The organism is Peribacillus asahii (genome assembly GCF_003570725.1).
Classification (GTDB): domain Bacteria; phylum Bacillota; class Bacilli; order Bacillales; family DSM-1321; genus Peribacillus; species Peribacillus asahii.
The window spans coordinates 1-48326 of record NZ_QWVS01000048.1 but is presented as its reverse complement, the minus strand read 5'-3'; the positions used below and the strand labels follow the sequence as shown (position 1 = coordinate 48326).

The following is a 48326-nucleotide window of genomic DNA, read 5'->3' as shown; positions in this document are numbered from 1 at the left end:
AATAATACATTTATTTTCCCTCTACTCGATTTGTGCTAACGGGAGATTAGTTCAATAAGCTGATAATACTAATAAGCCAGCGAAAACAACGGTTTCACGTGGTAATATAATAAAAATAAACTATTCCAACCTTTTAAGAGAGGCGATTAAAATGAAGGTAGAAATAAGCTACTTCCCTCCCGGAAAAATAATAACTGTGCCGGGGGAAGAAGCCACTTATCCCTTTGAGATTAACGGTAAGTTCCAATATATTGTAGAGTTTTCTTGTTATATTGATGGTGATTATAAAGATACCCATGAAGAATTCTTTTGTAATTGGATGGAGAGCCCAGATTATTACCCTATTTATTCACTTGCGGAAATCTATGATTTTCAACAAGCAGAGTGCGAAGAGCTGTTTAAGATGCAGAATATAGAGTTTAATTATATGAAGGGGAGTCGTAAAGATACTTTCTTTGTAAAGGCAATTATCCGCAGCCCGAAGCAATTTAAAGAATACTATCCTTATTTACACGGGAATGGGAGTATGTTGAACTTATCATTATGGTCCTTAAAACAGGATGTGTTCAGATTAGAGGAAAGGGAATATGAGTCACCTTATCCTGTAAAAAAGACGAAAAATAACCGAACTAGACTTGTTAAACTAAAATGGATGGCCAATACCCCGATAGCAACTTTAACTGAAAATTCCACTATGTTTTGGGTGGGGTATGATGGCGATTATATTACGGCGTTCTCAAATGATGAACACTTTTCCACACTAGACTTTCTCCAAAAAATAATGCCAGAAAAGGTCGAGCTGGTAATTGATGATTATGAGTGGGAGTAGTGTTCTCCCATTCCATAACCTTATTGAACAGGTGCTTTAGTTGAATAAGTAGTTTTTTAAAGCTGATTTCAAACTTAGAGATTAGCTTTTTTGAGTTCTTTAAAACAAACGGTGTCATAACTCGGGTCAGGTTATGGAACAAAACAGGTGGAAAAATGATCAAACTTTCTTTTAAATCTACAAGTTTTCAATTATATTTTTATTGACGAACATACGTTCTGTGTTGTAAAGTATGTTTATGGTAATAATGGAAGGTGGTTACTGTCACTTAGGAATTACTTAAGTATTGTAAAAAAATTAGAACTAAGGAGCTGTTGAATGATGTCAATTAGTTTGAACCCTTATTTTGTTTTTAACGGTAATGCGAAAGATGTGGTCCATTTTTACGAGAAAGCGCTTGGCGGGAAAGTGATGGGTATCATGACGTTCGGAGATATGCCGGAGGACCCGAATTATCCGTTAACGGATGAAATGAAGGGGCGCATTATGCATGCACACTTGAAAGTCGGAGAAGCAGATCTTATGTTCAGCGATACGTACGAAGGCATGCCATATCAGCCAGGCAATATGATTCAGATGGCCATTCATCCTAAAGAAGAGGATAGAGCTAGAGAAATCTTCGCCGCTTTGGAAGACGGCGGACAAGTCATTATGCCCCTTCAGAAGACGGATTGGAGCCCCTTGTATGGGCAAGTAAAGGACAAGTTCGGCGTTACTTTCCAAGTGAACGTCCCAGGAGAGCAGCCGCAGTAATATGATTTGTACTTTTAGAAAAACACGGGATATAAGAGTGTAGGGCTGTGTCAAATATGATATAGCATTTTCGCAAAAAATAACCTTTTTTAGTTAGGAAAGGAGTCGATTATATGGAAAAAGTTACACCATTCTTAATGTTTCAAGATGGCAAGGCAGAAGAAGCGATGAATCATTATATATCAATCATTGACGATTCAGAAATTACAAGTATTGTTCGCTATGGAGCGAATGAAACTGGAGATGAAGGAACTGTAATGCAGGCTACTTTTTCCTTAAAAGGGCAAGAATTTATGTGCATTGACAGTAATGTGAAACATCAGTTTTCATTTACTCCTTCATTCTCAATTTTTGTTATTTGTGATACAGAAGAGGAGCTTGACAATCTTTATGAGAAACTCATCATGGATGGGCAAGCACTTATGCCTTTAGGTGACTATGGTTTCAGTAAGAAGTTTGGCTGGCTAAATGATCAGTTCGGTGTTTCATGGCAACTGAATCTTCCAAAATAAATTTATGCTTGTTCTGCAATTGGGCGCTTTCCTGTAATAATAAGGATCAGCGCTTTTTTTATTTTAGGGCTAGATTGTTTAGTAATGCTTAGTAAGGGAAATGGATATTGTGAATAAATGTATTTAAGCTAACTGGGAGGTTTGTTTAATAGGAATAGACGAATTTTTGCAGAAATAGAAGTATGTTATATTGGACTTAGAAATTAGTAGGAGGGGTAATATTGAAAGCAGAAAAGAGTTTAAGAGTTTGTGAAAAAGGGCATAAGTATTACAAAAGTAGTGACTGCCCAAGTTGCCCTACTTGTGATAAAGAGAATAAACCTGAAAGTGGCTTTCTATCGAAACTAAGCTCACCTGCCAAAAATGCCTTAGTTAATAAAGGGATTGCTACTTTACAAAAACTCTCAAAATACACCGAAAAAGAAATTCTAAAAATCCATGGTATTGGACCAGCCTCCTTACCAATTATGAGGACTTCATTAGAAGAAGAGGGTTTATCATTTAAAGAATAATATTGTGTTTTCTTATAAAATCTAACAAATATTGTGAAATAGTGTTCTTAACGGGTGCTTGAGTTTAAGCGTGAATTGCTGCGGCACCTCTTTCTCTTATTCGACTAACAAAGCAAATTTCAAAAAGAATGTCTGCCAATACGGCATACATTTTCTTCCTTGTCTGAGAACGACGGCTACTAGCATACTAATGATGTATCATAATCACGAGGGGGAAATCATGAGTAAAACAGAGGAATTAAAAAAGGAATTGCAGGTCTTGACCAGTCGGCGTGATCGGATGCAGCAGAACCTTTATGAAGTAGAAAAACGCATTAACGAAATTGTTAATGAATTGAAAAAGAAATAAAAGAATGAAAGCGCCCCGATGGTGTTTTTGACTTATTTATTTGTAAAAGTAAATTTTTTAACTGGGTTGCTACGGCAGCCTTTTTTTCTTGAACTAGCTGGATAGTTCAACAAGAAAAAATAATAAATACAGTTAGTTAGAGCAATATTATAAACAACATATCAGAGGGAAGTTGATTTAAATGGTTAATAAAAAGACGTTCGCTTTAGTAATGTTAATCGTTCCTTGGCTAACTGTTCCTTTTATGGGGAAAAAACATTTTTTAGGTTTTTACCTGTAGCAAGTTTTGTTAATTTATTCATAAGTGTGTTAAGTGTAATTGCTAATAAGAAAAAATGGTGGGTAAATAAAAATCCTTTATCTCTCGGTTTTGTGGATTTCACATATATATTAGGTCCTTTTTTTGTAACCACACTATGGGTATTTAAACTAACATACGGTAATTTCCAGAAGTATTTAATTACAAATATGGTGGTAGATGCCATTTGCGCTTATCCTTTTGCACAATTATGGGAAGAGGTAGGAATTTTTAAATTAAAAAAGTTGAATCACACTATATGGTATTTTATATGTGTGTCATTAGCAATTATTATTTATGGGTATCAGTATATAGTGGAAAAATCGATTAATAAAAATCTAGACGGGGTTTAAAGAAATATTCTAGGTTAAAATAACGGGTATTTTACTTCAATATGGAGTGAAGCCTTTTTCTTATTCAAATAACAGTCACGCAACAAGATGATAAAATATTGGTGGAACAAAATGAACATTGGCAACGAATGAAAAAATTAATATGCTGCATTTAAAGTTTAGGGTCTGTTAAATAAATATAAGCGAATATAAATTGAGGACCTCAAACAAGGTCCTTGATTTTGTTCTTATTTAAGCTAATCAAATGTCACTGTTTTCTAAATCAAGCGAGTAGTCTTCCGAGATATAGTGTGTAACTTTTCTTAGGGAGTTGTATTTGTCATTCTTACTAAATATAGTAAGTCCAACCTCGTGTACATCAATAAATGTATCGACCTTTTCAAAATCAATGTTTTTAAATTCAATAGGCTTATCCCAGCTTCTTGTTGGAACTAAATTCTCTTCAGAAAGTCCCTGTCCAAAGAAAATAAACACGCTCAATCCATTTAAAACTAAATCAACCGTACAATCACAAATTACTTTTAGTGTGTTAACCGAATCAATTTTGGTAATAAAACCGTCAGAAGCAAACTTATAGTAAGGAATATTCCTTTCCAAAATAATCTTTTCAATATGTTCAAAAATCACAGATTCCAGCACAAAGAATATAGGAAAGCTGAATATATTTTGAATCAATGTATAAAGAAAGTCCGTATCTATGTCTCTAATTCCGATATCCATTGATTTAAACATATCTTTCGGAAGGACAAAATCATCTTTTATACTATCGTCTGAGAATTGAACAAAATATTGTTTTTTCAATTTCTCACCTCCTACTTAGGTTATTTTTAACATTTCTCTAAAATTCACCCGTCCCCATAAGGCAAGTTATAACTTAAATGTCGATAATTTTAATTTATCATAAGTAGCATTGGTGGATAACAGACAACGATTAATCACCATTTTTCTTACCAAACAAACTTGTTCTTTACTGATGCCACGGAATTGAGAAGCACCACGTTTGCGAGTTTTACGCCCATTTAAATTTCGTTTCCCTTTTTCAGAGTATAGGAAATAGGTTGCATCCATTTCAACAATACCAGAAAATTGGCCAAAATCCATTTGTTTCAAAGCTGATAAAATTTTATGCCTGCAATAAAAAAGGGTGACATAATAGTACATAAACTAATAGTTTTCGACCATACTAATAAAATGTTTTGGAGGTGGATTTTATGGATAAAAAAGACTTTCAAAAAGTTTATAATGAATACTTAAAACAAGGAGAAGGCCATGCTCAATTGGAAGTAGACGAGGAAGTCGATTCAGGAGTAGAACAAATTGTTGCAGTTCGTAAAAATGATGAGGACGATATTATTGCTTTTAAAACAAGCAGTGGAAGAGAACTAGATTATATTACCGCTCTTGATGAAGCAAAATCAGGGAAGTTAGCTCATGTGGACGTATTTCATAAGTATGGCAGGGATATTATACGTAGTGAACGATGGTATTAAAGAAAATAACTTAGATAACTTACCTTCTTTTTAAACGGGTAAATCTTAAGAAGAGAATATTAGTTTGGATATTCTCTTCTTTACTTCACTAAATTTACTCAAATCTTCGTAAACTTGCTGTAAGAAAACCATCAGTTATTCCGATAGGGAGCTTTTCTTTAAGTTAAAAAGGCGTCGTTTTTTAATCAATCAGATTCTAGAGTAACACATTAAAATTGGAGTTATATTAAGGTGTAGAAGAGATTGTGAAGGATCTTACTTAAACTCGGAAGGCTTTAGTTTAATAAGATATACAGAAAACAAGAAAATGACGTGTACCATTCTACACGTCATTTTCTTGTTTTGATTTATAAACAGAATTCCTTCACTTTTAACCTAGTATTTTCTCTAATAGCTCGTTTTTAGGAGTGAAGCATCCGTAAGTTATTCATAAATGAATCAACGATACAATAATGAATAGCTATAAAAGGCGGAATAGATGAGAGATGATTCAATATTGAATTATTTAACGATTTATTCATATAAAATATAGCCGTTTATCCCACTAAAAACTTGGCACGTAAGTTGCATTAATAAAAGGAGAAGAAATAAGGAATGGCTACACAACACACAGGACCTCACTTTAATAGATGAAGAAGGTTCAGTCTCCAGTCGATGTTGTTAAAGGTTCGTTAAGGATTATCTCAAGTAAGACCTGATAGGAGGAGAACTATGACGAAATCGTTGTTTGATTTAAGTGGAAAAACAGCGCTTATTACAGGCGGGGGAAGTGGATTGGGAAGATTGATTGCAGAAGTATTTGCGGAATATGGTGCAAATGTAGCTGTCTGTTCTCGCAAATTACATAATTGTCAGGAAACCGCAGATGATTTGAAAAATACGTTCTCTATACAGGCAAAGGCATATGAATGCAATGTAGCCAGTGAAGTAGATGTGACCCACACAGTGGAAGCCGTTCTTTCTGATTTTGGCCAAATCGATATTCTCGTCAATAATAGCGGGGCTACTTGGGGAGAAAAAGCGGAGAATATGCCGCTTGAAGCGTGGCAAAAGGTCTTAAATGTGAATGTAACCGGTACATTTTTAATGTCAAAGGCCGTTGGAAAACATATGATCAGTCGCAGCAAAGGGAAGATTATTAATATCGGTTCTGTTGCAGGGTTGAAGGCAGAGCCTCCGGAAGTCCTAAATGCAATTGGATACAGTACAAGTAAAGCAGCGGTCCATCATTTTACGAAAGATTTAGCAAGAAAATGGGCGGGGTATGGAGTAAATGTCAATGCAATTGCACCGGGATTCTTTGAAACGAAAATGACAAAGCATGTACTTGAACAAAAAGAGGCTGCAATAATAAATAAAAATCCTATGAAAAAATTGGGAGACCCTGACTCACTAAAAGGGGCGGCACTTTTTTTAGCTGGCAATGGAAGTGATTATATTACAGGACAGGTTATTGCAATAGACGGTGGCGTTTCTTTGTAATAACAAGTGAAGCGCAGGTGACGAGCTTCTTGTATAAAGTAGAAGCTTCCTACTAAGTTAGAAATTTAGTAAAAGGTGATGAGAATTATACTTTAAGAGGATGAAAGACCCTATAGTATGAGCATAAAGGGGATATCGACAGGAAATATACAATTTGGCAAAGGAAAAAGCATAAATAATCAAGGATTATTAAGAATCAGTCAATAGAAAGGGGTTTGAATATGAATAACATTCCTGAAATCGATGTGTATGTTAGGTTTTGTGAGACAGACGCAGCAGGTCATGTCAATAACATTAGTTACTTTATATATATGGAAGAAGCACGAACAAAATTTTTTAAAGCGGTCGGCTACGACAAAGATAATAGGGGAGAAATGGATTTCGTTGTGGCTTCAGCACAGTGTGATTATTTGGCTCAGGCATATGCAAACCAAACACTAACTCTTTCCACGAGGGTTTCTAAAATCGGAACAAAAAGCTATACATTGGCACACGAAATTAAATCAGCAGATACAGGTGCAATGATTGCAGTTGGAAGTGCTGTTGTCGTTTGTTTTAACTTTCAAACACAACAGTCCGAGGTCATTCCGCCAGAACTGCGTTCGACTCTTGAACAGTATTTAGTTACAGTTTGAAAGTGGGATCGGTCTTAATAAAAAATGGCCATGGGTTCTATTAAAATATAAGGGTGTGACGTAATGCTAGGTAGAGATTTTTTTCTAAGGGCTTTGAAAGAATACGAGGTAGAGTACTTATTTGGAAATCCAGGGACAACAGAATTGCCATTAATCGATGGTTTGGTGAACTATCCAGATATTGAATTTATTGTTTCATTACATGAGGATGTCTGTGTTGGTATGGCGGCAGGTTATGCACAAGCAACGGGAAAACCAGGCGTTGTTAACCTGCATGCAGCTCCGGGTCTTGCTCATGGTATGGGGAACGTATACGATGCTTATCGAGCAGGGGTCCCTCTCATTGTCACTGCCGGGCAGCAGGACACTAGACTCGCTATACAAGAACCTGCACTCTGGGGTGAAATGGTTAGCATGGTCAAGGATTACACTAAATGGAGCTGGGAAGTGAAAAATGCTCAAGAATTACCGACAGTATTACATAGAGCATTCAAAATGGCCTTAACTGAACCGATGGGCCCCGTTTTCCTTTCTCTTCCTTCTGATGTACTTTGGCAAGAGGTAGATGCAGAACCCATTCCTCTAACCGTTGTTTCCTCTAATATAAGGGGAGACCTTGAAGCTGTGCAAAATGCTGCTATTTTGATTAGACAAGCTAAGAACCCTGTCTTTTTGGTTGGGGATCAATTAGCAAGCTGTGAAGGTTTGAACGAGATGGTTCAGCTTGCAGAGGTGATCGGAGCCCCGGTTTATGTTGAGCATCAATGCTCTCGATTAAACTTTCCTTATGGACATCCACAGTATACAGGGAGGTGCCTACCTAATGGTCCATATATCGAGAAGGTACTCAAAGATGCAGATGTAGTTGTTTTTGTTGGGGTAACAAGTCAGGCTCCATTGCTTTATTTTGACAGACCTATTGTTCAACCAGGAACCAAGGTGATTGCTATTAACAGCGGAGAGTGGGAACTGGGAAAAAATATGTATGTTGATACTGCTATTCTGGCAAATCCAAGAATCGCAGTTAAAGAGATTGCAGAACTAATCGACCTTCATGCTAGTAATGAGGACCGAGCCCGATTTGAGAGTTTAAAAGAAAAAACTTTGCTAATGAAAAAACAAAGTGATGAACAGCGTTTGAAAGAATTAGAAGGGACGAGAGGACAAGTTCCGTTATCCCCTGCTGAAGTCGTATATGAACTAAATAAAGCACTCCCTGAGAATGTTTTGGTAGTTGATGAATCCGTGACCTCCGGAAGGTTCACACATAGTTATTTGGAATTGAATCAACCTGGCAGTCTTATCGCGCTAAAGGGCGGCGGTCTTGGATACGGTATGCCGGCTTCTCTTGGTGCTCAGTTAGGACGTCCTGATCAAAGGGTAGTTAATGTGATTGGGGATGGCTCTTCACTTTACTATATCCAATCTTTATGGAATGCCGCCAAGCATAACCTACCAGTTGTTTTTGTGATTATGAATAATCAAAGCTACATGATTCTTAAAGGTGGAATTCTGAATATCGACGGAGACTCCGCCAAACAAAACGTTTTTCCTGGAATGGATTTAAATGAACCTGCAGTGGATTTTGTTAGTGTGGCAAAGGGATTTGGAATCGATTCGATAAGAATTGAAAAACCTGAAGAACTCCAACCAGCTTTTGAGAAAGCGTTTAATGAGAAAAAACCAATTTTGCTGGATGTTTTAATAGATTCAACGATAAGAGTTTTTCTTACGTAATTTGTTAGGAGTTTGAGGGGGGGGGGGCAAGTCCCTCACAGGTCATCATTTAAACAAGGCTCAAATCTTTTTGTATCAAAGGTTTGGGCTTGTTTGTTTTCTGATTATCCATTTTACTTCCTGTCATTCCATGACACTGTTATCCATTAATTAATTCCCTCATTATATTCATAATCTTTACTTCATGATAAACTGGAATGATCCTAATCAAAGTCCGAATGTATTTTGAAGATGTGGTGTGATTGTCATGTTAAATACCGACGCAATGAGGAACATCAGCAAAGATAACCCTACAATGGACAATCCCATAGAAACTAGATACTTTCTCAAAGTATTCATACGTTCGCTTATCTTATATGAACAGAAGCCAATTGTTGCACCCATTGTATTTACAATAATATCGTTTATATCAAAGATTCCTAAATAAGTTACCATTTGAACAATTTCCATACATAGAATAAAAAACACAAACAAGCTAATAAACTTAAAGTATGTTTTAAAATGATTTTTGGAAACCATCGGTACAAGTATTCCAAACGGAACAAATGCTAATAGGTTGCCAAGAGCAAAGATCCATAGTTTTATAATATCTATTGAAAAATGTTTAGGCAGCCACAAAGGAATCGAATCAGGTATGAACGAATACCGATATTCGCGGATTACTGCGAGTTGCGGACGGCCAAATCCGAAAAACATAAAGTATACCAATACGGATATATAAACGCCCAAGAATATAAATAGAAACATCTTTTTATTTTTTTCTAGTTGCATCAACTTAAAAACCACTTCCTTAGTGCACAAATTCAAATTTATCGAGATGCATTATGAAGATAAATGACTTACATTATATTTTGAAACAACTTATATGTAGATAATCATAAATGTTGATCTTCCGAAATCCGGGATTTTAAATGAAGCACGGAAAATCCTATACTTCATTTCACAATACTGTTTTAGAAGAAGTTGCTAAAGAATTAAGAAGATAGACTTAAAATCCAGTAGTACTAAATTACGGGGTTTTTCCTTTAAACTATAATGTTTAGGAGGAAAATATGCAAGTTTTACAGGAAAAGCAAATAAATACATATACATATATGAAATGGTAACGGTAGTTTCCTTGAATAAGCATGTTCCCATTTAGGAATAAATATGCTGTAATAGTGATAGAATAATAGTTCATCCTGTTCTAAGAGTCGAAGAAGTGAGGAATTGATAGTGAAAAAATTTAAAAAGTTTTATTTAGAGATTACAAGTGTGTGTAATCTTGCATGCAGCTTTTGTCCGCCAACAGAACGACAGAAGCAGTTCATTTCTGTGGAGGATTTTTCTAAGAGATTAGACCAAATTAAACCGCACACAGACTATATTTATTTACATGTAAAAGGGGAGCCGCTGCTCCATCCTAAAATAGACCAATTGTTAGACTTAAGTCATGAAAAAGGGTTTAAAGTCAATATTACAACCAATGGAACATTAATTAATAAAAAGAGGGAAAAATTATTAAATAAGCCTGCACTAAGACAAATGAATTTCTCACTCCATAGCTTTGATGGCCATATTGGTTCTAAAGATAAGGAAGGGTATGTGAGAAGCATCCTTTCTTTTATTAAAGAAGCAACGAGCCAATCAGAAATGATTGTTTCCCTGAGATTATGGAACCTTACACAAGACAATGCGACGAATATAGAAAGACAACGAAACAGAGAATTACTAGAAATTATTGAGAAAGAATTTGATTTAGACTACAAAATTGAAGAGAAGGTCGTACCAGGAAGCGGCGTGAAAATTGCGGAACGCATCTTCATTAATCAAGATTACGAGTTCCAGTGGCCTGCGTTACATGAAGAAGAGGATGATGGGAAGGGCTTCTGTTATGGCCTGCGAAATCAAGCAGGGATTTTAGCAAATGGAACGGTTATCCCTTGTTGTCTGGATGGTGAGGGAGTTATTAACCTTGGAAATATTAATGATCATTCATTTTCTGATATTATCGAGATGGACAGAGCCAAAAATCTTGTAGATGGTTTTTCACGAAGAGTGGCAGTGGAGGAACTATGCAGAAAATGTGGATATCGTAAAAGGTTTGGAAAATAGAGAGGTAAATAGCTTGGATTGAGTAAGTAAGATAGAGTCATTCCAACTCATTACCTCATTTAGATATAACGCGGTGAACCTTATCACAAGTGATGGTAAACAAGAAAATAGAATTTAAATAAGTATATTTATGAAGACAAGTTCAAAAAAGCTTGTCTTTTTTTATAAACAATGAAAAAAACTGTACTATTTTTCTGCCCAAACACTTTTTTTAGTTGCATTAGGTGCATAGAGACTTGCCCCCATTCTTTTTGAAGCACTTGTAGGAGCATTAATTCCAATAATAATAGCAATGATTTTAGGGAATATTGATTCTGATATGAGAAAGTTCCTTGGAAGCAGTAAATTATTATTAATTCCATTCTTCTCATTCCCATTAGGTGCAGGAATGAATCTTTCCACTAGTTGGTTTAGCAACAGGGTCAACAGCTAGAGATGCTGTATCTACACCAGCTGTTGTTACCGCAGCATAATAAAAAGTAACTTGGTTGGATGTCTAACCCATTACGGTTCCGGTCCTGCTCTTATATTCTTTAGTTCAAGCTATGTTTCGCAAGACAACTGGTAGTTAATCGGATTTGGCGTCTCAGTCATTCATATTATTATTTGGAGTGTTGATGGAGGACTCTTGTGGAAAGTACTTGGTTTATGGTAAAAAATAAACTAAAATAAATTTTTATATTGGTTCAAAAAGGAGATTTTTATGTCAAATATAGGTTTTCGTGTTTTTGAAGACATTGAAAGACCATCAACGGAGTTAATTCAAGGTTTTGCAGGTATGCAAGCTGCCACCGTTGGGGATTGTATGAATAAAATGGCTGCAATTGACTCATCTATTCAAAGAGTCAATAAACAAAATTTACTTGGACCAGCCTATACTGTTAAAGTGCCAAGTGGGGATAATCTATTAATCTTTCTTGCTATTGAAAAAGCACAGCCGGGCGATATCCTTGTCATTGATGGAGAAGGATGTATGGACCGAGCACTAGTAGGAGAAGTTCTGTCGAAATGGGCACAATCAAAAAAATTAGGTGGTTTCCTAATTGATGGTTGTATTAGGGATTACGAAATATTAAGTCAAATGAAATTACCTATTTTTGCGAAAGGACGAACACCGAATGGTCCTTATAGAAATGGTCCAGGAGAGATAAATGTTCCTGTTAGTATTGGGGGAAAGGTTGTTTGTCCTGGAGATATCATCTTAGGAGATGGTGATGGCGTTATCGTTATAAAGCCTGAAGAGGCAAAAGAATTACAACAAAAAGTGTTGGAACTCCAGAATAGAGAAGAAGCTATCTTAGAAAAAATAGAAAAAGGAAAAGGGCTAGATTTAAATTGGGTTTATGAAAAATTAAATCAAGAGCATTGTGAATTCATTAAAAAGTAATTCATAAAGAGATTGCGGGTTATTGCTATCTGACACATTTCGGAGAGATCATCCACAAATGGACAGGACAATAGTATTTAGCACGCTAATTAATACAGTGATAAAACGATAATATTAAACAGTCCGACCCCGATTTCGTTAAAGTACACTTTTGCGATTTCGAGGTCTTTTTCCTGCTGAACCCTTGTCAATCCAGTGTTCTTTCAATTTTCTTTTTTAGCAAGGCTTTATTTTAACTCCAACAGTGGAATGCTGGTTGATGAGATGGATTTTAGCGGAAGAGTATTTTAGTTGTACAGAGATTAAAAAGTTAAAATAAACATTTACGATTCGTTTGATAAAAAGTGCTTAAGCATGGTATAAGTGTAAAGGAAGCAGAGACATTTTGCTTTTTAATTTTGGGACAAGGGGTTAGCCTGGTATCCCATTATGAGAGGATTTGAGTTTGAATATGGTAGATAATTTTTGGCGTGATTTACCACGACCTTTTTTTATACTGGCACCAATGGAAGACGTTACGGATGTTGTTTTTCGTCATGTAGTGAGTGAAGCAGCTAGACCAGATGTGTTTTTTACAGAGTTTACAAACTCGGAAAGCTATTGTCACCCAGAGGGGATCCGTAGTGTGCGTGGGCGTTTGACTTTTACAGAGGATGAACAACCAATTGTAGCCCATATATGGGGCGATAAGCCTGAAAATTTTCGACAAATGAGTATTGGTATGGCGGAACTTGGATTTAAGGGAATAGATATCAATATGGGCTGTCCTGTACCTAATGTGACACAGCATGGGAAGGGAAGCGGTCTTATCCGTCGTCCGGAAGTTGCAGCGGATTTAATACAAGCAGCAAAAGCGGGAGGATTGCCCGTAAGTGTAAAGACAAGGCTTGGTTACACGGAGGTAGACGAATGGCGCGACTGGCTGACACACATATTGAAACAAGACATTGTTAATCTTTCCATTCATCTGCGTACAAGAAAGGAAATGAGCAAAGTAGATGCTCATTGGGAACTAATCCCGGAGATTAAGAAACTTCGTGATGAGGTGGCACCAGATACACTTTTGACAATCAATGGGGATATCCCTGACCGTCAGACTGGCTTAAAGCTTGCTCAACAATACGATATTGATGGGGTTATGATTGGACGTGGTATTTTCAATAATCCATTTGCCTTTGAAAAAGAGCCAAAAGATCATAGTAGTAAGGAATTACTTGATCTCTTAAGGTTGCATCTGGATCTCCATGATAAATATTCAGAATTAGAGCTGCGTTCGTTCAAGGCTCTGCATCGCTTTTTTAAGATTTATGTCAAAGGATTCCGAGGGGCGAGTGAATTAAGAAATCAATTAATGAACACAGCGTCAACAGATGAAGTGCATGCATTGCTCGATAACTTTGAGTCAAAGAATCTTACTGGAATGGGAGAAAAGTAGAAGTGTCCCAATTCAAGAAGAAAGAGAAGTAAGACGTTCAACTGGTGTGTCTCCAAAAAGTTAGAGTTTATACGTAATTGGCTGGTGTGAAGGCGGTATTGAACCGGACTCATGCTCGCCAATTTTTGCTTTATGCGTTTGTTAGTATAGTAATCTATATTAGGTTATGAATTTACAAATTAAAAGTACGCAAATGGGAAAAATCATTATTTCTCCATTTTCTTGTTTTGATTTATAAACAGAATTCCTTCACTTTTAACCTAGCATTTTTCAAATTTGTTCACTGTTTCTATTGGTATGACTGAGACGTTCGCTGACAATTTTGAGATTTGATGTCTTGTTTCATTAATAGCGTTGCATTGGTATGTCGTAAGCCAGGAATAGATCTTTTCTTTACTTTTGATTAATGGAATTAGGTTTTTATAGAGAACTGTGATGAAATTTGCTACTACTTTGGTTATATTAAATGTTGTATATCATTAAAGGATGAGGGAATATAATGTCAACTAAAACAAAATCGTCAAAGAAACTTGCCAGATATTCACTAATTATTATGGGGGTAGGTTATATTGTAACCCCACCATTTGAAGGTTTATGGTGGGGGAGTTTATTACACGGAGGTTTTGAAGCTGGGCTTGTTGGTGGATTAGCCGATTGGTTTGCAGTTACTGCACTATTTCGCCATCCGCTTGGATTACCAATCCCCCATACAGCTTTACTGCCTAATAATCGTAAGAGAATGTCAAATGCACTTGTTTCAGTAGTAAAAAATGAATGGCTTTCTAAGGAAAGCATCCAAGAAAAAGTAAAACACATTCCTTTTACAGAAAAGCTAATCGCCATCATAGCTGAACAGATGCAAACAGATTCTTTTAGAAACGGTCTTATTCAATTGATTAAGAAACTGATTCGTTACATAGACGTTGAAAAGCTTACACCTTTCATTAAAAAACAAATAACCTCAACGCTCGCTAACGTTGAAATGAGAAAATTTCTTCAAGTCATAAGCTCACAGCTAATTAATGAACAGGTTGATAAGAAAGCTCTGGATCATATTTTGAAAAAAGCTGAGGATTGGTTAAGAAAAGAACAGACTAGTCACCGGTTAGGATCTGTTTCTATGAATATCATCAACAAGATTGAGGCAGATGGAATGCTGCAGTTTGTTCTTAAGTCTATTCAAAGTTTACTGAATGAGGAAAAACTCGGCAATATTGTGCAAAACCTATTACTAAGTGTGGTCAATAGTTTGAAACACGAGGGTGAAGCGAATCGAGAAGCTTTACTCTTATATATTCGGAAAGAGTTACAAGGTATAAGTGATAACCGCGAACTAGTAGAAAGCGTTGAGAAATGGAAAAATCAACTGCTGGCGAAATGGGAGCCTGATCAAGCAATAACGAAAAGTCTGCAACGAATTCAAGAAAAGGCATTGGTTTTCGTAGAAGATAAAGATTTTATGGATAGTTATCTTATTCCGTTGATGAACCGCATACTAGACAGTATCCAAGAGAATAACATCAACATTGATCATTGGATACAAAAGCAAATAGCCGTGCTGGTTGAAAATAATCATTCACAAATTGGCAATCTTGTACAAGAGAATTTAGACAAGTTAGACAATGAAACACTTGTTGAAATGATAGAAAATAATATAGGAAAAGATCTACAATGGATTCGTGTTAACGGAGCAGTTTGTGGGTTTGTAATAGGGATCTTCCTAACAGGTGTACAAGCTCTGTTTAGGATCCTTTAGTACGAATCAAGTTTACGGATTGGTTTCTCCAAATTTATTCTTATCTAAAAAGAAAAGTGAGCTTACATGTCTCTTCATGACAACGCAAGCTCACTTTTTATATTTCTTATTCTTTATTCATTAAGCTATGTTTTTTACCATAAACAAAATAGATGAGTAATCCAAAGACAAACCAAATACCGCATGCAATCCATGTATAGGCAGAGAGCTGAGTAATTAAAAATAAACATAATAGGAACGATACAATCGGTAAGAGTGGAAAGAGTGGTACTTTAAAACCGCCCGATGGTATGCTCTTGTTTTTTCTTAAGTAAATCACTCCGAGTGAAACGATTGTAAATGCAAGTAATGTTCCCATATTGACTAATTCCGCTAGTTTAGACAACGGTACGAAGCCGGCACAAAAAGCTACAAGTGTTGCAAATATCCACGTATTTTTAACGGGTGTTTTATACTTTTTACTAAGCTCACACATAATTTTCGGCAGCAAACCATCACGGCCAAACGCATAAAGAAGTCTTGTCCCACCATAGCACATAACAAGTATAACGGTCATCATCCCAACAACAGCACCAAGTGAAATAATACCAGCGATCCAATCTTGGTGAACCAGCTGCATAACGAAGCTAACGGGGTCACTTACATTTAGTTGTGTATATGAAACCATCCCAGTCAAAACAAGTGAAACAGTTACGTAAAGAATTGTACAAATAAATAACGATCCGATAATTCCAATTGGCATATTACGCTGTGGACTCTTTACCTCTTCAGCCGCTGATGAAACAGCGTCGAACCCAAGATAGGCAAAGAAAACTAGGGCTGCCCCATTCATAACACCAGTCATTCCGAATGGCATAAATGGTTGCCAATTAGCAGGCTCAACATAAAAAACACCTACTCCAATAAATAAAAGAATAACGAAGACCTTAATAAATACCATGATTGCATTAAATCTCGTAGATTCTTTTATTCCTAATGTTAATAAAAAAGCAGTGGCAAATATAATAGCTATAGCCGGTACATTTATATATGTTCCATCTGCTGGATTAAAAGAGCCAGAGATGGCCTTTGGAATGGTAATATTAAATCCTTCTAACAAAGCACTTAAATAAGCAGACCAACCAGTTGCAACCGCCGCAACGGCTAAGCCATATTCTAACAGCAAAGCCCACCCAACTAACCAAGCAATCAATTCTCCAAACACAATGTATCCATACGTATATGCACTACCTGTTACTGGTACGGCTGAAGAAAATTCTGAATAACACATACCTGCCAATGCACAGACAATAGCAGCAATAATAAATGAAAAAATTATCGCTGGTCCAGCATGCTCCGCAGCGACTGTCCCAGGAAGAATGAATATACCTGTTCCGACAATGGCGCCTACCCCAAGCAGCACTAAATCAAATGCTCCTAAAGTTTGCTTTAGCTGGATATTTCCATTTTTCTTCAGCAATTCGCCAATATTTTTTCTCCTAAATAATACATTTTTCACAATCAACCCTCATTCTTTCTTTTCACAAATATGTGAAAATTTTATACGTTTATGTTTGAAACGTCAAATGTTTTTGTCGAATTAATGATTATTTTGTCGAATAATGACTTTTTAAATTGAAATGAGAATTAAAAAAATAGGTGATATGAATTGGTACATAGTTATCCTAAACAGAGTTATTCTAAGGAATACCTTTTTTGCCCATTTATTATTTTCTTGAAAAGTATTTATATATTGAAATTCAGCAATGCTATGGAATGGCTTAACCTGCAGTCTTTCGTTTAACGTGACAAAGAATTAAAGCAGGTGTACGCTTAATAATGCATCCATTCCTTATAATGCGAATGACATAAGGAGTGGAATAAGCATCATCCTACTACTTTTGTTAAAAAGACGATGTCACAAAATGGGAGGTATTAGTAGATGGGGTTTATATAAAGGGTCATTTATTCGCAAGGCTCAGGGGAAAATGGAAATTTTGACTAGGGTCAATTTTTAATATGTATCATTAATTATGTAATTAAGGGAATCATAAATGAAAATGGTATTTAAATAGAAGAAGGATATTTTTAAGGAAACTACATAGCTTTACAACTAGAGCAAGGGTGTGAGAACGTGTCAGAAACAGATTTGTCAAAATACGAGAAGAAAATAATCATTCGCAACATACGAATCGAAGACATTGATGAAATTATAAAGTTAGGGAAAGTTTGCTTCCCTAACATGGATCCATGGAAGAGGGAGCAATTGGTAAGTCACATTCGAATTTTCCCCGAGGGTCAATTTTGCGTCGAATATGAGGATAAGATTGTAGGTTCCTGTTCAAGTCTAATCGTCAATTTTGAAGAATATGATGACCAGCACACATGGGACGTTATCACAGACAACGGTTATATTACGAATCACGACCCTGATGGGAACAATTTATACGGAATTGAAGTAATGGTCGATCCAGAATACCGGCGTATGAAACTAGGAGCCCGTCTTTACGAGGCGCGCAAGGAACTCGCTGTTCGATTAAATCTTCAAAGTATCATTATCGGGGGACGAATTCCAAATTACCACAAATACAAGAATGACATGACGGCTCGTGAATATGTTGCAGCAGTTGAAAAGCACAGTATTTATGATCCAGTTTTGTCCTTTCAGCTTCTGCAGGGGTTTACGATTAAACGTATCAACACAAGCTATCTGCCAGATGACAAAGCATCTGCTTCTATGGCTACCTTGATGGAATGGAACAACGTCGATTATCGTCCCAAGAATAAGCGAATTTATCGCACATCGTTCCCGGTTAGAATCTGTGCGGTTCAGTACATGATGAAAAAAATTGAGTCGTTTCAGGATTTTAATCGTCAAATTGAGTATTATGTCGACGTCGCGGCTGATTTCGGATCGGATTTTGTTGTATTTCCAGAAATATTCACAACCCAATTATTATCATTTCTCGAAGAAAAACGACCAGATCAGGCAGTTCGACGACTGGCAACCTATACAAATGAATATATCGATTTGTTTACGGCACTCGCAGTACGATATAACATAAACATTGTTGGTGGGTCACATTTTGTTGAAGAGAATGGGGATGTCTACAATGTCGGTTTCCTATTCCGTCGCGATGGCACGATAGAAAAACAGTCTAAACTTCACATAACACCAAATGAGAAAAAGTGGTGGGGTATTTCAGAAGGAAACGACATTCATGTGTTTGACACGGATTGCGGAAAGATTGCTATCCAAGTTTCTTACGACATCGAGTTCCCAGAGCTCGCAAGGATTGCTGTTGATAAGGGTGCGAATATTATTTTTGTCCCTTTTTGTACAGAGGATCGTCAGGGGTATCTCCGTGTTCGCTACTGTGCTCAGGCACGTGCGATTGAGAACCAAGTATATACTTGTATTGCTGGAACCGTGGGCAACTTAACACATGTTGAGAATGTGGATATTCAGTACGCCCAATCTGGAATTTTTTCACCTTCCGATTTTGAGTTTGCAAGGGATGGAATTGTAGGAGAATGTGATGCTAACATTGATACCGTCGTTGTTGGTGACGTTGACCTTGAAAAGCTGAGACGTTCTCGAAATTCTGGTTCGCTGCGCCAATTACGCGATCGACGACGTGATTTGTATCGAATTGAATGGAATAGAATAGATTAAGTTGTTTGTGACTTTGGGTGTCAAGCACCAGGATATGGTGATTGGCACCCTTTTTGATTTCTTTCTGTCAGTAAATAGGTAAGGAAATGATTCGAGGAATGGATCATTTACCTAAAAATGAATGTTTTAGTTGTATTGTTAATGTTCTAGAAGTGATGGTCATACATATTGCGAAAAAAGCACGCTTTGCCTAGGACTTTCAAGGACGAGTGAAGAACGGTACAGTGAAATAGGAGCAACCAAATAGCATTTCTCCTTATTTTGAATTATCGACAGCTTCGACTGTTTAATCATGAAGCTTGTTACATGTTAATTGAGACAGGGGGTAAACGAGCATTTTGAAAAGATGATTCGGGGAACTTCGTCAATGTTGCAATGGGTGACTGGCTATATACTAAAAAGGTTCTACTATTCCTACAGAAGAAAAGCTCCCAAAGCTATGCTTTAGGAGCGGTATTACTTGATTATTTATAAACAGTTACTTTGACTGTTTTTACGCCCCAATTAAGGGCTTTTTGTTTAGAAGCAATGAATACGTCAATTTTATTTCCTTTAATGGCTCCGCCTTTATCAGCAGCAACAGCCTGGCCATAACCCTCCACATGAACCTTTGTGCCAAGTGGAATGACTTTTGGATCGACGGCAATGGCTTTAACAGTAGGGTTTTTCTTTAAGTTTAATCCAGTTGCTGTTATACCGCTACAGCCTTTACAATTTGCCGTATATGCTGTAGCTTTTACCTTAATTGTTTTATGGACAGCTTTCTTTGTACTAGATGCTTTTTTAGCTGTTGTTTTCTTTACCTTTAACACTTGCTTTGGTCTAATTGTATTGCTTTTTAGGTTATTCCAACTTTTAAGCTGACTAACTGTAATTTTATATTTTTTAGCGATTTTCCACAATGAATCGCCTGATTTTACCTGGTATGTACTCGCAGCCGATGAAACTCCGGAAAAACTAAATACTAAAAGTGTTGCCGTTATAATGGACATTAGTATTTTTTTCAATTGAATAAGTCCTCCTTTGTTCTTTAATGTAGACTTAGAATAACAGAAAAATATGACAGGGCCGTTGCAATATATTGGTAATGCCATTACGAAATGATGTCGGAATGTGGCTTCTGTTACAAAAATTTCAGCTAACTTGAAACTAATCTCTAAATCTTGGACATGCTGATACTTAAACTAAAAAGGACAGACTCTCCAAAGGGAGAAGTCTGTCCAAAATCAAAAAATTCATCCATCAACTCTTTAGACTAGTTGCATAAGACTAGGGTTACTGAAAATCCTTCACTTTTTTATATTTTCTTCAAGTTTTTGCACCAGAACCATTTTAATGGTGTGTAAAGCGGAGAACAATCAACAATACATGTAGTAGCTCTCTTCCTTACACATGAAGGTTAGCTACGTCAGTAACACTTCTATTCCAAATCTTCTTTCCATCCATAATCGTTAGTTCTACCTTTGTTTGTAGTATTTCCTCTTTTGAGACTGTAAATAAGTTTCGGTCAAGCACGATAATGTCAGCTAATTTACCGCTTTCAATCGTGCCTAGCTCATGCTCGCGAAACACACTGTAGGCAGAACCAAGTGTATATGCTTTTAAAGCTTCTGCTAGCGTTACTCTTTCTTGTTCGTTCCATGTATCTATTAATGTACTATCTTTACGTGTTGCAGCATGATAGATTTCTAACATCGGTTCTAATGGAACAATCGGATAATCACTACTATATGAAACGACAGCACCTGAGCGTACAAGTTTTGCATTCGGATAAATATACGGATATTTTTCAGCACTAACACGTGTTGTATGGCTTTCCCTTGGCATCAATGCTATATGATAGGGCTGAATCGATGGCATGACTCCTAATTGTGCAAAACGAGGAATATCTTCTGGTGCAATTACTTCAATATGTTCTAATGCATGACGAGCATCTCTTTTGCCATTTACACTTTGAGCTTTTTCATATAAATCTAATCCTAGACGAACTGCTCCATCGCCAATAGAATGAAAACGAATTTGGAATCCTTCTTTATCTGCTTCTAGTACCCATTTTTCTAGTTCTTCAACAGAATAGGCCACTTCCCCCACTGAATCCGGCTTGTCCGTATATGGATCAAGCATAAAAGCTGTGTGACCAGTAACGACTCCGTCAATGAATTGCTTTAAACCGGCTAATTTCAACTTACCTGAATTATATTGTTCTCTTAGCTTTTTAGCTGTTTCAATATCCCCATTCAATGGCGGATATACATGAAAGCGAGTTGTTAACAATCCTGCTTCATCAAATTCTTTATAAATAGCATAAGCTTCTAGTTTTTCATGTGCACGGCTCGCGTATAAATCGTTGACGGAAGTAATACCAAGTTGAGCAGCTTTGTCCAAAAACTGAGCGACCATACGAGAGAATGTTTCTTTTGGAAAATCATAGGCAAAATCAGTGACTAATGAAATCGCCGTTTCTATAAGAATTCCTGTGGGCTCTCCATTATCATCTTTATAAATGATCCCATATGCCGGATTTTCGGTATTCCTTGTAATTCCAGCCATTTCAAGTGCTTTTGAATTCACCCAACCATAATGCCCTTCTGCATGTAGCAAAACAGCTGGACGATCCGGTAAAACGGCATCTAATAGATAACAAGTCGGGAATTCTTTATCCCCCCAGGCGGTATGATCCCAGCCTGTCCCGATAATCCATTCTTGATTGTTCTGTTCTTCGCTATATACTTTTACTTTTGCCACAGCTTCATCAGCAGACTGCACATCTGTTAGTGATACGCAGTAATGGCTGAACAGACTTCCTAACATAATATGCAGATGAGCATCATGAAAACCAGCCATTACCAATTGATCCCCAACATCTATTACTTCAGTTTTATCGCCTTGGAATACCAATATATCTTCTTTTTTACCAACTTCTAAAATTCGGTTTCCTTTAATTGCTATTGCTAACGATTCAGGCTGTTCGCTTAATCCTGTAAACACGCTATTACTTTTGATTATTATATCTGCGTTTGTCATAATCATTTCTCCTTTTTTAAATATGTTCACCTGATAAATTCATTTCTGGTGGTGATTTCCTTAGTCCTTTTGTTAAAAAAAGTAAGTATACAAACCCAAGTGTAAACCAAATTCCTCCAAGTACTTTTGAGTGAATATCTAAGTTCACAAGTAGCCATATATCAAGAATGGATCCAATAAGTGGGATGATTAAATATAGAACGGCTCCTTTAAAAGATCGTTGTTTGTTCTTGATAAAATAATAAGAAATGACAGAGAGGTTAACACAAGTGAAGGCAAGAAATGCTCCGAAGTTTATAAACGAAGCAACTAATGTCAAACTTAAAACCAATGCAAGTAGCGAAAATCCACTAATTAAAAGAATGTTATTAACAGGAGTGTTATATTTTTTATGAAGGGCTCCGAAGAACTTCTTCGGTAATTGTCCATCACGCCCCATTGCATAGAGGACACGCGATGCACTTGCTTGAGAAGACATAGCAGATCCAAAGGCAGTGAGCCCGTAAACAGCCAAGAAGAAAGTAACAAATGTTTTTCCGCCAACAAATGTAATAATCTCGCTGGCTGCCGCATCCGCATTAGTGAACGTATCATATGAAGGCCAGACATTATGTGCAAAATATGATACGGCTATAAATAGAATGCCACCCGTAAACATAATGATATAGACTGCGCGAGGAATGTTTTTTTCAGGTTGAACCGTTTCTTCAGCAAACGTTGTAGCAGAATCAAATCCAAGAAATGAGAAACAAAGAAGAGCTGCCCCTGCGACGATGAAAGAGAAGGGCTCGTTCGTATTATAAAAAGACTCAAAGCTCCAAAGTGTCCCCGTTCCTGCACCACCAGTAATTTCACGAATAGATAATCCAATAAATATCGCAATAAAAAGCAAAGAGAAAATGGTAAGCAGAGCATTGGTTTTTGTCGCCATTTTCACGCCCAATACATTAATCACCGTCACAATCAATAGTAGACCTAATACCCAAACGTATGCCGGTACAGCTGGAAAGGCTGCGGAGAAGAAGATACTAAATAACAAGTAATTAACCATTGGGATGAATAAATAATCCATTAAAATCGACCAACCTACTAGAAAACCAGCATAAGAATTGATTGATTTTTGTGTGTATGCATACGCTGAACCTGCCGAAGGAATCACTTTTGCCATCTGTCCATAACTGTATGCGGTAAAGAGTATCACAATTAAGGCGAGTAAGTAGGAGCCTGGGACCATACCATGAGATATTTCTGCAGCGATTCCATATGTACTAAACACAGTAGCCAATGCCATAAAAGAAAAACCAAATAGAACAACAGGAATAAGAGTTAATGACCTTTTCATTTCTTTCGAATCTGACATATAAAGCCCCCTTTATTTTCTGATTTAGCTAATATACATAAAATAAAGCAAAAAACATGCCAAATTAAGGCGGATTGTAACGTTTTTCTTTTGTAATAACAAATAAATTGAAGATAAAGGGGAAAATGAGGAGGGGAGATGTATATTTTAAATAAGAATTACATTTTGTGATTATTCAATATTGCATACTCTATTCAAAAGTGAATAAAAAATCGACCTATCTAAAGTCATCTACTTTAAAACAGTGTTTTTTATGAAAAGGCTCTGAAATTCAATTTCTCATAGATTCGAATACTTATGGGTAACTTATGATTATAAACCAAAAAGAAGCAGAACCTCGTTAAGGTCTGCTTTTTCTTCATTTCATAAGCTTGCATTCAATGAAATACTATGAATTATTTTGGCGCGATTTGTCTTGTTTTTCTTCCTTTATCTTTAAGGCTACTAAACTAGCAAAGTCATGAATGATAGTGGCTGCTAATAGTGATGTGATTTGTGTTGGATCGTAGGGGGGGAGAACCTCCACCAGATCGAACCCGATAAAATTAAATCCATGTAGAGAACGAATCATCTGAAGGGTTTCAAAGCTACTTGGACCGCCAACCTCTAGGGTGCCTGTACCAGGGGCATATGATGGATCCACAAAATCAATATCGAAGCTTAAGAAACATGGCGTATCTCCGATGATATTCTTAACCTGCTTTAGGACATCCTCGATTCCTCTATCTTTTAATTCAGCAGTAGTAATCACCTTATAGCCTAAATCTGTGCTAGCATCTATATCTCCGGGATGATTAAGCGTACCTCTAATTCCAATTTGGAACACTTTATCCGTTTGAAGTAGCCCTTCCTCATAAGCGCGGATAAAAGGGGAACCATGCCAATACTTCTCATCATAATAGGTATCCCAGGTATCTGTATGTGAATCAAAATGGAGTAGTGCGACCGGTCCATATATTTTTGCGGCGGCACGTAGGTTTGCCAATGTTACTGAGTGGTCTCCACCAATACCTATTGGAATGATTCCTTGTTTCATCAAGTCTGTCATTGCACTTTCAATTAACTCATAGCTTCGGTGGATATTATGAGGGATGACTGAAACATCCCCAATATCAATCGCATTACAGTCATCAAACGGGTATACCTTGTGAATTGGATGGTAAGGAAATAGAGTCATAGATGCCTGACGGATTGCCTGTGGGGCAAACCTTGCTCCTACCCTGAATGATGCAGCTGTATCAAAAGGCAAACCTACCACGGCTAATTTAGCATTTTCTCTTGAGGCAGGTAATCGCATAAATGAGCCGGTCGTACAGAACTCTGGTTTTACGTCAGGGGATAGTGGATATTTCATTTTGTATTCCTCCAATTTTTTTAGTCTCTCTTTGTTAAAGTTATGCAAATATCATGCCAACTCCGAGTTCTCTATTAAAAAGATCTTTGGTGTACTCTAAATCTAGATATGATTTAGAATATTTATGAAGAAAAGAATAATTTATGCAGAACTGAATGGATTATACGAAATCGATTCATCTCCTAATCTAGTTTATAACTCCAATTTTCTATCTAATATTGCGTCATTTAAAAGTTTTTTTGGCATTTTTTATCAAATGTCGGAGTGTGGCACAAGATATGCATTTTGATATTATGAAGACCTTAGAAATTTGAAAAAGAAGGGAGGATTCTTAATTTCAGCTAATTTGATGGGTTAACTATAAAAGGAAAGCGCAAAAAAGGGGGAATGATAGGTGGAAGATGGTGCTAAATTGAAAAGATCACTAAAATTATGGCAAATCGTTATGATGGGGCTAGCTTATATGACGCCCATGGTCGTATTTGACACATTTGGTATTGTCTCTGAAATTACGGAAGGTCATGTCCCAACTGCCTATATTATTGCATTGGTGGGTATGCTATTTACAGCTGCAAGCTATGGAAAGCTTGTAAAGATCTTCCCTACAGCAGGTTCTGCCTATACTTATACGCAAAAGGCGATTAACCGACATTTAGGGTTTTTGGTAGGATGGTCCTCATTGTTAGATTATCTCTTTTTGCCAATGGTAAATGCATTGTTGACTAAAATCTACCTTACAGCACTATTTCCAGAAGTTCCAACATGGGTATGGGTGTTTTTATTTGTAGGAATTGTTACGATTCTCAATCTTCGGAGCGTTAATCTACTTGCTAATTTTAATGCCCTTTTTGTTTTCATTCAGGTTGCCATCATGGTAGTTTTTGTCATCCTTGTTGTAAAGGGTTTGCATAATGGTGAAGGTGCAGGAGAAGTGTTTACAATGCAGCCTTTCTTTACAGATGGAATGAACTATTCAGTTTTAATTACCGGGGCTACTATTCTTTGTTTTTCTTTCTTAGGGTTTGATGCAGTAACGACACTGGCAGAAGAAACACCAAATCCGAAAAAAACGATTCCGAAAGCGATCTTTCTTACTGCCCTTTGGGGGGAATTATTTTCATCACTGCTTCATTCTTTATTCAGCTCTTTTTTCCGGATATGTCTCGGTTTAAGGAGCCAGAGGCTGCTTTACCAGAAATCGCTCTTTATGTAGGAGGGAAGCTGTTTCAATCGATTTTTCTTTGTACAACTTTCGTCAATACGTTAGCATCAGGGCTAGCATCACATGCCAGTGTCTCACGTCTTTTATATGTTATGGGCCGTGATAAAGTGTTTCCGGAAAAATGGTTCGGATATATTCATCCTAAGTGGAAAACACCAGCTATTAACGTTGTCATAGTTGGGGTTATTTCATTATCAGCCTGTTTCTTTGATTTAGTCACGGCAGCATCACTAATTAACTTTGGTGCATTAATGGCCTTTACTTTTGTAAATCTGTCAGTGATTAATCATTTTGTTTTACGGGAAAAGAAGCATCGAACTATAAAGGGGTTCTTCAAATACTTAATTATGCCTTTAATCGGCGCTTTATCAATTGCTATTCTCTGGATTAACCTCGAGACTAGCTCACTAGTAATGGGGTTAGCCTGGTTCATCATTGGTTTTGGTTATCTCTTATATATTACAAAGGCATTCCGGAAAGCTCCACCTCAATATCAGGTTGAAGAAATTCAGGCATAAAGGAAAAAACGCATTCTATTAGGATGCGTTTTTTTGATTGTCGTTTATTTCATCATTCGATTTTGACATTATGCAAATTTGAATGACTTATGAATTTATACATATATTTGGCTGAATGCAGGGCTGATATACCAACGAGTAATATGATGTTAAAGCTGGCACGAAAATTGCTTTATATATTTATAAGAATAAAAAAATGAGGTGCTAAAATGGCAGGGAAAACTGAGGGAATTGTAAAAAGCCAAAGGGTAAATCAAGAGAGTGAAAAGGATAATTCTTTGCAAGAATTCCAGGATATCTTAAAAGAAGCAATTGGAGTTTTGAACTATCCAGATCAAGTTTTTGATTTTATAAAAACACCAATGCGGTTTTTAGAGGTCAGTATTCCTGTTCAAATGGACAATGGTGAGACAAGGATGTTTCAAGGATATCGGGCTCAGCATAATGATGCAATGGGTCCAACGAAAGGAGGGATTAGGTTCCACCCAGATGTCACTCCAGAAGAAGTGAAGGCTTTGGCGGGGTGGATGAGTTTGAAATGTGGAATAACAGATCTTCCATATGGAGGGGCAAAGGGTGGCATTGTCTGTGATCCTAGAAAGATGAGTTTTCCTGAGATAGAACGATTAAGTAGAGGGTATGTGCGGGCGGTTAGTCAAATAGTGGGGCCGACAAAGGATATTCCTGCACCGGATATGTATACAAATTCTCAAATAATGGCTTGGATGCTAGATGAATACTATCATATCAGGGAATTTGATTCACCTGGCTTTATTACAGGTAAGCCACTCTCATTAGGGGGATCAAAGGGTAGGGAAACAGCTACTTCTAAGGGAGTATTATATACGCTTCAAACGGTTAGTGATTTAAAGAAAATTCCTATTCAAGGGATGCGGGTAATTATTCAGGGATTCGGAAATGTTGGTAGTTATTTAGCGATGTATTTACATGAATTAGGGGCAAAGGTTGTCGGAATAGCGGATGTGCTTGGTGGTTTATATGACCCCGACGGCTTAGATATACCGTACCTTTTGGATAATAGAGACTCGTTTGGAGTTGTTTCGAATAGATTTAAAGATTCTTTATCCAATCAAGAATTATTAGAAAAAGAGTGCGATGTGCTCATTCCTGCTGCTATTAGCGGAGTGGTCAACAAACAAAATGCAAGGCGATTACAATGCAAAATTTTAATTGAAGCAGCAAATGGACCAACTACAAAAGAAGCCATTAAGATTCTCGATGAAAAAGGTATATTACTAGTCCCGGATATTTTGGCGAATTCAGGGGGTGTAATTGTCTCTTATTTTGAATGGTGCCAAAACAACCAAGGATATTATTGGACAGAAGAGCTTGTCGATCAACGATTAAAAGAAAAAATAACAGTCAGCTTTTTGAAGGTCTATCATACTTCTAAAACGTTTTCCGTGAACATGAAAGTAGCCGCCTATATAGAAGGAATCCGTAAAGTAGTAGAAGCATCCCGGCTTCGAGGATGGATCAGGTTCCAATCTTAAACAACTAATTAGGGAATTAATAGGTATTTGAAGAATACTTAAAGAAAGGGATGATGCATATGTATGCTGATGTGATTCTTAGTCCTTGTCATGGTGTCGTGGAAAAGATTTCAATCAATGAAAATTCAAGATTCTACGCATGGAAACCACTATTTCATATTAAGACAGCAGATGGGCGTTTGGAAATCGTTCATACATGTGTCAACGGAGAAGTAGAATCATTAGAAGTTTTGGAAGGGGAACATGTAGTAACCGGAATGGTCCTCGCCTATTTTAAAGAAGATTTATTCGTGATTGGCAGTGATTAATACAGCAAAAAGAAGATGATTCCATTCATCTTCTTTTTGCTGTATTTATTATTTTTTCTAGTAAAAGGAACAATAGGAATTTATTGAATTTTTCTGAAAAAGTATTGTAGAATGTTAACAATACCCATATTAAGAGAAAATAAGGAGGGTTACATATGTTTGCAATCGCTAAAGAAAAGATTAGACCACTCATTACAATAGCTATAGATGAAATAGAAGAAGATCAACATATAGAAATTATGGGCATTAAAGAACCCTTTTTATTCTTGATTAAACAAGAGAAGTTATTTTCATATGTTAATATGAACACTCTTTCACAGGGGATCAAAGAGGGTTCACCATTAACATTAAGAGACTTATTGAATCATTCAAAAACGATTGACAGTATCTGTAAGCTCAATGAGCACATTTCGTTACCTGTTCTCTTTCAAATTATTGGGGAACCATTTGCGATTATCAAAGAGGAAGATGAGAAACCAGCTGGTTATATACGGCGTGAGGATATTCTTGCTGAACTTTTTAAGCAAGAGAATCAGAATATCGATTTGTTAAAAATCATCCTAACCTCGATACCTATGGGGATTTTTGTAATAGATAAGGAAAAGCGGATTATTAATTATAATGATTCGGGCTTGAAGATGATGAAAGCTACGGCAGAGAAAGTTATGAATGTGCAAGCTGAATGTATTTTTAACGGTGAACACATAAACAATGTATTTGAAACAGGCGAAACCATCCTTAATCAGCTGCAAATTAGAGATGAAACGGGTGTCCTCGTGGATTATAGCCCAATCTTTAATTTTGAACAGATTGTTGAGGGCATTGTGATTGTCGTACAGGATTTACCTATGGTCGAAGAAATGGCAATGGAAATTGAGTATATCAAAGATTTAAATAAAGATATGAACGCCATATTATCGAGCATTTATGATGAAATTCTCGTCGTAAACCATAAGGCAGAGCTAATTCGCTTCAGCGACAGCGTAATTCCTGGATTCTGGGATACGGATTTAAAGGAATCGATCGGTAAAAATATCTTGAAGCTGGAGGAACGGGCGTTATTTAGTCCATCTGTCATTAGACTCGTTTTAGAAAAAAAGAAAAGGGTTTCTGTTGTGCAGGAGACTAGAAATGGGCGTAAGATTCTTGCTGTCGGAAATCCAGTTTTCAATGATAAGAATGAAATAGATAGGATTATTGTTGCATCCAGGGATATTACTGAAACAACACGCTTAAAAACAGAGCTAAAAGAAATGAAAAAGATATCGGAGCAGTATAAAAAGGAATTAGATGATTTTAAAAATAAGGATCGATTTACTAAGAAATTGATTTATCGAAGTTCAAAAATGGAACAAATCATAAATCAGGCCAGAAAAATAGCAGACTTTTCTTCGACTGTCCTTCTATATGGGGAATCGGGTGTAGGAAAGGAAGTCATTGCTCAGGCTATTCATCAACTCGGAAGTCGTTCTTCCAAGCCCTTTTTAAAACTAAACTGTGGAGCAATCCCAGAAAACTTATTAGAAAGTGAACTTTTTGGATATACGAAAGGTTCTTTTACAGGTGCTGATAAAAATGGAAAAGAGGGGTATTTTAAGCAAGCAGATAAAGGGGTTTTGTTTTTGGATGAGATTGGTGAGATGCCCTTACATCTTCAAGTAAAACTTTTGAGAGTACTGCAGGAACAAGAGGTTATTCCAGTTGGGAGTACATCACCTATTAAGGTGGACGTTCAAATTATTGCAGCGACAAATAAAAGGCTAGAAAAGATGGTTGAAGCCGGTAGTTTTCGAGAAGACCTTTTCTATCGCTTAAATGTAATTCCCCTCCATATACCTGCATTAAGAGAAAGGGTAGAGGACATTTCAGTACTGGCTTTTCATTTTCTTCAACAACTAAATTATAAATATAATAAGGACTTCAATCTCACTCCAGATGCGATTAATGTTTTAGAATTTTACTCATGGCCGGGGAATGTAAGGGAACTTCAAAATATCATTGAGAGATTGGTCGTGTCATCTGAGGAACAGAACATTACTTCTGAATTCGTGAGTCAATTTCTTTCTTTGGGATATGATGTGAAAAAATCAAAGCCGGTCATTACAAGGGTAATGCCTTTGCAGGAGGCTATGGATCACGTGGAGGAACAGCTCATACTCCTAGCAATGAAGCAATATAAAACAACAACAAAGGCTGCAAAAGCATTAGGAATTAGCCAATCATCTGTTAGCCGTAAGTATCAAAAAATAGTAAATGAAAGAAGTATAAATATAAACAATACGATTTCATCCATCTAATAATAGAGCCGATTCAGTCATTTCTGAATCGGCTTTTTTGATTATTCAATTTTTAATAACTTATTCAAAATTGCATAAAGTCTTTATCGATAAGTAAGAGGATTCCTTTATTACTAGGTTTCTATTAGTTGGCACGCTTCTTGCAATATAGATAAATAAGAACTTTAAAGGAGGATGTTCATATATGGTTGATTTGAAGGTGAAAGCTATTGATTTAAGCATGTACATTAATGGCGAATGGAGAAAATCTCAAAACGAGGAAAGGCGTCCTGTTTATAATCCTGCTACTGGAGAAATTATTACCTTTGCACCTGAAGGAAACATTGGTGATGCCAGGGAAGCGATTGATGCAGCACGTAAGGCATTTGACGATGGTATTTGGTCAGATTTGCCTGCTGCAGAAAGAGCTGCTTATTTATTTAAAATTGCAGACAAGATTGAGGAGTATCAAGAGGAATTAACTAGTCTTGAAACTTTGGATAATGGTAAAACTCTGCGTGAGGCGGGTTACGATGTCGCGGATGCAGCAGCGTGTTTTCGCTACTATGCAGGTCTAATTACGAAACCTGATGGCCAAACGTATCATGTGGCCGATCCGATGCAGGCCATGGTGGTACGTGAACCAGTGGGCGTTTGCGGTCTTATTGTCCCATGGAACTATCCTCTTTTAATGAGTGTATGGAAGATTGCTCCAGCGTTAGCAGCAGGAAATACAATTGTTTTTAAACCATCTGAGGTTACTCCGATTACGCCTAAAAAACTATTTGAAATTTTTGAGGAGGTTCAACTGCCTAAAGGCGTAGCGAATATGGTGATGGGAGCTGGACCTGTAGTAGGAAATGAAATTGCGGAGAATCCCCAAGTAGATATGATTTCTTTTACGGGGGGAACCAAAACGGGGAAACATATCATGAAAACAGCAGCGGACAGTATGAAAAAGGTCTCATTAGAGCTTGGTGGTAAATCACCTAATATCATATTTGCTGATGCAGATTTTGAAACGGCTGTCGATTACGCTCTATTTGGCATCTATTCTGGTGCAGGGCAAGTATGTTCGGCAGGTTCCAGAATTCTTGTAGAGGAAAGTATTTACGATAAGTTTGTAGATCGCTTTGTAGAGCGGGCCAAGAACATCAGGGTCGGGCCAGGCAATGATCCGAATTCTGAAATGGGTCCTCTTGTCAGCAAGGAGCATTTGCAAAAAGTATTGAGCTACATTGAAATTGGAAAACAGGAAGGTGCCCGTATTGCCTGTGGTGGAAACCAGATTGTCTCGAATGGTTTAGAAAATGGATATTTTGTGGAGCCAACTGTCTTTGTTGATGTCAAAGCGGATATGAGAATTGTTCAAGAGGAGATATTCGGACCAGTAGTTGTCATCCAAAAATTCAGCACGGAAAAAGAAGCAATTCATCTTGCTAATGATACCGTCTACGGGCTAGCAGGAGCTGTTTTTACTAACGATGGAGCAAAAGCTTTACGGGTCATTCGAAAGATTAAATCTGGAATTACTTGGATTAATGCTTATCATCCTACGTACAATGAAGCTCCATGGGGTGGTTACAAACAAAGTGGTATCGGACGGAGCTTGGGAACATTTGGATTTGATGAATTTCAAGAAATTAAACAAATTAACATTAATTTACAGGTAGAGCCAATTGGCTGGTTTGAAAACTAAAATTATATAGGAGTGATGAATATGAGTATCAGTTTAAATAGTGAGTTAAAACAAAAAGAGAATCAAAGAATCAATGAGTATATTAATAAGGTTTTAAGCTTAGTAGAAAAAGAAGTCGTGACTGAGGAAGAGGCAAACTGGATTACGAAAGAAACGTTAGATGGATTTAGAGATCACGTAAATCCAGGGTTTCTTTCTTATCGTAAAACAGTAACAAAGGATGGCCAATTTGCTGCTGTTGAATGGTCTGATGGGGGCGCTTGTTTTAAAGATATCAACGGTAATGAATATATAGATTGTCTTGGTGGATTTGGAATTTACAATGTTGGTCACCGTCATCCGAAGGTTGTAAAAGCGGTTACTGACCAATTAAAACGCCAGGCATTGCACAGTCAAGATTTATTAGATCCTTTACGCGCCATGCTTGCCAAGATATTAGCAGATATCACACCGGGTGATTTGAAATATGCTTTTTTTACAAATAGTGGAACAGAAAGTGTGGAAGCAGCTTTAAAGCTTGCCAAAATGTACAGTGATCGTACAACTTTCATCGCTACAGCGCGTGCTTTTCATGGGAAAAGTTTAGGTTCTCTATCAGGTACGGCAAAAGGCATGTTCCGTAAACCATTCCTGCCTTTAATACCTGGATTCCGCCACGTGCCTTTTGGAGATATCGATATGATGAGAAAGACGTTTGAAACATGTGCCTTAGTTGGAGAAGATGTAGCTGCTGTTATTCTAGAGCCAATTCAAGGTGAAGGTGGCATTATCTTACCACCGCCAAATTACTTAAAACAGGTAAGAGAGCTTTGTGATGAATTTGGTGCATTATTAATTTTTGATGAGGTTCAAACAGGGATGGGACGTACGGGTAAAATGTTTGCGGCCGAATTGTTTGATGTAGTACCCGATATTTTATGTCTTGCTAAAGCATTCGGTGGTGGTGTAATGCCTGCTGGAGCAATTGTTGCAAAAGAAAAGGTATTTGAAAGCTGGTTCCCTAATCCGTTTATGCATACGACTACTTTTGGAGGTAATCCTTTAGCGTGTGCAGCGGCAATTGCCACCATCAGTGTATTACTTGAAGAGAAATTACCTGAGAGAGCATTAGAAGTAGGAGAATATTTCTTGAAAGGTTTGAGAGAGGTTGCTAAGGACCATAAGGATAAAGTTCTTGAAATCCGTGGCCAAGGTTTAATGATTGGAATTGAGTTCCACAAGGATGAAATCGGTTATGAAGTTTCGAAAGGTATGTTTGATAGAGGAGTTCTTGTGGCTGGAACGCTCATCAATTCTAAAACAATCCGTATTGAACCATCGTTAACGATTAGCTATGAAGAGGTCGATACGGTTATCAATACTTTTAAAGAAGTGTTATCGCAAATAGAGAATTAACCTAAAAACAATTCACAAAAGCTAATCCGATTTCTAGCGGGTTAGCTTTTGTGTGCTTGGTAGCAAGCTAGTTATGCTAGATTTTCTTACCTCGTTTCTATATCGATTGAGCATGGTTATTTCCCTTCTTAGCAGATTGCTACTATCTTCTTTGTGTAGCTTTTTCTCACGACTCGTTGATTGTGTTTGCTTTTGGTCCAATAGCAAACAGAACAAACTAGCTCAAATTGTTTTTAAATCAGTTTGTTTTATTCCTTCATATAATAGCTTCTATCTACGTAATTGGTTACGTCCTATAAATATTATTCCTTAGTGGGTGGCTTTCTTTGACATGATTATTTTTAATGAAAATATATCGTAACCAAAGTGCTATAGGAATAGATAAGGCAATAAAATAACTTGCATCTAAAAAGGTATCATTTGTCGCTAGACTAACTGAATGTTGATAATCAAAGCTAACCGAGTAAAAGGCTGAACGACTGGAAAAATGGTGCTATAGATTGCGATGCATAAAGAAGCAACAGTTTGACGGAACCAGCTATTGATGGACGAAGCATCACCAGTCATTAAAGAAATTTGGATATCTATGCAACAGTTCAGGTAATTTGGGTCCTTTTACGTTTTCTTTTCCTAACAACAGCAATCACGAACAAAAACAAAGGGATAATCGTTTGTATCAATAGTGCGAATGGAGGGAAGGTCCCGACAAGAAAATGTTGCAATCCCATTTCACTAGGAATTGACCAAAAACTGAATGCTACAATCAGGATTCCTAAAGGCCATACAATGGGGCGATAGTCCGAAAGATTTAGCCACAATAATCAGGAAGAGGAGTGGAACTATAAAAACAGGTGAAAATAATTGAGCAACCCTCCCCAATACTTCTAAACCTCCGTGTACCACTAAGGCACAGAGGAATGCCATCGATACCATCATGATCACGCTAATCGGAGTAGTGACTAGAAAAGCGTTAACAACAAATTCTGCGTACTGTCTTATGATAAGTCCTGCGCCCTGGATATAAAAAGCAAGAATAGAATACTAATAATTTTTCCTGCGTACCGACCCATGATGTGTTCACTGAATTGGATAACCGTTTGTTTTGGATACAATATTTGCAGTTTATAAGCAATATACACCGTCACATATCCGATAAGAGACGCCAAAATGTGTGACAGCCATAAATCATTTTTGGTATATTGCGCCGTAATGCTTGGAACCCCAAGAATAGCAGTAGCCACAATTGTAGGAAACATCATGATGGCCATCTGTAGAGATGAAATTTTGCCTTTCTCCATTATCTTTTCCTTCCATTGATTGTTAATTACTTTCTTCAAAGATTAATGTAACCCAAGAGTGTGGAGACTATCCCCTGTAATACCCAAGGTTCGTACAGCTCTTTAAGAGGTTGCTGCTCTTTATTTCTAGTTTTCAGTAAGGTAGACCCTTTTGTTGAACAAAGTTAAAAAAGTATACTATACATTTGTGACTTTAAGAGATAAATTGCACACTTTTTAAACGTTATTTTGCATTCCGCTCTGAAAAGGGACTAAAAAAATGTAATGAGTCCACTATAAACTAACAGTATTACTACAAAATCAGAGTATCCCACATCACACCTCCAAATTTTTATTGTCTAATCTACACTCCTTAGCAATTTTCATCTATTTTAACATGAATATCCCTAGTTTTCTTTAAAGGGATTGTTCAATAATCTGGCCTGATTGTGGAATTATAACAATTGAGATATCTGCCTCAGTTGAGAGCCTTTTTTATAAAAGCTCTATTGTTCGATTGTACTTTTATACTATTATATAAATATTAACGAATAATTATGGTTTTGAATCAATGAAAATAAGATAAAAATTAGAAACTCCCACTAAACAAAAATGATATATCCACAAGAAGGTTGTGATTCGTTTGAACACGCATGTTAAAAAAAGGTATACTTTGATAATACTATTAGTTGTAGTGATAACCATTGCCGTAACCATCTCAGCTTTCTCACTTTATGGCTACATTAAAGATGTAGTTATCAATGAAATTGGAAAAAATGCGGCTAATACCTCGATGACGATTGCAGAATTTATTGAACAGGATTTAGATTCATACAAAAAATTATATGATACTAAGGAATACAAAGAAGGGACCTATAATAAGGTTTACTATGATAAAATGCAAAAGCTTTTTAATAAGTTAATTAAACAAACAGGCGCTAAGTATATTTATACAGAAAAACGAGTATCTGATGATGAAATTGTTTATATTTTAGACGGAAAAGGTCAGGTATTAGGTGTAAAAGAAAAAATGTCCAAGTTAAAAATAAAAACATACAATAATGAAGCTCCTATGTACAGTGAAATCATCTCTGATGAAATATGGGGTCCCATTATTTCTGGTTTCACCCCAATAAAAGACAACAAAACAGGTGAAGTCTATGGATTTATAGGGGTTGATTTTTCCTTACAATATATACAAAATATCCTCTTCAAAGTAAAACAAGTGATTACATTGGTCAGCTTACTAGTTATTTTCCTTTCTTCTATCATAGCTTACATCATTTTTCAAAGAGTAATTGATAGAGAGTATATGGAAAGCCAACAGAAATACAAATCTCTAGCTGACAATACTCCTGACTATCTATATATTTTAGATAAAAAAGGTCATTTTATTGAATCAAATCCCCAATTTGAGACCATTACTGGGTATAGCCAATCTGATTTAATCAATAAAGAACCTTCTAATCTAATACTAGAGGAATATCATAGAATAATTGATAACGGAATTGAACAAACTCGTAAAGGTTTAACGACTAGGAATGATATTCAGATAAAAAAGAAGGATGGAACCATCCTTGATGTTCATACAACATTATTTCCTATGAGCATCAACGGAAAGGTTATGGGTACTTTTATATATGGTCGAGATGTTACTAAAATAAAAGAAACGGAAAAAATGTTACTCAAGGCAGAAAAACTATCAGTTATAGGCGAGTTGGCCGCTGGTATTGCACATGAAATTCGAAATCCATTAACGTCTATACGAGGACTTATCCAATTATTACATTCCGGCGACCAGATCCATTCCACTTATTATCAGGTGATATTAGAGGAAGTTGATCGAATCAATCAAATTGTTGGTGAACTTCTAGTACTGGCCAAACCAACAAAATCACAGTTAGTCAAAGGGAATATTGAAGAAGTCATGCAGTCCGTTATCACTTTATTAACACCTCAATCCAACCTGAATGGTATAGATATGTTTATCAAAGCGTTGGACCCTATTCCAGAAATAGATTGTGAACCCAACAGTTTAAAACAGGTATTCCTTAATATGATTAAAAATTCTATTGAAGCTGAAGCGAAAAAGATCGAAATTAAACTAAGTAAAACCAAAGATGATTTCGTAAAAGTTATGATAAAAGATGATGGATGTGGAATCGATGAAGAAAGAATCAAACATCTTGGAGAACCTTTTTATTCGATGAAAGAAAAAGGAACAGGACTGGGGTTAACTGTCAGTTATAAAATTTTGGCGGACCACCACGCAACGATTCGCTATTTCAGTCAGTTGGGTCAGGGAACAGAGATAGAAATTTGTTTGCCAATTCATGCGGACCTTAAAAACATTCATAAAGCAACTTAAGAGATTATTCATTCATCTACAGAAAATAGAGCGTTATTGCCCTCTTTTCCTGTAAGTGTTATTCTCTTCCAAACTTTAACCTAGATACCTAAGTGTTGTTAAACAATATGTCCCTATAGCTAAGGAAGGCGCAATTCATTCCAAGAATTGCGCCTTTTTGTTGTGGAAATGAAAAAGACTGACTTTTTACAGTCAATCTTTAAAAAGAATTGTCTTATGTCTCTTATACATATTGATAGTTGTCTATCTTTAATTTATTACACGCAAATGTAAGATTTTTCAAGTATTCTATTCGAAGTTTTTCATGACATATAAAGTCGTATAAAATTTCATCTTCTAATTTTGAGTATACTAGTGAGATTTCATCTTCCTTTGTCCATCTTCCCATTTGATTAACCGATAAATAACGTAGCACCTCTTGTTCAAAATATTCGACAGTACCAAACAAAACAGTCAATTTAAATACTCAACCTTTCATAAGTAAATTTTAAAGCCAGGATTGAACATAAGCCTTGTGAAAACAGTAATACATTAACTGACTTATACACTTAAATTTTCGAAAGGTTCTACTTATTTGTGGGGGTATCGCCATCCTTCATCATATGTATAAATCATACATTCTTCAAGAACGAAGTGCTTTAATTCAAGAACAGGACTGTTTATTGACAGTCTTGTTTTATGACTCTTGAGTGTCAAAGCTCAATAGTTATGCGGCTTCTTTTTTGTGAAAAGAGTTGAAATAGCGCAAAGTAAGCCCTAGCTTAATCAGCGAGGGCTTGTTCAAAAAACTATAAAAAATCATAGAGCTTCATGGTTACGATTAAGACTCGTTACTCTCTTCTTCAATGGCACGAAGGATTTCTAGGATTAACCCGATTGCGAAGTGGAGAAGGACTTGGCTGTCTACGCCTCTCCTTGCTAACTCTTCAATGACTTGTACCAGTTCTTGGCCGAGATCCCCTGCTTGCTTAACTAGTCGTTGTTGTTGTCTCTTTCTACTCTGCCCCAATTATATCCCACCTTCTATGGAATTATGATGGCTGACTTGTCCACCTTCTGTATACTATGTATTTTGTAAGAGAACGGTGATAGATTGGACCGTCTTTGTGCTGTAAATAATCTCATAAGTTTAACGAGGTACAGCTCTTTTTACCGATTTTCCGAACGAGAAAGCCCATTACGGTGTGAGTCACACCCCCTTTAGGGATGGGATGAGAGTGAGAAAGAACCCCGTGGCTTTAGTCATTGGAGTGGTCAGATTATTATCGATTTTTAGAAAAGTACTAAATCTAGTCTGTAGAAAAGATCCTATTCCCTAGTGCCGTAACGTTGCATAAAGGTAAAATATCTTGAATGATGTATAATGTACTTAAAGATTTATATTTCATGGAGGAATCATCATGGCAATTGAAAAAGTAAGAGACTATTTTGAGAAGTGGGACATGGCGGATCAAATCCTTGAATTTGATGTTTCTAGTGCAACGGTTGAATTGGCTGCAGAGGCAGTAGGGTGTGAACCTGGAAGAATAGCTAAAACTTTGTCCTTTATGGTAGATGAGAAACCTATTTTAGTTGTAGCGGCAGGTGATACTAAGATTGACAATGCAAAATACAAGGCACAATTTTCAGTAAAGGCAAAAATGCTTACAGCTGATCAGGTCATTGATTTGATAGGACATGCAGTTGGTGGTGTTTGTCCTTTTGGTATTCATGATGGTGTTGCAGTTTATCTTGATGAGTCCTTAAAACGATTCGAAACTGTATTCCCAGCTTGCGGAAGCAGCAATAGTGCAATTGAATTGACGATTGAAGAACTTGAGAAATATTCAAATTATTCTTCATGGGTTGACGTTTGCAAAGGATGGCAATAATGTTTTGAACATAATGATACATTTGATTAATGGTTTTTCTACCTTTCCCCTTAAATAATGGACATATTAAATTAAGAGATAATTACCATTATAAAAATATAATTTTGATAATTACAATCTTATAATTTTAGATGAAACTCAACGAATAAGTGTAATGGCAATTTGTACATATATGATAATCAAATATAAAAAGTAAAAGATAAAATTGCTTTTTTACTTCTTGAAGTAACGGGGGCAATCGTTAAAGATGAAGATTGCTGTGACGGTCTTTTTTTGTTGTTGAACTAATTAAGGAGTTTACTTGAAGAAGAAAAACGAATAATGCGTATTTGACACTAAACTTGTGATGCAAAGGGAGTGGAAGTATGGCTACTTATTTTCATTATCAAGTTAAAGGTAAAACAGTATCAAGGAGATTGCCTATTAACAACAATAAAGTACCGAAAATAAAATATTTGAGAAAGAAGAGGTTTTGATTTTTACTACATTGATTGTAAACAATGGTTAAAGTGGTGCAAAATAGGAAAAGGAACTTTAACAAATGGTAAGAACATATGTACAAAATGTATTACTGAATATATAAAGAAAAGGTAATTACTGTATTGTCCAAATAAAATCGCTTCTGGAAAAAATGCACAAGAAAAAAGTTGTAGTAAGTAACTACAACGAGTAAATAACAAGAATATCTATTAGTTTTTAAATTTGTGAGGGTGTTGTAATTCTGAGTTTATCGTGCCTTTGTTGATGATTACGATAACATTTCTTTTGGCAAGAGCAACTAAAGCAATCACAGAGATGGCAGCAATTAAGTAATATTCTCTTTTGATCAAATATTCCAACTCCCTTTTCGATAAATTTAGTAATAACATATCAAATGTTTAGAAATTTAGCCAATCACTTAAGGTGTAATTAGAATTATTGCCAATCGAATTTGATTTATAAATAGAATTCTTTCACTTTTAACCTAGCATTTTCTCTAATTTGCTCACCGTTTCTATTTGTATGTCTAAATCAGTATGAAAGTAGATATCTAACGTAATGCCGACATTTGCATGACCGAGACGTTCACATTTATGCTAGATTCATTAATATTAGTTTCTTCAAACATCAATACTAGTCTTAACCTGAAAGCGATCTTTCTTGAATTGGTGAACAAACCAGTAGATGAAAAGTCCCCCTAAAACGAAACCCAACACTCCCTCACCGTTAAATAAAACGATATTTCCATTCATCATTCCGTGTTTGTTCGTATAAATATTACCTAGAACATTTGTATTGATGACATTCCAGACAGAATGGAGGAATAAGACCGGGATGATGTTCTCCGATAAATAATAGCAGTAGGAAAATGGGAAGGAAATTGCAAACACACATCCTGCCTGTATCAAGCAAAGTAACATTGGATTCCTTATTCCAGTTGTACTGGCTAGGAAAAAAACGGCGGGAACATGGTATAATGCCCAAATGATTCCGAGAATGACAGTAGCTTTTGTTTTCCCCCATTGCTCCGTAAACTTAGGAAGCAGATAACCTCTCCAGCCATATTCCTCTCCTAGAACAGTAAAGAGATTGAGAAGAATTGTGATCAATATTGTGAAAAGCATTTTAGAATCCGGCAATTTGTCAGCATTCAAAGTACCAATCCCTAATATTTGTGTAATGGCAGCGCAAAGTAGAATGAAGACAAAGGGATATAAAATGCCGAACAGCAATGCTTTTGCATTCATTTTCTTTTTAAAGCCATTGAATTCCTTCCCACCGAGAATATTAAAGATAATAGCGATAGATGCTGGAATAAACATAATCATTGGAAATACTTTTAGGCCAATACTGGGCTGAATAAATAGAGCGGCTGTGATGCTCCATGTGAGTATAAGAACTGTTAATGCGTAAGATAATCCGTTATTTTTTCGAACCATTAAGGGTCACTCCTTTTGTGAAATCCTAATGGTTACATGGTAAGGTTTTATCGGTATCGTTAAAAGAAACTAAAGTTATCAGATGCATATGACTTTAGTTATCATTTTTCGATTACTTTGGGTATCTATTCTGTTTATTAGCAGAATAGTATAATGCTATTAAAAACGCTGGATGTGATTTGATTGACTATACATAAGCCGCCCATACTCATTATGATTTTTAGAATTATCCTGATTGTAACGACTTCCATTGATATCATTTTACGCCCCCAATTAGCCATTCTGTTGAAGGCTGCTTTCATTTTCGGAATCATCCTTCTTCATATGAATGACCATTTCAGAAATCGTTATCAATTATTTGAAAGTAATCGTATGCTTTATTATATATCTATGGTGGCAAGTATCGTTGGAACGGGTCTATATTTGATTCAATTCGATAGCCTGCCGCTTAACTTTTATTTTGTTTTTCCAATTGTAGAGATTTTCCTCTATCGCCCTTGGATTCAAATCGGACTGCTTATCTTCCATGTTTTCGTATTCGTAACGGTTATGTTTGTCCTTAAGGAGGGAGTTCAGCAGGCATTGTTCCCGTACCTTGCCATGCTGCTGCTAATCTATCTGTTTCGAAGCAGCAGCCGGGAGAAAGAAAAGGGAAATCTGCTTAATGCTGAATTAATGGAGGCTAATATCAAATTAAAGGAAATTACCATTGTAAAAGAAAGGACGAGAATTGCCCAGGAACTCCATGATTCCATTGGCCATGCATTGATTGCTTTGAAAATGCATCTGGAATTTGCCGAGAATATGATCGACACGAACCCAAAGAAGTCAAAAGAAGTGTTAGGGAAAGCTCTCGGAATTTCGCAGGCTTCCATTACAGACCTTCGCAAGGCAGTTGATGTGTTAAAAGATGATCAGGCCTGGAAAAGGATTAAACTGCGAGACTCACTTAATGATTTAATCGAAAGTCTGCAAATGACTGGTGGAGTGAGATTTGGATTATTCTTTGATGAACACTGCCGAGAATACTAGCCAAGATGTTCAAAAGGGGATATATGAAACGGTGAGGGAGGCCATAACCAATGGTATAAAGCATGGACATGCACGAGACTTTCATATAGATATTTCTGTACATGACAATAAGCTGCTCGTGAAAGTCAAAGACAATGGTGAAGGGTGTGCTGATATTAAAAAATCCCACGGTCTGCGAGGAATGGAAGATCGAATTCATTCACTAAACGGAAAAATCCAGTTCGTATCGTCCAAGGGTAATGGTTTTGCTGTAGAAGCGGAGATTCCATTTGAAACTAGCGTGGAGTGATGAAAATGATTGATATTATTATTGTTGATGATCAAGTAATTGTAAGAGATGGATTAAAAATGCTATTAAGTTTAAATGAAGAAATTCGGGTCATCGGTGAGGCTGCAAATGGTGAGGAAGTCCTTAGCCTGCTTTCAATTAAAGTTCCGGATGTTATATTAATGGACATAAGAATGCCAATTATGAATGGCATTGAGGCAACGAAGGTGATTAAGGCTCAATATCCAAATGTAAAAGTCATTATTTTAACTACATTTAATGAAGATGAGTATATTTTCAATGGACTGAAGAATGGTGCCGATGGTTTTATTTTAAAAGAGATTATTCAATCTATCAAAGCAGCGTATGAGGGTACACTTATGCTTCATTCACAAGTGACAAGTAAGCTAATCAATGTCCTTCAGAACGTTTCGGAATATTCTTCTCCCTCTGCCATGAAAAAGAAAGATTTATCAAAGCTGCTGACACCAAGAGAAATTGAAGTCGTTGAACAAATCATGCAAGGAAAAAGCAATAAAGCCATTAGCACCGCATTATTTTTGACAGAAGGCACAGTAAAAAATTATGTATCTCGTATACTTGATAAATTAGAACTGAAAAGCCGTTCTGAATTAATTATTTTTCTTAAGGGGGAATGATTATGAGGGAGAAAAAATCTGCATTACTTGTTATTGATATGCAATTGGGGCCAATTTGGAACACTTATAAGAAAGAGGAAGTATTCAAAGTTATTCAGCAAATGATTTCTAAAGCTGAAGCTAAAGGTGTCAGCATCTTTTATATTCAATATGAAGATCCAGAAAATGAAATGCTAAAAAAAGGTTCACCATTTTGGCAATTTGCACCTGGTATAACACCTCGAGAAGAAGATGTTATTATACAGAAGTACGCTGCTGATTCATTTTACGAAACAAACTTAGATGAAGAATTGCAGAAACGGGAAATTACTGATATTACAGTGGTTGGGGTCCGGACTGAATACTGCGTAGATACAACTTGTCGGAGAGCGTTGTCACTAGGCTATCAAGTCACTCTTATAGCAGATGGTCATACGACAGTAGACGATGTTTTCCCTGCTAAACAAATCATTGAGCATCATAATACAAACTTAAGTAAAATGAGTACTCCAGATTGTAAAATTGTAGTCATCCCTTGCAGTGAACATGCTTTTTAAATAGACGCTTTTCGTATAGTTTGTTGCTTTTAATAAAAAAGAATTAAATTTAAAATGCAATAATTGAAGATTAATAAAAAAGGCTCGGTTCCATTGATATTGGAATCGAGCCTAAATAATTAAACCCACCAACCCATGTGTTGCCACATACACTCTGCACACGTGGAGTGCTGTTCACTACTCGAATTAAAACAATAATTAATGATGTAACGTAAGCCCGAATTATAAAAATTAAGCGTACCTTTTCGGTACGCATCACAAATAGCCGTATATCTTTAATTTTTTTATCAGATATACGGCTAGATTATTTTCCACATGTTGCTTGGATATGTTTTGACCAAGGCATATATTGATTTAAAATTTCCGGGTTTCGATGCATATCTAGATTTGGTATATCCGTCAGTAACTTTACAAGATACTGATAGACATCCACTCCATTCGCTTTTGCCGTCTCTGCGATACTTAAACAGATGGCGTTTGCTTTTGCGCCAGCTTCACTTACGGAAAAGAGCCAGTTTTTTCGACCAATCACATTTGGACGAATGGCATTTTCGGCTGGATTATTATCTATTTCGATACGGCCATCCTTCAAGAATGCTTTTAGTCCATTCGCTCGATTGAGCGTGTATTCAGCTGCTTTTACGAGCGCATTTTTCCCGAAGAATGGTGATGTTTCAACCCAGTCTAAAAACTTTTCAACGATTGGTTTCGAGTGTTTTTTCCGTTTTTTTCTTCGCTTACTCGGAGACAGGTGCTTGAATTGTCTTTCTAATCGATATAAATCATCACAATATTTCACACCCATTTGCCCATTCTTGCTGTTTGCTTTCATCCAATAACGACGAACATGTGCCCAACAATTTGCGAAGGTCACTTTTTCAATGTTGTCATAGGCGGAATAGCCATCGCAAACAATCGTTCCAGAATAATCTTCAATGAAGCTTTCAAGAACAGACCGAGCACGTGATAATGAACTTTGAAACAGGACAATCGTTGGACCTTGACTGGGCACACTTCGATACACCCAATTATACGCATTGGATTGACCCGATTTTCCATCGGATTGGTTGATAATTTGTGCATACGTTTCATCGACATGTAAAATTGATTTAGCCATCATCAAACGCTTCATTTGTTGGTAAATAGGCCATAGCTAATCATGTGATGCACGAATAACCCAATTCGAAAGGTTCTTATCATTTGTATTTAGGCCAAAACGTTCCCATTCCTTTACCTGACGGTAAAGGGGTAAGTATTGTAAAAATTTATCATACATCACTTTGGCAAGTACGCTAGGACTTGCGATGCTACGGTGAATAGGAGGCTGTGGTACTTTTCCACGTTTAATGTGCGCTTTTTGGAATGCATCACCTTTACAGTTTTTACATTCATAAGCATGTTCAATATGTTGCACTTTCATCATCTTGGCAGGAATAAATTTGGCCTCTTCACGGACAAGCGTGCCACCCATCTCAACCATTTGATGTTGACAACAGTCACATATTATATTTTCTGGGTGATGATGAATAGCCTCTACCTCCACATCATCACGCAATGAATCATTTCGTTTTTTCTTATGAATGTTTCGTACAACAGTATAAGAAATCGTCTGTTGGCTTTGTTCTTCTGTGTGCTCAGATTCGCTAAAAGACGGGTCATCATCAAATAATGACACTTGCCCATCGGGCGTATTGTATTTGGTTTTTTCTGTTTTAGAGCCGTATAAGAGCTTGGTTAAGTGTTGAAGTTGTTGCGTTAACGATTCAATCTGTTTCAATGATTGATCCAACTTTTTCGATAACTCTTTATTTTGTTGATTCGTATGAGTTAATTGCTCTTCAAGCAATCGAATTAATTTCTCAGATTGATTTTCATTTTTAGAAGAAACGTTCGCCACATCATTCACCACTTTTCGTTCGTCGTTTGGTTTCGTTCTTTCTATTATAATCAGTTCGAACAGTGAAAGAAAGGTGAAAATAACGACTTGAACGAATTTAGAACGCGCCTTTTGACGATGATTGAATAGCTTTTGGCTGCTGAATAGATAACCCTTCAAGGAGCCAGCGGAGCTCCTGTTGTGAAAGATTGCGTACTTCATTTTCATCTTTTGGCCATTGAAGTTTGCCATTATCCAAACGCTTATAAAGCATGGCGAAGCCATCACCATCAAAATATAAACATTTATAGCGGTCTTTACTCCATCCTGAAAATAAAAAAATGGAATCGCCATAAGGGTCAAGTTCGAAAGAATCTTGAATCAGTGTTGCCAAGCCATCAATTCCTTTTCTCATGTCTGTTTTACCGCAAATGATATAAATATTTTTCACACTTGTATAATCGTGTTTCACCAATCTTTCAACTCCCTCATGACTGTTTGGATGATGTGCTCATCTACGCCGTTAAAGAAGGAAATCTCAGTGTTGCCGGCTTTGATCGTGCAAGTAGGATTAGAGGAGACCACTGCTGTTTTTGATGTGGAAGGATTTTCGTTTTCGGTATGTAATTTAACGGGAACGATGGTAAGTTTTTGTTGCGGCATACGAAAGCACCTCCTTTAAGTGATACGTTTATAGTACCGGAGGTGCTGCTCTATTTATATGCGTTGTTTGATTACGGGCTTACGATGTAACAGTGAGTAAAGAGCCTTCCAATTCGGAAAGGCCCTTAGTTTTTAAATAGAAAAAATAAGGCATACTTGGACCATTGATTCTTAACCATTCTTTTTATTGTTCGTAATCGGGCTTACTACTAATCTAGATACTGGCTTATCATAATCATCTGCATTTTCTACGTCAAATCTAGAACCAACGTAATCTGTAGAACCAACATGTCTCTCATGCTCTCCGAACCATCCTGCACCAACAGAATCTTGAGGGTGGACATAGTTGACTATCTTGTTGTCAAATTCGCCTTTAACCACTTTATCCTTAACATCTTGAGGTAGAATGTCTACAACTGGAGGTGCGCTGTATGTGACAGCTTCAAGATTCTCCATTGCTCCTGCGTATCCTGCCAATGCACCCCCGAGTGAGTGACCAGTAAGAGTAATGTTTGACTTTGGATATTTCTTCTTTACTTCCTGTACTAATTTAACACTATCTTTAAATTGATTAGGGAACAGGTCGATTCTTTCCTTGTCTTTTTGAACAATATATCTAATATCTGCGACTAAATCCTTAAATCCTCTTCCTGCTATATCGTCTCCCTCAGTTCCACGATAGGCTATTACAATATCATTATCTTTTTTAAATACAGTAGCATCAAATCCAGTTCCTTTACGAGATGGTTTATCAATTTTACATCCCAATTCTCATTACCACCTTTATATGGAACACTTATTGACTTCTTCACCTCTTTATATGACCTGTCACTCATGTAGTAATATGTGTAGTCCTTTATAGTCACTTGAACACCTCTTAAATATTGTAGTATACTATTATTTTATAAAATTTTCCAAAAAGGGGAAAGTTGTTTTGAAAATACGGAAGTTGGTGTTAATATTGTGTGCCTCATTTATGTTGACTGCATGTAATGGAGAAGATAAGGATGTTGTTGTGAAAAAAGCAACTGAGGAAGCTATAAGCTTATGCTAAAGAGATGGAAGATAAAGAGTTCATTCCAAATGGTGAGTATGAGTTTACATCTGCCATTGGTGGAGGAAGTATTGATATAGAAGGATATTATAAAGACAATCCATCAGAAGGTGCCTCAGTAACTATATTTTATAACTATGAAAAAGGCGAGTATAGGGGTGGAGGTTTTGCATACGGAGATGTAGTATAGACTAGAGAATTTAAATAGGGGAAAGTCATAATGGCTCTCCTTTTATTTATAGGTTTTATAACTTTGTTGGTTTCACTTTTTACGTCTATAATCCGTTAGCCATGCTTCAATAGCGCAGGATCGCTTTTTCTTATTGAGGTAACGGGAGAATAGTTTAATAAGGTTTTGAGGAAAATATCCTTTGAAATAATATCAAAGGGGCTTGAAGATGAAAAAAGTCGGAGTAATTTTCATTAGTTTATTTATAAGTGTATATCTCAATGGTCACCTTGTTTTCGCTGAACAAAATTTTCTGGAAAAATTCCCGCAACCATATGTAACTACTCAAGATGTTTTGTTTACATTACTTTCTCCTAGAATAGATAATTTTGTAAAAAATAATTATAATGAAACAGAAAAAAATTGGGATATTATCAAAGTTAAAAGTGTCAAATGTAATACTAAAAAATTGGAAACTTGGTATGAAATTGATTTTTTAATTCAAGTTTTTGAAGAACCTACAACAGATAGCTATCATTATGATTCCATAAAAATAAAAGTAGGGATTAATGATAGAGAAGGAAAAGCAGATAATAAAATTGAGTTAGTGAACTATAAAAAGAATTTAAGTAACATCTTCTTGAACTAACGGGTAGGTGCGACAAGTTCTGTTATAAGCACATTCCT

General features: G+C 36.5%; 40 protein-coding genes and 5 pseudogenes. 30 read left to right on the top strand and 15 right to left on the bottom strand.

Annotation, left to right across the window (positions count from 1 at the left end):
• Positions 1-151 precede the first annotated feature (151 nt).
• The 6 genes from D1953_RS18325 (at position 152) to D1953_RS18305 (ending at position 3606) form a co-directional block, all read left to right on the top strand.
• On the top strand, positions 152-829 hold the full coding sequence (locus D1953_RS18325; RefSeq protein ID WP_119118594.1) for a hypothetical protein: 678 nt from the start codon (positions 152-154) through the stop codon (positions 827-829).
• Between the two features lie 321 nt (positions 830-1150).
• Complete coding sequence (locus D1953_RS18320) at positions 1151-1582, top strand: VOC family protein (protein ID WP_119118593.1); 432 nt, start codon at positions 1151-1153, stop codon at positions 1580-1582.
• Positions 1583-1695: 113 nt separating this feature from the next.
• A complete protein-coding gene (locus D1953_RS18315) occupies positions 1696-2094 on the top strand; it encodes a VOC family protein (protein WP_119118592.1) in 399 nt (132 codons plus the stop codon).
• 221 nt (positions 2095-2315) lie between these two features.
• On the top strand, positions 2316-2606 hold the full coding sequence (locus tag D1953_RS18310) for an RNA polymerase alpha subunit C-terminal domain-containing protein (protein ID WP_119118591.1): 291 nt from the start codon (positions 2316-2318) through the stop codon (positions 2604-2606).
• A gap of 220 nt (positions 2607-2826) precedes the next feature.
• On the top strand, positions 2827-2955 hold the full coding sequence (locus D1953_RS22020) for a hypothetical protein (protein ID WP_281271575.1): 129 nt from the start codon (positions 2827-2829) through the stop codon (positions 2953-2955).
• Between the two features lie 225 nt (positions 2956-3180).
• On the top strand, positions 3181-3606 hold the full coding sequence (locus D1953_RS18305; RefSeq protein ID WP_119118590.1) for a hypothetical protein: 426 nt from the start codon (positions 3181-3183) through the stop codon (positions 3604-3606).
• 240 nt (positions 3607-3846) lie between these two features.
• Here the strand turns inward: D1953_RS18305 and D1953_RS18300 are convergent, their stop codons facing one another.
• Positions 3847-4407: a hypothetical protein gene (locus tag D1953_RS18300; RefSeq protein ID WP_119118589.1), complete on the bottom strand. Its 561-nt coding sequence runs from the start codon at positions 4405-4407 to the stop codon at positions 3847-3849.
• Between the two features lie 147 nt (positions 4408-4554).
• A pseudogene (locus D1953_RS18295) lies at positions 4555-4761 on the bottom strand (IS1595 family transposase); the annotation flags it as partial.
• A 56-nt stretch (positions 4762-4817) separates the two neighbouring features.
• Between D1953_RS18295 and D1953_RS18290 the strand changes: the two are divergent.
• The 4 genes and pseudogenes from D1953_RS18290 (at position 4818) to D1953_RS18275 (ending at position 8950) form a co-directional block, all read left to right on the top strand.
• Positions 4818-5130, top strand: a pseudogene (locus D1953_RS18290) (DUF3892 domain-containing protein).
• Positions 5131-5807: 677 nt separating this feature from the next.
• Positions 5808-6578, top strand: coding sequence for an SDR family oxidoreductase (locus tag D1953_RS18285; protein ID WP_119118588.1), 771 nt, complete (start codon positions 5808-5810; stop codon positions 6576-6578).
• Positions 6579-6799: 221 nt separating this feature from the next.
• Positions 6800-7213, top strand: coding sequence for an acyl-CoA thioesterase (locus D1953_RS18280; RefSeq protein ID WP_119118587.1), 414 nt, complete (start codon positions 6800-6802; stop codon positions 7211-7213).
• Between the two features lie 63 nt (positions 7214-7276).
• The gene (locus D1953_RS18275) at positions 7277-8950 is read left to right on the top strand and encodes a thiamine pyrophosphate-binding protein (protein ID WP_119118586.1); all 1674 of its coding nucleotides are present in this window, start codon (positions 7277-7279) and stop codon (positions 8948-8950) included.
• A gap of 207 nt (positions 8951-9157) precedes the next feature.
• Here the strand turns inward: D1953_RS18275 and D1953_RS18270 are convergent, their stop codons facing one another.
• Positions 9158-9721, bottom strand: a complete 564-nt coding sequence (locus D1953_RS18270) for a VanZ family protein (protein ID WP_245980252.1) — start codon at positions 9719-9721, stop codon at positions 9158-9160.
• Positions 9722-10165: 444 nt separating this feature from the next.
• Here D1953_RS18270 and D1953_RS18265 point away from each other — a divergent pair, with 444 nt between their 5' ends.
• The 5 genes from D1953_RS18265 to D1953_RS18240 all read left to right on the top strand — a co-directional run bounded on the left by D1953_RS18265 (position 10166) and on the right by D1953_RS18240 (position 15622).
• Positions 10166-11044, top strand: coding sequence for a radical SAM/SPASM domain-containing protein (locus D1953_RS18265; RefSeq protein WP_119118585.1), 879 nt, complete (start codon positions 10166-10168; stop codon positions 11042-11044).
• A gap of 292 nt (positions 11045-11336) precedes the next feature.
• Positions 11337-11477 carry a 2-keto-3-deoxygluconate permease gene (locus tag D1953_RS18260; RefSeq protein ID WP_245980247.1) on the top strand — a complete coding sequence of 47 codons (141 nt, stop codon included), beginning with the start codon at positions 11337-11339 and terminating at the stop codon, positions 11475-11477.
• A gap of 270 nt (positions 11478-11747) precedes the next feature.
• The gene (locus D1953_RS18250) at positions 11748-12431 is read left to right on the top strand and encodes an RraA family protein (RefSeq protein ID WP_119118584.1); all 684 of its coding nucleotides are present in this window, start codon (positions 11748-11750) and stop codon (positions 12429-12431) included.
• Positions 12432-12882: 451 nt separating this feature from the next.
• A complete protein-coding gene (locus D1953_RS18245; RefSeq protein WP_119118596.1) occupies positions 12883-13866 on the top strand; it encodes a tRNA dihydrouridine synthase in 984 nt (327 codons plus the stop codon).
• Between the two features lie 499 nt (positions 13867-14365).
• Complete coding sequence (locus D1953_RS18240) at positions 14366-15622, top strand: DUF445 domain-containing protein (protein ID WP_182480674.1); 1257 nt, start codon at positions 14366-14368, stop codon at positions 15620-15622.
• A gap of 106 nt (positions 15623-15728) precedes the next feature.
• Here D1953_RS18240 and bcaP read toward each other — a convergent pair whose 3' ends face one another.
• Positions 15729-17120, bottom strand: coding sequence for a branched-chain amino acid transporter BcaP (bcaP, locus tag D1953_RS18235; protein WP_119118582.1), 1392 nt, complete (start codon positions 17118-17120; stop codon positions 15729-15731).
• Between the two features lie 615 nt (positions 17121-17735).
• On the opposite strand from bcaP, the gene D1953_RS18230 reads away from it, so the two are divergent.
• Entirely contained in the window at positions 17736-19277 is a 1542-nt protein-coding gene (locus tag D1953_RS18230; protein ID WP_119118581.1) for a carbon-nitrogen hydrolase family protein, read from the top strand.
• A gap of 464 nt (positions 19278-19741) precedes the next feature.
• On the opposite strand, the gene D1953_RS18225 is transcribed toward D1953_RS18230, so the two are convergent.
• From D1953_RS18225 to speB, 4 genes are all read right to left on the bottom strand, one after another.
• On the bottom strand, positions 19742-20284 hold the full coding sequence (locus tag D1953_RS18225; RefSeq protein WP_119118580.1) for a 3D domain-containing protein: 543 nt from the start codon (positions 20282-20284) through the stop codon (positions 19742-19744).
• A 379-nt stretch (positions 20285-20663) separates the two neighbouring features.
• Positions 20664-22301, bottom strand: coding sequence for an amidohydrolase (locus tag D1953_RS18220; protein WP_342769266.1), 1638 nt, complete (start codon positions 22299-22301; stop codon positions 20664-20666).
• A gap of 16 nt (positions 22302-22317) precedes the next feature.
• Positions 22318-23661, bottom strand: a complete 1344-nt coding sequence (locus tag D1953_RS18215; RefSeq protein ID WP_119118579.1) for an APC family permease — start codon at positions 23659-23661, stop codon at positions 22318-22320.
• A 388-nt stretch (positions 23662-24049) separates the two neighbouring features.
• On the bottom strand, positions 24050-25015 hold the full coding sequence (gene speB, locus D1953_RS18210; RefSeq protein WP_119118578.1) for an agmatinase: 966 nt from the start codon (positions 25013-25015) through the stop codon (positions 24050-24052).
• 394 nt (positions 25016-25409) lie between these two features.
• Between speB and D1953_RS18205 the strand changes: the two are divergent.
• The 6 genes and pseudogenes from D1953_RS18205 (at position 25410) to D1953_RS18180 (ending at position 33947) form a co-directional block, all read left to right on the top strand.
• A pseudogene (locus tag D1953_RS18205) lies at positions 25410-26755 on the top strand (APC family permease).
• A 209-nt stretch (positions 26756-26964) separates the two neighbouring features.
• Entirely contained in the window at positions 26965-28269 is a 1305-nt protein-coding gene (locus tag D1953_RS18200; protein WP_119118577.1) for a Glu/Leu/Phe/Val family dehydrogenase, read from the top strand.
• A gap of 59 nt (positions 28270-28328) precedes the next feature.
• The gene (locus tag D1953_RS18195; RefSeq protein ID WP_119118576.1) at positions 28329-28577 is read left to right on the top strand and encodes a biotin/lipoyl attachment domain-containing protein; all 249 of its coding nucleotides are present in this window, start codon (positions 28329-28331) and stop codon (positions 28575-28577) included.
• A 155-nt stretch (positions 28578-28732) separates the two neighbouring features.
• The gene (locus D1953_RS18190) at positions 28733-30874 is read left to right on the top strand and encodes a sigma 54-interacting transcriptional regulator (RefSeq protein ID WP_119118575.1); all 2142 of its coding nucleotides are present in this window, start codon (positions 28733-28735) and stop codon (positions 30872-30874) included.
• Positions 30875-31058: 184 nt separating this feature from the next.
• Positions 31059-32552, top strand: coding sequence for an aldehyde dehydrogenase family protein (locus tag D1953_RS18185; protein ID WP_119118574.1), 1494 nt, complete (start codon positions 31059-31061; stop codon positions 32550-32552).
• 21 nt (positions 32553-32573) lie between these two features.
• Positions 32574-33947, top strand: a complete 1374-nt coding sequence (locus tag D1953_RS18180; protein ID WP_119118573.1) for a putrescine aminotransferase — start codon at positions 32574-32576, stop codon at positions 33945-33947.
• A 732-nt stretch (positions 33948-34679) separates the two neighbouring features.
• On the opposite strand, the pseudogene D1953_RS18175 reads toward D1953_RS18180, so the two are convergent.
• Positions 34680-35203 (bottom strand): annotated as a pseudogene (locus D1953_RS18175) (GerAB/ArcD/ProY family transporter).
• A gap of 664 nt (positions 35204-35867) precedes the next feature.
• Here D1953_RS18175 and D1953_RS18170 point away from each other — a divergent pair.
• Entirely contained in the window at positions 35868-37592 is a 1725-nt protein-coding gene (locus D1953_RS18170) for an ATP-binding protein (RefSeq protein ID WP_119118572.1), read from the top strand.
• An 820-nt stretch (positions 37593-38412) separates the two neighbouring features.
• On the opposite strand, the gene D1953_RS18160 is transcribed toward D1953_RS18170, so the two are convergent.
• Positions 38413-38601, bottom strand: a complete 189-nt coding sequence (locus D1953_RS18160) for a hypothetical protein (protein WP_119118570.1) — start codon at positions 38599-38601, stop codon at positions 38413-38415.
• Positions 38602-38992: 391 nt separating this feature from the next.
• Between D1953_RS18160 and D1953_RS18155 the strand changes: the two genes are divergently transcribed.
• Positions 38993-39463: a YbaK/EbsC family protein gene (locus D1953_RS18155; protein ID WP_119118569.1), complete on the top strand. Its 471-nt coding sequence runs from the start codon at positions 38993-38995 to the stop codon at positions 39461-39463.
• Between the two features lie 1100 nt (positions 39464-40563).
• On the opposite strand, the gene D1953_RS18150 is transcribed toward D1953_RS18155, so the two are convergent.
• Positions 40564-41382, bottom strand: a complete 819-nt coding sequence (locus D1953_RS18150; protein WP_119118568.1) for a CPBP family intramembrane glutamic endopeptidase — start codon at positions 41380-41382, stop codon at positions 40564-40566.
• A 183-nt stretch (positions 41383-41565) separates the two neighbouring features.
• Here D1953_RS18150 and D1953_RS18145 point away from each other — a divergent pair, with 183 nt between their 5' ends.
• The 4 genes from D1953_RS18145 to D1953_RS18130 are packed head-to-tail and all read left to right on the top strand — an operon-like array spanning position 41566 to position 43877.
• Entirely contained in the window at positions 41566-42414 is an 849-nt protein-coding gene (locus D1953_RS18145; RefSeq protein WP_119118567.1) for a sensor histidine kinase, read from the top strand.
• On the top strand, positions 42392-42703 hold the full coding sequence (locus D1953_RS18140; RefSeq protein ID WP_142920461.1) for a sensor histidine kinase: 312 nt from the start codon (positions 42392-42394) through the stop codon (positions 42701-42703). Before D1953_RS18145 ends, D1953_RS18140 begins: the two co-directional genes overlap by 23 nt.
• An 8-nt stretch (positions 42704-42711) precedes the next feature.
• The gene (locus D1953_RS18135) at positions 42712-43341 is read left to right on the top strand and encodes a response regulator (protein WP_182480675.1); all 630 of its coding nucleotides are present in this window, start codon (positions 42712-42714) and stop codon (positions 43339-43341) included.
• A gap of 2 nt (positions 43342-43343) precedes the next feature.
• The gene (locus tag D1953_RS18130; protein WP_182480673.1) at positions 43344-43877 is read left to right on the top strand and encodes a cysteine hydrolase family protein; all 534 of its coding nucleotides are present in this window, start codon (positions 43344-43346) and stop codon (positions 43875-43877) included.
• 304 nt (positions 43878-44181) lie between these two features.
• On the opposite strand, the pseudogene tnpC reads toward D1953_RS18130, so the two are convergent.
• From tnpC to D1953_RS18110, 4 genes and pseudogenes are all read right to left on the bottom strand, one after another.
• Positions 44182-45774, bottom strand: a pseudogene (gene tnpC / locus D1953_RS22240) (IS66 family transposase).
• Positions 45775-45871: 97 nt separating this feature from the next.
• Positions 45872-46225, bottom strand: a complete 354-nt coding sequence (gene tnpB / locus D1953_RS18120) for an IS66 family insertion sequence element accessory protein TnpB (protein ID WP_245980249.1) — start codon at positions 46223-46225, stop codon at positions 45872-45874.
• On the bottom strand, positions 46222-46416 hold the full coding sequence (locus tag D1953_RS18115) for a hypothetical protein (RefSeq protein WP_119118562.1): 195 nt from the start codon (positions 46414-46416) through the stop codon (positions 46222-46224). Before D1953_RS18115 ends, tnpB begins: the two co-directional genes overlap by 4 nt.
• Before the next feature lie 171 nt (positions 46417-46587).
• The gene (locus D1953_RS18110) at positions 46588-47184 is read right to left on the bottom strand and encodes a Tle-like phospholipase domain-containing protein (RefSeq protein ID WP_119118561.1); all 597 of its coding nucleotides are present in this window, start codon (positions 47182-47184) and stop codon (positions 46588-46590) included.
• A 290-nt stretch (positions 47185-47474) separates the two neighbouring features.
• Here D1953_RS18110 and D1953_RS18105 point away from each other — a divergent pair, with 290 nt between their 5' ends.
• Together D1953_RS18105 and D1953_RS18100 are read left to right on the top strand one after the other, a co-directional pair.
• On the top strand, positions 47475-47660 hold the full coding sequence (locus D1953_RS18105) for a hypothetical protein (protein ID WP_119118560.1): 186 nt from the start codon (positions 47475-47477) through the stop codon (positions 47658-47660).
• A 208-nt stretch (positions 47661-47868) separates the two neighbouring features.
• On the top strand, positions 47869-48288 hold the full coding sequence (locus D1953_RS18100) for a DUF3888 domain-containing protein (protein ID WP_119118559.1): 420 nt from the start codon (positions 47869-47871) through the stop codon (positions 48286-48288).
• Positions 48289-48326: the final 38 nt, after the last annotated feature.

Bases quoted from the DNA above. Each gene is read 5' to 3' on its own strand.
- D1953_RS18325 (WP_119118594.1), top strand. From the start codon at position 152: ATGAAGGTAGAAATAAGCTACTTCCCTCCCGGAAAAATAATAACTGTG.
- D1953_RS18320 (WP_119118593.1), top strand. From the start codon at position 1,151: ATGTCAATTAGTTTGAACCCTTATTTTGTTTTTAACGGTAATGCGAAA.
- D1953_RS18315 (WP_119118592.1), top strand. From the start codon at position 1,696: ATGGAAAAAGTTACACCATTCTTAATGTTTCAAGATGGCAAGGCAGAA.
- D1953_RS22020 (WP_281271575.1), top strand. From the start codon at position 2,827: ATGAGTAAAACAGAGGAATTAAAAAAGGAATTGCAGGTCTTGACCAGT.
- D1953_RS18285 (WP_119118588.1), top strand. From the start codon at position 5,808: ATGACGAAATCGTTGTTTGATTTAAGTGGAAAAACAGCGCTTATTACA.
- D1953_RS18280 (WP_119118587.1), top strand. From the start codon at position 6,800: ATGAATAACATTCCTGAAATCGATGTGTATGTTAGGTTTTGTGAGACA.
- D1953_RS18275 (WP_119118586.1), top strand. From the start codon at position 7,277: ATGCTAGGTAGAGATTTTTTTCTAAGGGCTTTGAAAGAATACGAGGTA.
- D1953_RS18270 (WP_245980252.1), bottom strand. From the start codon at position 9,721: ATGCAACTAGAAAAAAATAAAAAGATGTTTCTATTTATATTCTTGGGC.
- D1953_RS18260 (WP_245980247.1), top strand. From the start codon at position 11,337: ATGATTTTAGGGAATATTGATTCTGATATGAGAAAGTTCCTTGGAAGC.
- D1953_RS18250 (WP_119118584.1), top strand. From the start codon at position 11,748: ATGTCAAATATAGGTTTTCGTGTTTTTGAAGACATTGAAAGACCATCA.
- D1953_RS18245 (WP_119118596.1), top strand. From the start codon at position 12,883: ATGGTAGATAATTTTTGGCGTGATTTACCACGACCTTTTTTTATACTG.
- D1953_RS18240 (WP_182480674.1), top strand. From the start codon at position 14,366: ATGTCAACTAAAACAAAATCGTCAAAGAAACTTGCCAGATATTCACTA.
- D1953_RS18220 (WP_342769266.1), bottom strand. From the start codon at position 22,301: ATGACAAACGCAGATATAATAATCAAAAGTAATAGCGTGTTTACAGGA.
- D1953_RS18215 (WP_119118579.1), bottom strand. From the start codon at position 23,661: ATGTCAGATTCGAAAGAAATGAAAAGGTCATTAACTCTTATTCCTGTT.
- speB (WP_119118578.1), bottom strand. From the start codon at position 25,015: ATGAAATATCCACTATCCCCTGACGTAAAACCAGAGTTCTGTACGACC.
- D1953_RS18200 (WP_119118577.1), top strand. From the start codon at position 26,965: ATGGCAGGGAAAACTGAGGGAATTGTAAAAAGCCAAAGGGTAAATCAA.
- D1953_RS18195 (WP_119118576.1), top strand. From the start codon at position 28,329: ATGTATGCTGATGTGATTCTTAGTCCTTGTCATGGTGTCGTGGAAAAG.
- D1953_RS18190 (WP_119118575.1), top strand. From the start codon at position 28,733: ATGTTTGCAATCGCTAAAGAAAAGATTAGACCACTCATTACAATAGCT.
- D1953_RS18185 (WP_119118574.1), top strand. From the start codon at position 31,059: ATGGTTGATTTGAAGGTGAAAGCTATTGATTTAAGCATGTACATTAAT.
- D1953_RS18180 (WP_119118573.1), top strand. From the start codon at position 32,574: ATGAGTATCAGTTTAAATAGTGAGTTAAAACAAAAAGAGAATCAAAGA.
- D1953_RS18155 (WP_119118569.1), top strand. From the start codon at position 38,993: ATGGCAATTGAAAAAGTAAGAGACTATTTTGAGAAGTGGGACATGGCG.
- D1953_RS18150 (WP_119118568.1), bottom strand. From the start codon at position 41,382: ATGGTTCGAAAAAATAACGGATTATCTTACGCATTAACAGTTCTTATA.
- D1953_RS18140 (WP_142920461.1), top strand. From the start codon at position 42,392: ATGAACACTGCCGAGAATACTAGCCAAGATGTTCAAAAGGGGATATAT.
- D1953_RS18130 (WP_182480673.1), top strand. From the start codon at position 43,344: ATGAGGGAGAAAAAATCTGCATTACTTGTTATTGATATGCAATTGGGG.
- D1953_RS18115 (WP_119118562.1), bottom strand. From the start codon at position 46,416: ATGCCGCAACAAAAACTTACCATCGTTCCCGTTAAATTACATACCGAA.
- D1953_RS18105 (WP_119118560.1), top strand. From the start codon at position 47,475: ATGGAAGATAAAGAGTTCATTCCAAATGGTGAGTATGAGTTTACATCT.
- D1953_RS18100 (WP_119118559.1), top strand. From the start codon at position 47,869: ATGAAAAAAGTCGGAGTAATTTTCATTAGTTTATTTATAAGTGTATAT.